Genomic DNA, 56,436 nt, shown 5'->3' with positions numbered 1-56,436 from the left:
GTTGAACATGCGGTTCAGGAAGGCGAGGAAGCCATCGGTGGTGCGCCACGCTTCCGCCACCTCGGCAAAGGCGAGGTGGGAGCGGTTGGTATAGGTCTTCAGCCCGTTGAAGCGCCCGAGCGGCTGCGCCTCGCGCAGGGCCTCGGTGGCGGCGGCATCGACGGCGGTTGTCTCGGAGCAGCCGAAGGGGCCGCAGCTTTCGGAGACCACGAGCACCTGTTCGTGCTCGATGTGAAGCGACTGGATGAAGACCGAGACGATCGGCAGGGCGATGAAGAGGACCATCGCCGAGAGCGTCGGCAGGATGAACCAGAAGAAGGTACGGTTTTTCATCGGCGCGCGCTCCGGCTGCGTGGAAAAGGTGGGAGGGGCCGCTGGAGCCGGCCCCTCCCCTGGGGAGAGACTTACTGGAGGAAGCCCGCTTCCTTGGCGGCGGTGGTGTAGGCCGCCTCGACATCGGCCAGTGCCTGCTCGGCGCTTTCGGCGCCCTTCAGGAAGTCGACCAGCTCGTTGCCCAGCGCGTTGTGCATGATCCCGATCTGCGGGATCATCGGGTAGGGCTTGGCCCCGCCCTGCGCGGTGGCGGCGACACCAGCGGCGGCCGGGCCGGGGGTGAAGCCATCGAGCAGCCAGACGGCATCATCGTTGTTGGCGGCCACCATTTCGGGGGTCATGCCGGAGACGAGCGCCGCGAAGGTGGCCTCGGCCTCCTCGTCGGAGACGTTGCGGGAGATGGTGATGCCATCCCACCAGAGCGTGGCGCCGGGGATGCCGCCGGGCTCAACCGAGGGGGCCTTGGCGAGCACGGTGTTGCCGGTCACCTCGGGGGTGGAGCCCTCATCATCGAGAATGGCAGCGCCGCGCGAGCCCCACATGATGCCGAGCGCGGCCTGACCGGCCTCCCACAGGCCCTGGGTCTCGTTGGAGGCCTGAGTCAGATAGTCGGGGTGGGCGTATTCGACCAGTTTTTTGAGGGTTTCCAGCGCGGCGACACCGGCCTCGCTGTTGACTGTGGGCTCGGCGGTGCCGGGCTTGAAGAACTCGCCGCCATGGGCAAGGAACACGAGGTTGAAGCTTTCACCGATGTTCCAGCCAACCTGCATGTTCATCACCAGCGGATGCTCCATGATCCCGGCGGCGCGAATGGCCTCGGCGGCAGCCAGCAGTTCGTCGTAGGTTTCAGGAACTTTGGTCACGCCGGCCTGCTCGAGAATGTCCTGCCGAACGAAGAGGTGCTGCGCATTGGCCATGAAGGCCACGGCCATCACGTCACCACCGATGGTGATGAGCTGGTTCGGCTTCACGTTGTCACTGTACTTCTCGACGAGGTCGTTCAGCGGGCGCACGAGGTCGTCGTTCATCAGCTGGGTGAGGGTCGAGTTAGCGAGGATGACCGAGGTGTACTCGGCCGGGTTGGGCGTGAGGGCGGCGTTCATGATCTGGCGCGCCTCGGTGGTGTGGTTGCGGGCAAACTCGCTCGCCGCCGTGCCGCAATTGGCCTCGCCCTGATCGACCACGGCATGGATCGCCGGGAAATCGCTGGCGAGGATGCGGATCGACTGGCCTTCGGGCCCGCACATGGCACCGTGGCCTTCTGCAAAGGCCGCCGAACCCATCAGGCCAGCCACGGCCCCGGTAATGGCTATCTTCTTCAGGAACATGTCTCTCTCCCAGACTGTTGCTACGAGCCGCGTCTTTGGGTGGCGGCCCCTGATGATGAGGGCCTCAGGCCCCGAGACGCTGGCCGGTCTGGCCATCGAAGAGGTGGCAGGCGGTGGAAGGCACCGCGATGGAGACCGGATCGTCGATCTCGGCTCGGAAAGACTTGTCGGCGCGCACGGACACCAAGGTCTTGCCGATGCGGACGGTGACCATCGTGGCATCGCCCAGAAGCTCGAGGGTGTAGATCGGCGCGTTGATCTGCCCGCCGCTCTCGACCACCTGTGCGTCCTCCGCGCGGAAGCCGAGCGTGACCTTGCCATCGGGGCCGGTGAGACCCGGGATGTCAGCGTTGGGTGCGGTGAACCGCCCGCCCGAGAGGCTGCCCTCGATCAGATTCATCGCGGGCGATCCTATGAAGCTGGCGACGAAGGTGTTGGCCGGGTTGTCATAGATCTCGGTGGGGCTGCCCACCTGCTGGACGATGCCCTTTTCCATCACCACCACGCGGTCGGCCAGGGTCATGGCCTCGATCTGGTCGTGGGTCACGTAGATGGTGGTGACGGAAAGCTCGTGGCTGAGGTTCTTGATCTGCGCGCGGGTCGAGACCCGCAGCTTGGCGTCGAGGTTCGAGAGCGGCTCGTCCATCAGGAAGACGTTGGGCTCGCGGACGATGGCCCGGGCCAGCGCCACGCGCTGCCGCTGCCCGCCCGAAAGCTCGGCGGGCTTGCGGTGCAGGAACTCGTCAAGCTCCACCATCGCCGAGGCGCGCCGCACTTTCTCGTCATGGGTTGCAGGGTCAATGCCGCGCACCTTGAGCGGAAAGCGGATGTTCTCGTAGACGTTGAGGTTGGGGTAGAGCGCATAGCTCTGGAACACCATCGCCACGTCACGGTCCTTTGGCTCAAGATCGTTGACCACGCGGTCGCCGATCTTGATCTCGCCGGCGGACGGGTCTTCGAGGCCCGCGATCATCCGCATGGTGGTGGTCTTGCCGCAGCCGGACGGGCCCAGAAGAACCAGAAACTCACGGTCCGGGATGGTCAGGTTGAAGTCTTTGACGCCAACGAAACTGCCCCATTTCTTGGACACGTTGTTCAGCTGGATCTCGGCCATTCCGGCTCCCCCATGTGGCCTCGCGATGCGAGATTGCATACGATTGCAAAAACCCTAGACAGGAGCCTGCCGTTTGGGCAAGCCTTTTTTGCAAGCGTATGCAAATTTCGGAGAAAGCCGTGAGTTTCAAGGAAGAAAAGCAAGTCGTGCGGGCGTTCTACAAGGCCCTCGATGCCGCCGCGCCCGAGCGAATCAGCAAGGTCGCCGCGCAGCACATGGCACCCGACTCGCTCTGGCGCGGGTTTCATCCGTTTGGCGAGCTGACCGGCCCTGCCGAAGTTGCAGAAAAATTCTGGCAGCCGCTGCGCCGGTCGCTCACGCGGATGCAGCGCCGGGAGGACATCTTTTTTGCCGGCAAGAACGAGATGGACGGCTTCGGCTCGACATGGGTTGTCTCGATGGGGCACCTCATGGGCCTCTTCGACCAGCCGTGGCTTGGCATTGCCCCCACCGGCAAGATGGCCTTCCTGCGCTACTGCGAGTTCAACCGGGTCGAGGCTGGCCACATCGTGGGAACCGCGATGTATTTCGACATTCCGCACCTGATGATGCAGGCTGGCTTGCAACCTTTTCCGCCGCAGACCGCGGCGCATCTGGTTCAGCCCGGCCCGATCACCCATGATGGATTGCTCTTCGAGGACCGCCCGGAGGAGGAAGGCCGTGCCACTCTTGCAGCGATCAATGCGATGATCGGCGACCTCGGCACATGGCAGCTTGGCCTGCCGCTGGAAGAGGAACTGGCCCGCACATGGCATGACGACATGATCTGGTGGGGCCCTGCAGGGATTGGCGCGACCTACACGATCGAGCGCTATGCCAAGCAGCACTCAGGGCCGTTTCGCGCCGGGTTCAAGGACCGCTCGAAGACCAAGCACCTCGCCAGGCTGGCAGAGGGCAACTACGGCGGCTTCTTCGGCTGGCCCAACTTTACGGCTGTTCCCACCGGCGGGTTCATGGGGATGCCAGGATGCGACCGGCCCGGCGAGATGCGCGTGATCGATATCTACCGCCGGGACGGCGACAAGCTGGCGGAGAACTGGATCTTCATCGACCTGCTGCACTTCTGGAAAACGCTGGGCGTCGACATTCTCGCCCGGATGGAAACCGTGCCGCGCAGCTGACTGTCAGGCAGGCTCCAGCCCGGCGGGGAGGCTCTCGGTCCATTCTCGCAGGGAATCGAGAAAACCCAGTGCAGTGCGGCCGAGGTCGGTGACCTCGTAGTGCACCGAGACAGGCGCGGTTTCCATGACCTGCCGGGTCACCAGCCCCTGCGCCTCGAGCTGGCGGAGGCGCTCGGAGATCATCTTTTTCGAGGCGCCGCCGATCATGCGGGACAGGTCGTTGAACCGCACTGGCCCGTCTTTGAGGTGCCAGAGGATCGACCCTGTCCACTTGCCGCCGATGATCCGCATGCCGCGCTCTATCGGGCAGGGCTCAACACAGGCATTTGCCACCACCCGCCGCCCCTTGGCGTCTTGCTGTACTGTCGCGTCCATCTGCCACCTGCCTCGGCTGATTTATAGGTTACAAAAAGTATACTGGTTGATTTTGGTTCTCTGACTTCACAATTTGCCCTGAACCCGCCGTGAGTCAAGCGGCACAGGCTTTGCAAACAAGGACAGCTGACATGACCAATATCCTCATTCTCAACGGCGCACAGCCCTATGCCTTCTCCCCCGGCGGGCTCAACGCCGCCCTTGCCGAGCGCGCCCGCACCCGGCTTGAAGGTATGGGCCATGAGGTGCGGCTCACCACCGTTGCCGAGGGTTACGATGTGGAAACGGAGGTGGCGCGCCACCAATGGGCCGACGTGGTGCTGATGCAATTTCCGGTGAACTGGATGGGCGCGCCCTGGTCGTTCAAGAAATACATGGACGAGGTCTATACCGCCGGGATGGACGGGCGCCTTTGCGCCGGGGACGGCCGCACCAAGGAGGCTCCCACGGCCAACTACGGCACCGGCGGCACGCTGACGGGCAAGCGCTACATGCTGTCGGCCACCTTCAACGCCCCGCGTGAGGCCTTTGACACCCCTGACGAGCCGTTCTTTCAGGGCATGTCGGTCGACGACCTGCTGCGCCCGCTGCACCTCAATGCGCGGTTCTTCGGCATGAACCCCCTGCCCACCTTTGCCGCCTTCGACGTGATGAAGAATCCCGAGATCGAAGCCGACTTTGCCCGTTTCGATGCTCTGCTCGACACCCAGTTCCGCGAGGCCGCCCATGCCGCAGCCTGATATCCTGCTCTACACCGCCAACACGATGAATGGCTGGAAGCCGCTGATCTTCCTCCATGAAGCCGAAATCGACTACGAGCTGCGGCCCATCGACTTTGGAAAGAAGGAGCAGAAGGAGCCGTGGTATCTCGAGCTCAACCCCAATGGCCGCATCCCCACCATCGTCGACCGTGGCAACGATGACTTCGCCGTTTTCGAGAGCGGGGCGATCCTGTGGTATCTTGCCGAGAAATACGGGCGCTTCCTGCCGGACGATCCGAAGCTGCGCTCGGAGACCCTGCAATGGGTCATGTTCCAGATGGGCGGCATTGGCCCGATGATGGGGCAGGCGATGTTCTTTCAGCGGATCGCCAAGCCCAACGGCGAGGAGGTGCCCTATGCGATCAATCGCTACGTCAGCGAGAGCCGTCGCCTGCTGGAGGTGCTCGACACCCGCCTGAAGGGCCGTGACTGGCTGGTGGGTAATGAGATGACCATCGCCGACATTGCCACCTACCCCTGGGCGCGCACATACTTCTGGGCGACCGTCAGCGTGGAGGGCCTGCCGCATCTGAACCGCTGGTTCGAGCGGATCGATGCCATGCCCCGCGTACAGGAAGCCCTGCAACTGCCCGAGCCCCGGCCTGCGGCCTTTGGCAAGGGCGATATAGACGCCGCCGCGAGCGCCAATGCGGCGCGGTTCAAGGAGTGACACCATGAGCAACATCCCCATCCGCGTGGATATCGTCTCTGACGTCGTCTGCCCGTGGTGCGTGATCGGCTACCATCAGCTGGCGCGTGCCTCCGAGCAGAGCGGCATCGCCATCGAGGTGCATTGGCACCCGTTCGAGCTGAACCCGGGCATGGCGGAGGAAGGCGAGAACCTGCGTGAACATCTCGCGGCCAAATACGGCACCACGCCGGAAGGGTCGCGCGAGGCCCGGCAACGGCTGACCGAGCTTGGCGCATCGCTCGGCTTCGAGTTCAACTATGCCGACGACAGCCGGATGGTGAACACCTTCCGCGCCCACCAGTTGATCGACTGGGCCGCAGGTCTGGGCCGCCAGCACGAGACCAAGCAGGCCCTCTTTCGGGCCTTCTTCACCCGGCGCGAAGACGTGAACGCGCTCGCGGTGCTGGGCGACGTGGCCGAGGAGGTCGGGCTGGACCGTGCCGGTGCGCTGGCGATGTTGGAGAGCGGCGAGTTGGCCGGGACCGTGCGGCAGAAGCAACGGTTCTGGACAGAGCGCGGGATCTCCGGCGTGCCCGCAATGATCTTCGCGCGGCAGCATCTCGTGACCGGGGCGCAGGGCGAGGAGAACTACGCGCGGATCTTGCAGCATTGCCTCGAGACGGAGGCGGCAGAGCGCGCGGGCTGATGCGGTAGCGAGGGGTGCTGGCTCGCGTGCTCGACTTGCAGTGATCCGGTGTGGCGCCGCCCCGTATGCGGCGGCGCCCCCTGCCCCGGCGGTCAGCCCCAGGGGGTGACGAGATACTTCTCGCCCGTGCGCATGGCGCGGTAGTCGAGAACGGCATCCTTGGTCAGCATCTCCTCCAGCGTGACACGCGCCTTGTAGCTGCTGGCGAAGGTGGTGGTGAGGTTGTCGCGCACGCGTTGGCGCATCCGCCCCATGACCTCCGCCCCGACCGACTGAAGGAAGGGGAACAGCAGCCAGCCAGAGAGGGTCCACCCGAAGCCGTAGCTAGGCGTCAGGATGGTCGGGCTGGTGTCCAACCGACCGTAGATGAACATGCGTTTGGGCTGGTTGGAGCCATAGCGCGAGTATTCGGTCATCTTTTCCTTTGCGACCTGCTCCATCACGCGGAAGGCGGTATCGACCAGTTTGCCACCGCCGACCGGGTCGAAGCCGTAGAAGGCGCCGGTTTCGCTGATGGCCGAGGTCAGTTGGGCGAAGAAATCATCGTCCGAGGAGTTCACCACGTGGCTCGTGCCGAGCCCCTTCAGCAGGTCCACCTGATCGGGCTTGCGCACGATGTTCACCAGATCGATACCGTCCTCCTGGCAGATGCGGGTCAGCATCTGGCCGAGGTTCGAGGCGCCAACGGTGTGGAGGATGGCGGACTGCCCGTCTGCCTTGGCATTCTCGACGAAGCCGAGCGCGGTCATCGGGTTTACGAAGGCGCTGGCGCCCTCCTCGGCGGTATGGTCGCCCAGGGGCAGGCACATGGCCGAATCGGCAAGGCAATACTGGCTGTAGGCGTTGCCCGGCACGCAGGACACACGCTGACCGATCAGCGCTTGCGCGGTATCACTCTCGCCAGCGGCAACAACCGTGCCGGCGCCCTCGTTCCCGGCAGGGAGCTTCAGCCCGTGGCGCGCCTTTGAGGCCGCGTTGACGGCCTCGGGCATCCGGGCCACGAACCTGCCGGGCGTGAACTCCGCGGTCTCCATATCGGCGCCACCGACAAGAATGGCGAGGTCTGACGGGTTGATCGGCGCGGCTTCCATCCGCACCAGCACCTGGTTTCCGGTCGGGTCGTCGAACGACACGTCTTCAATGGCGACAGTCAGCCTGCCGTCGGCCTCGAGCGTGGTGAACAGCTGTTTTCCAGTGGTGGCCATGCTGGCCCTCCTTTCTGCGATGTCAGGTCAGGCGGCGATGTAGGCCAGAGGCGTGGAATGTCACCCATCGGGGGCGCAGAAGGGTGGCGGATGGGGAAATGCGTTGGGTGTGGCTGGCGAATGGCTGCCGAGGCGCGCAAATAGTCAGAGGGGCTCGCGCGCCTCGGATCACTATAGGGGAATGTCGATCAAGACATGACCTATATCCGAAACCGCCTTGGTCATGCGCCTGCGAGGTCCTCGGGGAGGATGGCGTCGGGCATGTTCTGGTAGCAGACCGGGCGCAGGAAGCGGCGGATCGAGAGGGTGCCGACGGAGGTTGCGCCGAAGTTCGTCGACGCCGGGTAGGGGCCGCCGTGGACCATGGTGTCGGCCACTTCGACGCCGGTGGGGAAGCCGTTCACCAGGATGCGGCCGGCCTTGCGCTCGAGGATCGGCATGAGGGATTTGGCGCGCTCGGTGTCACCCTCATCCATGTGGATGGTGGCGGTGAGCTGGCCTTCGAAGCCTTTCGCAAGCGTCTCCATCTCTTCTTTACCATTCACCCGTACAACCAGCCCGAGGGGTCCGAAGACCTCCTCGCCGAGCGCATGGTCCTGCAGGTAGGCCTCGGCGTCGGTTTCATAGAGGTTGGGGCTGGCATTGCGGCCCTCGTCGGCGTTGGTCAGCAGCGGCTGCACGGCGTTGCGGCCATCGAACCGGGCCTTGCCGTCTTGATAGGCCTTGGCGATGCCGTCGGTGAGCATGGTCTGCGGGGCGGCCTTGGAGAGCGCCTCCTTGGCGGCGGAGACGAAGGCATCGCCATCGGCGCCCTTCTCGACCACGGCGATGCCGGGGTTGGTGCAGAACTGGCCTGCGCCCATGGTCAGCGATCCGGCCCAGCCTTCGCCCATTGCGGCACCGCGTGCCTTGGCGGCCTCGGGGAGCACGAACATGGGGTTCACGGAGCCGAGCTCACCGAAGAAGGGGATCGGCTCGGGGCGGGCGGCGCAGAGGTTGAAGAGCGCGCGGCCCCCGCCGAGGGAGCCGGTGAAGCCCACGGCCTTGATCAGCGGATGCTCGACGAGGGTGGTGCCCACGTCACGCTTGCCGCCCTGGATCAGGGAGAACACGCCGGGATGGATGCCGCACTTCTGGATCGCGGCGTCGATGGCCTGGGCCACGATCTCGCCGGTGCCGGGGTGTGCCGAGTGGCCTTTGACCACGACCGGGCAGCCCGCGGCCAGCGCGGCGGCGGTGTCGCCGCCGGCGGTGGAGAAGGCGAGCGGGAAGTTGGAGGCGCCGAAGACGGCGACAGGGCCGATCGGGCGCTGGACCATCTTCAGGTCGGGCCGGGGCAGCGGCGCACGGTCGGGCAGCGCCTCGTCATGGCGCACGTCGAGATAGCCGCCGTCGCGGATATGCGACGCGAAGAGGCGGAGCTGGCCGGTGGTGCGGCCACGCTCGCCTTGCAGGCGGGCCTCGGGCAGACCGGTCTCGGAGGTGCCGATCTCGGTGATCTCGTCACCGCGCGCCTCGATCTCGTCGGCGATGGTTTCGAGAAACTTGGCGCGGGTTTCGCGGGAGGAATAGCCGTAGGTCCAGAAGGCTTCTTCAGCGGCTTCGCAGGCCTTGTTCACCAGATCGGGCGTGCCGACACAGAACTCGCGTGCGGCGCCATGGGCCGGCTCTGAGGAAAAAACCTCACTCGCCGTAACCCAGTTGCCTGCGATCAGATGTTTGCCAGTCAGCATGTGAGTAGTCCTCCTTGTTTCAGGCCTTGCGAGCCACTTCGGCGGATCGGGAAACCGCTCTGGCGTGACGAGCGTGGGCGTGCCTCGTGATTCCTGATTTTGGATTATTTGGCATGCCAAAACTCCACACACAAGACAGATCCATGATATTTCAGTGATTTATTGCGCTATATTGCCTATTGAAGTTCGGAAGGTTCGGAAATTATGGTATGCCAAAATCAAATCAGGGCAGTTTGCCCGCGCAAGGGAGACCCCATGGAATGCTGAAGATCGTGAACGCCAAAGTGTCGGCCTATGGGGGCGAAGCGGGGGATGCCTACATCGGCGAGGTCGTGGTGGTGGAGCTTGAAACCGAGAGCGGGCTGGTCGGCACGGGCTTTGCCAGCGCGCCACGTGGCGTGGGGCACATCTTTCGCGATCTGATCGCAAATGTGCTTGCCCCTCAGATCATCGGCGCCAACGCCATGCTGCACCGTGACCTCTGGGAGCGCATGTTCCGGACGATCCCGCGCCGGGGCGGCGAAGGCATCGTGCGGGTCTGCATCTCAGCGCTCGACTTCGCGATCTGGGATCTGCGTGCCAAAGCCGCCAACTGCACGCTTTCAGAGCTTGTAGGCGGACAGCGCGACAAAGTGCCGACCTACATCAACTGTGCCCACCACATGCCGCCCGCCGAGCTGGCCGAGCGGGCAGCCTCCTACGTAGCCGACGGCCACCGCGCTTTAAAGATCCGAGGTGCGCGCAGCCATGTGACCATCCAAGAGGCCGATGCCCGGGTCGCCGCCGTGCGCGAGGCAATCGGGGAGGACGTTCTGCTGATGGTCGATGTGAACGGAACCTGGGACGTGGACACGGCGCTACAGCAGCTCCGCAAATGGGAACGGCACAATATCTACTGGCTGGAGGAGCCGGTGCAGCCAGAGGACTTTGCCGGCTACCGCGCAGTGCGGGTCCGGGCCGGTGACGTGCATATCGCCGGCGGAGAGCAGCATACCTCGCTCCACGAATACCAAGCCTTGATCGAGTACGGCGGCATCGATATCGCCCAACCCAACGCGGCCATCTGCGGCGGGATCACCGAGTGGATGCGGATCCACGATCATGCCGTGGCCCATGGACGCGTCGTCTCGCCGTGGAACCTTCAGCCGATACACATTCATCTCGCATGCGGGCTGCAAAGCGTGAAGTGGCTGGAATACTTCAAATTGGACAACGCCCTGCTGGGCATCCAGACGATGCTCTTTAGCGGTCCGAGAATTTCGGAACGGGTCGAGGCCGACGGGGTCTACCTCGAGCCACCCACGGTGCCGGGCCTAGGGCTGGAGATCAACCCCGAGGCGGCAGAGAAATACAAGCTCGCTTAAGCTCACGGGCTGCAAGAACAATCAAGAAAACATAGGGAGGGCCGGGATTTGGCCACTATCAACTATCTCACCCAGATTGAATTCGGCGCAGGTGAGCTGAACCGGATTGACGAGTTGCGCGCGGGCATTGGGGCAAAGCGGCCGCTGATCGTGACCGACAAGGGCATTGTAGCTGCCGGCTTGCTGGATCGGCTGAACGCCGCGCTTTCCGAGCCGTTGCCTGTGTTCGACGGCACGCCTGGCAACCCGACGGAGGAGGCCGCGCGCGAGGCTGCGACGCAGTTTCGCGCCGAGGGCTGCGACAGCATCATTGCGATGGGCGGCGGCTCCCCCATCGACCTTGCCAAGGCGGTCGGCCTGCTTGTGACCCACGAAGGGGCGCTGGCAACCTATGCTGCCATCGAAGGAGGTATTGCGCGGATCAACCCGATTGTGCCGATCATTGCGATCCCGACCACCTCCGGCACCGGCAGCGAGGTAGGCCGTGCCGCGCTGATGACGCTGGCGGACGGGCGTAAGGTGGGCCTCATCTCTCCACATCTCATTCCGCGACTGGCCCTCTGCGACCCGGAGCTGACCTACGGGTTGCCTGCCGGGCTGACCGCCGCCACCGGCATCGATGCGATCAGCCACTGCGTCGAGACTTATCTCAGCCCGCGCGACAACCCGGTGGCCGACGCCATCGCCCTCGACGGGTTGCAGCGCGCCGTCACCCACATCGAGCGCGCGGTGACCAACCCGGAAGATGCCGAGGCACGGAGCGGCATGATGATGGCGTCACTGCAGGGCGGTCTGTGCTTTCAGAAGGGGCTGGGGGCGATCCACGCGCTCTCGCATCCGCTTGGCGCCTACAAGGACATCAACCCGCACCACGGCACGCTGAATGGCATTCTTCTGGCGCCGGTCCTGCGGCGCAACGCGGCGGCGGCCGCTGACAAATATGCGGAGATCAGCGCGCGGCTCGGGATCGTCGGCGGAGATGTGGCGGGCCATTTCGCGGCGCTCTGCGCCCGCCTGAACCTGCCGAAGACCCTCGGCGAGATCGGCTTCGATGACAGCCAGTGGCAGGACGTGGCCGATGCGGCGCTGAAGGATCACTCGGCGGCCACGAACCCGGTGCCGCTGACCCATGCCGACTATCTGGCGCTACTCGAAGAGGCTGCCTGAAGACTGCTCCGGGCGGCGCTACTGCGCCGCCCGGGAAACCTCAGGCCTTTTTGCTATAGTAGGCGCTGATGGCCGCCGCATCCGACATGGCGTTGCCGTCTTCGGCGTAGCTCACGTAGGTTTCGACCGCGCGGTCGATCAGCGGCATTCCCCCACCCTGCTCCACCACGAAGTCTGCCAGCGCCTTCATGTCTTTGGATAGCTGGCGGGCATAGGCCTTGGGTGGATCGAAATCATCCGATGCCATCTGCTTGTAGGTGCGCTGGAGAATCTGGCTGTCGGCCAGGCCGCCCGCGAGAGCATCCGGGAGCAAGGCGGGGTCGATCCCGGCGCGGCGCGCCAGCGTGATGACCTCTGCCATGAGGACGTAGTTGGTGCCGACGATGGCCTGATTAAGAGTCTTGGCCACCTGCCCTGCCCCGAGCGGACCGAGATGCGTGGCGGCGCGCGTCAGGGCTCCCAGCACAGGGGCGGCGCGCTCCACGTCTGCCGGGGCGCCACCGATCATCGCGGTGAGGGTGCCGGCCTCCGCCGGGTCCGGGCCTCCGGAGACGGGCGCGTCGACCCAGGCCACGCCCTCCCCTTCCATGCGGGAGGCGATCTCCAGCGTCAGATCACGGGCGACAGTGGAGAAATCCACGATCAGCTCCGCGCCGCCGCTGGCCTTGTCGAATCCCTTTGGCCCGAAGCAACAGTTGCGGACAGCCTCTGCGTGAAGCACGCACATGGCGAGGATGTCGCTAGCCTCGCGCACAGCTGCGGGGCTCTCGCCCCAGATCGCGCCATTAGGCACGACCTCGGAGGCACGCTCTGGCTCGAGGTTCCAGACGGTGACCTGAAAGCCCTGCGACAGCAGGCGGCGGACCATCGGTGCACCCATGATGCCCAGCCCGACAAAGCCGATCCGGGGAAGGTTGGCATGTGCAGTCATACGTACTCCATGCGGTAGATGCGGCGGGCGTTGTCGCGGAACATTGCCGCCCGCTCGTCTTCGGAAAAGCCCGAGGTGATCTCGGCGAACCCGTCGAATATGGTCTCGAAGCTGGCGACGAGGGAGTCGACGGGAAAGTTGGAAGCGAACATGACGCGCTCGGACGAGAAGGCCTCGATGGCGGTCAGAACGATGTTGCGGTTGTCGTCCACTCGCCAGGGCTGACCAGGCAGCCCGAGGCCGGAGATCTTGAGCGCGACATTGGGGTGCTCAGCCATGCGTTGCAGAGCCTCCCGCCAGCGGGCGAGCGGCTCTGGCGCCCGGTCAGCGGGCAGGCCGGTGTGATTGAGTATGATCTGGGTTTCGGGAAAGTCACGGGCAAGGTCGGCGGCGGCATCGAGGTGCCACCACGGCGTCTGCAGGTCGAACGACAGGCCATTGGGCGCAAGCAGCGCGTAGCCCTCGCGCCAGGCCGGATCGTCCATCGAACCGGGCGCTCCGCGCGCGGCCTTCTCCGCCGTTGCGGCGGAGGCTGGTTTGTGGCGGATGCCGCGCACCAGCGGATGTGCGCCGTGGGCTGCCAGCACCTCTTCACGGCCCGCCCGGTCGAGCCAGGCCTGCGCCACCACGACCGTCGGCAAGCCCGAGTCACGGCTGATGGCGGTGATCCACTCCACCTCGCCCAACGGGTCTGCCGGGTCATACTCGGTTTCGACGTAGACCGAGCCGGCAACCTCATACTTTCCGGCGTCGGCCCGGTAATCCGCAGGCAGGTAAGGACGCCTCAGAGCGGAATAATCACCGTAGCGGAAGGGGATCGGCGCGTCATCACACAGCCAGGGATGGTAATTTTGCGTCGGGTCCCAGATGTGGTGGTGGGCGTCGATGATCTGCATTGCCCTCAGGCTCCGCGGGTGCGGTCAAGCTCGTGAAGCATTTCCACCCGGCGCACATGGTCGTCGGTCGCGTCGAACTCGGCTTCGACATAGGCCTTGACCAGATCACGCGCCAGCCAAGGGCCGACGATCTGGGCGCCGATGCACATCACGTTCACATCGTCATGTTCGACGCCTTGGTGGGCGCAGTGCACATCGTGCCCGATGGAGGCGCGGATGCCGGCACGTTTGTTGGCCGCGATCACCGCGCCCACGCCGGTGCCGCAGATGAGCAGTCCACGATCGGCCGAACCATCGAGCACCGCATCGCAGACCTTGCCGGAGATTACCGGAAAATCCACGGGTGCGGGATTGTAGGAGCCGACATCGGTGATTTCGTGACCGAGTTCTTGAAGGTACTCGACAACCGAGGCCTTGAGCGGAAAGCCCGCATGATCGGATCCGACGACAAGTTTCATGGCAGTCTCCTTTTCGGGTGTTAACGGATCATCTTGGGCAGGAACAGCGACAGTTCCGGCACAAGGGTGAGCAGAAGAAGTGTTGCGACGAGCGGGATGTAGAAGGGCATCATCGCCTTCAGGATCGCACGCATCGACACTTGGGCAATATCAGTGATGAGGAAGAGTGAGAGCCCCATCGGCGGCGTCACCAGCCCCAGCATCAGGTTGAAGATCGCCACGATACCAAGGTGCACCGGATCGACACCTGCCGCGTGCAACGGGCCGGCGATGATGGGGATGATGAGCAGCGTGGCCGTCGTGCTGTCGAGGAACATGCCGGCGATCAGCAGGATCAGGTTGACGATCATCAGCAGCATCACCGGATCCTGCGAGATCGAGGTGAGCGTGGCGGCAAAGCTCTGCGGGATCTGCTCGATGGCAAGAATCCAGCCGAAGAGCGCGGCGGCCGAGACGATGATGAGGATCGCGGCGGTGCTCTTGATGGTCTCGTAGGCGGCATAAAGGATGTGGCCGATCGTCAGCTCGCGGTAAACGATGCTGCTGATGAAGATCACGTAGAACACGGTGACGGAGGCTGCTTCGGTGGGTGTGAACCAGCCCAGAAGCATGCCGCCCACCAACAACACAGGCGTGAGCAGCGCCGGGATTGCGGGCCACAGAGCGGCTTGGATCTCGGAGGGGCGCGCCCAGCGTTCGGCGCGGGGCAGGTTCTTTCGATAGGCGATGATGACCGTGGCGATCATCAGCATCAGCACGCAAACGATCGCCGGGATGATGCCGGCCAGCAGGAGCTGCACGATAGAGACGCCGGTGACCGAGCCGTAGATGATGAGCGGGATCGACGGCGGAAAGATCGGGCCGACAACAGCAGATGAGGCGGTGACAGCGCCCGCGAAGGAACGCGAAAAGCCGCGCTCGGCCATCGCCTTGATCTCGATCTTGCCGAGGCCGCCCACATCGGCCAGCGCCGCGCCGCTCATGCCGGAAAAGATAAGGCTGGAGAAGATGTTGACCTGCGCCAGCCCGCCCGGCACCCGGCCCACCAACGTATCGGCGAAGCGGAAGATGCGGGCCGTGACGCCGGCCTGATTCATCAGGTTGCCGACGAAGATAAAGACAGGCACCGCGACAAGAGGAAAGCTGTCGAGCGCGTAGGTCATCCGCTGGCCGATCAGCTCGATCGGGAAGCCATTGAGCGCGATGTAGAGCGCCGATGGCACGAGAATGGACAGGACGATGGGAAAGCCCATCAGGAACATGCCGGCGAACACGGCGAGGATCAGGTAGCCCACGTCGGACCTCGAAGATTTGCAGTCTGGAAACAGGGGCTCACAGCGAGAGCTCCTCGGTGGGTTGCTCGGCGGCGAATGTCACGTACATCGGCAGCCCCATGAGCGCTTTCCAGGCCAGCAGTGCAAACTCCAGCGCGGCGCAGAAGAAGCCGACCGCCGTGGCCGAAAAGAAGATGTAGTAGGGGATGCCCAGCGTGGGCGTCGCGTTGTTCAGGTTTTTCAGCGTCGCGGTCAGCACCGACCAAGAGGCGAAGGTGAAGGCGGCTAGGCCCAGTAGTGCGATCATCACCCGCAGAGCGCGCTGCACCCATTCGGGGAACACGTGCTGGACTTCCTCCATTCGGACGCTTGCACCGGAGGAGACCGTATAGGGAATGGTCAGCATCACGACACTGATGAGCATGAAGCGCGAGAGCTCGTCAGCCCCGATCAGCGGGATGCTGAAAAACTGCCGCATGATGACCTGTGCCATTGGCGTTGCGATCATGACGGCCAGGATCACGAGCCCCGCCAACCGCAGGATCTTGCGCACCGGGTTCAGGATGCGGTCGGCCAGAAGGGCGTTGGTCGGGAGCGCGGCGGCTTGCGCTCCGGCTTCGGGATCATGCGACACAGGGCATGCCTCTCCGTCGGACTTGGGTTTGGAACTTTGGGGGAGGGAGAGCGGGCTCCCCCTCCCCGCTGGGGATCACTCGATCGCGGCGATCTGTTCGATGTAGGGCGCCCAGGTCGGGAAATCCTCGTTCACTTGTGCAACCACGCCGGCACGGAACTCGTCAAGCTTGAGACCGTCTTCGGCTGTGATGAAGGTCATGCCCTTTTCGGTCAGCTCACCCACCAGATCCTGCTCGGCCTGCTGGGCCGTCGCGAGAGTTTCATAGGCCAGCTCGTCGAGCGCATCCAAAACCTTCTCCCGGTTCTCTTCGGAGATCGACTGCCATGCATCCTCGTTGATGAAGACGGGCAGCACGTTCTGCATGTGGCCGGTCAGCATGACATGGCTCTGCACTTCGTAGAGCTTGTTGGCGTTGATCATGGTGAGCGGGTTTTCCTGCCCCACGACCATGCCGGTCATAAGAGCCGTTGGCAGCTCACTCACCTCGACTGGCGTCGGGATGGCACCGAAGCCCTTGATCATCGTCGTCCAGAGCTGGAGCGGCACGCCGCGGAACGGCTGCCCCTCGAGATCGGCGGGCGAGTAGACCGGCATCTTGGCGGTCATCTGGCGGGCGCCGCGGAACAGGCGGCCGATGACACGCATGTTGCCGTTCTCGATCAGCTGTTCGTTGAATGCCTGAAGCACCGGCGAAGTGCGCGGATCGGTGGCCTTCAACGCGTGCTCGCCGTCGCGGTAGATGAACGGGGCGTTGAACACGGCGATATCTTCAACCAGCTGCGCCAGCGAGGCGAACTCGTGGTGCGCCATAGTAATCGAGCCGGAACGGACGCCGTCGATGGTTTCCTGGACGCCGCCGAGTTGCGAGTTGGGGAACACGGTGACGGTGACATCGCCGCCGGTGGCCTCTGGAATGCGGGTCGCCGTTTCGGCGGCGAACCAGTGCTGGATGTCACCTTCGGAACCGACGTGAGCGTAACGCAGACTTTGTGCGCCAGCGGTGGACGCGGCGAGTGCAGCCGTGACGGCGAGCGCCGCAGACGCCAGCCGGATGGAACTGAGCTTCATGGTATTCCTCCCAATTGATTGTCTGGCCGAGCCAGGGAGACGCCTCCCTTGGTCGCCTCTGATGCGCATTCTTGTATGCAAGATTTTTGATCGTCAATAGGCGAAGCGAAAGAAATCTGGCTTGACTGGAGAAGTAACGCCTTCAGTGCAGGGAACTCAGCCCGCCAAACAGACCTTCACTCCTGCGCCATCTGCTCCCGCGCATGGCGCTGAGAAAAGGATAGGCCGTTCATGAAGTGCTCGCGCGTCATCTGCGCCAGCTTGGCCCCATCGCGGGCGCCAAGCGCCGCCAGCATGCGGGAGTGTTCCGACACCGCGGCAAGCCAACGCTTGCGGTCAAGGTTGGCAACGGCACGCGCCCGCTCCACGCGCGGCACCAACACCTCCCAGCTCGCCAGCAGCACCGGATTGCGAGCGAACTCTACGACACGACGATGGATCAAGTGGTTGATCGCCAGGTACTCGCTGCGGTCGCCGTGCTCATAAGCCTCAAGCATTTTGCTATGCAGGTCAACGACTTCAGCGAACTCTCCCTGTGTCATCAAAGTGCAGGCAATCTCGCCCGCCGTGGCTTCGAGCGCGGCGACGACCACGTAGATATGCTCCAGATCCTCAGCGCTCAACTTGGCGACGACCGGGGATTTGTTAGGGGAAAGTTCGATGAGCCCCTCGGCCGCCAGCCCCTTCACCGCCTCGCGGAACGGTGTGCGCGACACACCGAAGAGCTGGCAATAGTGCGATTCGCGAAGCCGTTCGCCCGGCGCCAGCTCGCCCGACACGATCATGTCGCGCAGCTTCTGCGTGGTCGCCACATGCAGCGCGCCCTTGCGGCGGTTCGCCTCTGCATTCTCGGGTAGCTTGGCCATGACACCTTTTCCTCCGCACAGGTTGAACCGACCTACTGATTTCATGCCGCCACGGCAATCTTTCCGGCGACAGGAATACCGCAGCGGTTGACCTCAGACAAATCTTGCATACAAGAATGCCAAGTTGAAGCGACATGTGATGGCAGGGAGGCAGCACGCGCAAGATGACCACCTCAATACAAGACCAGACCGGAAGCACCCCCCTTCCGCTCGCGGGGCTTCGAATCATCGACCTGACGCAGGTCATGGCCGGGCCTTTCTGCTGCATGATGCTGGGAGACATGGGCGCCGACGTCATCAAGATCGAACCACCCAAGGGGGACCAGACCCGCGCCTCGATGGGCTTTCGAATGAAGGGCACCGACAGCCCGGGCTTTCTGGCGCTGAACCGCAATAAGCGCTCAGTCACGCTCGACCTGAAGACAGATGGCGGCAAGAAGATGCTGCTCGAACTGGTCAAGACCGCCGATGTGGTGGTGGAGAATTATCGCCCCGGAGTGACCCAGCGTTTGGGAATTGACTATGACACACTCTCCGCCCTGAACCCCAAGCTGGTCTATGCCAGCATCTCCGGCTTCGGGCAGACCGGGCCTTGGTCTCAACGACCGGGCTTTGACCTGATCGCACAGGCCATGTCGGGTGTCATGAGCGCGATGGGGCATCCCGACACCGGCCCTGTGAAGTCTGGCGTGTCGGTTGGCGACCTGGGGGCTGGATTGTTCTGCCTTTATGGCATTCTCAGCGCTGTCATTGGCCGCGGCGTAACTGGCAAGGGGCAATATGTGGATGCTTCGCTGTTCGAGGCGGCCTTGTCGCTCTCGATCTGGGAGACCACCGAGTTCTGGGCGACGGGGCAATCCCCCAAGCCGCTGGGCACCGCCAACCGGATGAGCGCCCCCTACCAGGCGTTCACCGCGAGCGACGGCATGTTCGTGGTGGGCGCCGCCAACCAGAAGCTCTGGGACCTGTTCTGCGAAGTGATCGAACGGCCTGACATCCACGAAGACCCACGCTTCGTGACCAACAAGGACCGCGTGGCCAACCGCCATGCATTGGTTGATACGCTGGCCCCTGTCTTCATCGAACGGACGGCCACGGACTGGGTCGACGCTTTTCTCGAAAGAGGCGTGCCTGCCGGGCCCATCAACGATTTCGGCCAGGTCTTCGAAGCGGATCACACGAAGGCACGGGACATGATCATGAAGATCGAGCATCCGACCGAGGGTGAGATGAACGCGCTCGGCTTTCCGGTAAAGCTGCGCGGCACGCCGCAGCAGGTCCGCTATGCACCGCCGCTTCTGGGCCAGCACACCGACGAACTTGCGGACGAACTCGGGTTCGATGCCGCCAAGCTGCGCGCGGAAGGAGCCTTCGGATGAGTGCGGGCGAGGTCCGGCTGGAGCTGGATGGCCCGGTTGCCCGCATCTGGTTTGATCGGCCCGAGGCGATGAATGCCATGACATGGAAGATGTATGGCGAGTTCGAGGAGATCAGCCAGAAGCTGGCAGACACCGCAGGGTTGCGTGCGGTCGTGCTGCGGGGCGTCGGCGGGCGGGCCTTTGTGGCCGGGTCCGACATTGCGCAGTTTGCCGAGTTCGAGAGCGGTGAAGACGGCATTGCCTACGAACGCAAGATGGATCGCATCCTCGACACCTTCGCCGCTATCCCTGCCCCGACCCTTGCGGTGATCGACGGGCTGGCGATTGGGGGTGGGCTCAACATTGCAGGAGGCTGCGACCTGAGGATCGCAACAGCGGGCACTCGGTTTGGGGTGCCGATCGCCCGGACGCTGGGCAACTGCCTGTCGATCCGAAACTATGCCCGCATGTCGGGCGCATTGGGCGATGCCATCGCAAAGCGCATGTTGCTGCTGGCGGAGTTGCTGACCGCCGAGGAGCTTGCCGGCACCGGCTTTTTGGCGCGGATCGTGACGGAAGGTGAGATCGACGAGGCGGCAGAAAAGCTCGTGGCGAAGCTCTGCTCCGGCGCGCCGCTCTCGATGGCGGCCAGCAAGGCGGCGCTTGGCCGCCTGACGCAGGGAAGCCTGCCCGATATCGACGACCTCATCTCCTCTTGCTACGGCAGCAAGGATTTTCGGGAGGGCATCCGGGCCTTCGGCGAGAAGCGCAAACCTGACTGGACAGGCAGCTAGCTCTCGGCGGTTTCTTCTGCGTCGGGGCCGACTTCGCCCCGACGCAACCGGTCGAAGGCCTTGAGCACGTGGTCCTCAAGGACCGTGGCAAGGCGCGCACCATCCCGCGCCTCCAGCGCCTCCATGATGACCTCATGGTCGCGGATCGCATCTCCCCAGCGGTTGGTCTTGAGGTTCAACTCGTATCGCACGCGGTAGAGCCGCGCGTTCACCATGCGGTAATGTTCTTCGAGTACCGAATTGCCGGCGCTGCGCACCAGCGTGAGGTGAATTTTCTGGTTCAGATGGAAGTAGGTGATCCGGTCACTGCGCCAATAAGCGGCGATCATCTCGTGGTGAAGGGCCTGCAACTCGCGCAGCGTCGCATCCGTGATGTTTTCGCAGGCCAGGCGGCTGGCAAAAGCCTCAAGACCGCCCAGCAATTGGAGCAACTCGCGCACTTCGTCGTCGTCCAGCACTGCGACGGTGGCGCCGCGCCGGGGATTGAGCACGAGGAGCCCTTCATTGGCGAGAATCTTCAGCGCCTCACGAAGCGGGGTGCGGGAAACCTGTAGCTCCTCGGCCAGCGCACGTTCGCGCACCGGGCTTCCGGGCGCGAAGCGGTTGGTGATGATCATCTCCCGGAGCTTGGCCGCCACCACGGCGGCCTTGTGCTCCTCGGTGGCTGCCGGCTGCGCCGCGGTCACGGTGCCGGTTTCCGCGGCTTCACTCGTCCCGTTCTCTTCCATCCTGTTGCGGCACCCCCTGAGGCCTGCGCCCCCGCGCAGGGAGCCGACCGGCCAATCTTACGTTCTGGCGGTGCGAACTCTGACCCGACTCGCCACCGCACCGGCGACGCCCATTACAACCAGGGCGCAGATCACCGAAATTAGCGTAACGCTAATCGGGCTTGAAAGAAAAATCCACGGATCGCCGTTTGAGATATCGAACGAACGGCGGATGCTGCTTTCGAGCCTCGGGGTGAGCACGAATGCGAGCACAAGGGGTGCGATGGGGTATTCGGCCACCTTGAGGTAATAGGCGGCGATGCCAACGGTCAGCATGAGCCAGACATCGAACATGCTGCCGTTAACGCTATAGGCCCCGAACACGCAGACAGTGGCGATGACCGGGATCAGCACCGAGATCGGAATGCGCAGGATCTGCATCAGGAATGGGATGATCAGCATCGCGGCGATCACTGCCATGACTGTGCCGATATACATCGACGAGATCAGCCCCCAGACAAAATCCGGCCGGGTGGTAAAGAGCAGTGGGCCCGGTTGAAGGCCCCACATCATCAGGCCACCGAGAAGCACTGCCGACGTCCCCGAGCCCGGAATGCCGAGCGACAGGAGCGGCGCGAAGGAGCCGGCGGCGGCACCGTTGTTGCCCGCCTCCGAAGCCGCCACGCCCTCGACTACGCCCGTGCCCATCTGGTCGCCGTTGCGGCCAATCTTGCGCTGGAAGACGTAGGAGAGAAAGGCGCCGGTTGTGGCCCCTGCCCCCGGCAGGATTCCGACAAAGGTGCCAATCAGGCCCGAGCGCAGGCTGAGCGGCACGAGGCGCGCCACCTGCTTACGACCCGGGATCGACTCTCGCAGCGGGATTTGCTTGGGCCCCTCACCCTGCTTCGGACGATCTGTCATCATCTCAAGCAGCTGGCTGAAGCCGAACATGCCTATGACAAGTGGAATGAAGGACACCCCGTTGAGCAGGTGCATTGAGCCGCCCGTGAAGCGCGCGTGCCCGAAGGTAGAGCCGATACCCACGACCGCCAGCAGGATGCCCAGCATTGTTGCGATCAGCCCCTTGGCCACGTTGTCGCCCAGCATCCAGCCGATCGAGCAAAGGGCCAGCAGGATGAGTGCTGCGGTTTCGGGCGGGCCGAACATCAGCCCGATCTCGGCGAGCAGCGGCCCCATGAAAGAGAGCGCGATGATCCCCACCGTGCCACCGATGAAAGAGGCGAGATTGGCCGCGAAGAGCGCCTGCCCGCCCTCGCCGCGCTTGGCCATCGGGTAGCCATCGAGCGCGGTCATCACCGCCGGGGCGTCACCTGGGATGTTCAGCAGAATGGCACTGTAGGCGCCGCCGAACATGCACCCGTAGTAGAGCGCCGCCAGCAGGATGACTGCAGTGGTCGGGTCCATCCCGAAGGTGAGCGGCAGCAGGAGGGCGATACCGGTCACCGAGCCCAGCCCCGGAATGGCGCCTACGATGATGCCCAAGGCCGCCCCGATAAGAGCCGCACTCAGGTTTCCGAGGGACAGGGAGGTGGCGAAGCCGTTTTGTAGTGCAATCAGCGTGTCCATGTCGGGACCCTCAGAGGAGTTTGTCAAGAAGGCTCGGCGGGAATTGCACCCGCAGCCACATGTCGAAGATCAGCGTGGTCAGCACAGCCGTTACCGCGGCGACCAGCAGCGAGCGCAGCCATGGCGCGCCCTCGACCAGCTTCAGCCATCCCAGCACGAACAGCGCCATGGCGGGGATCATCCCTATGAGCGGGATGCAAAGGATTGCGGCGAGCATGGCGATGATCGGCACGTGGTTTCTGAGCTGGACCCGGCCCTTGATCTGGCCGGGGCGCATCAGCTCGAAGGCGGCAAGCAGCGTTGTACCCGCGCCGAATACGGCCGGGAAGAAACCGGCACCGGGGCCACGGTCCATCCAGAAGCCGTATTTGAACACGCCGAACCCGAAGAAGAGGGCCCCGAAGCAGAGGCAGGCGAGAGCCACGGCGGACACGAAGAGAGGCCGCGGTGCGCGCGGTTCGTCGGAAGTCGACACGATCTGTCTCCTGGAAAATGGTCAGCGCCCGTTGCAACGACGGGCGGTTTTTTGGCGGGCGGCAATGGTTGGCTTGCCGCCCGCCTCAGGGGTCAGTTGACGAAGCCCACGGCCTCGAGGAGGCGCTGATACTTCTCTGCCTCGCGGGCATAGAATTCTGCGCTGTCGGCAGCGCCGATGAAGCGCCCGATCAAGCCCTTGTCGGCAATGTATTCTTGCTGCCAGGTCTCGGTTTCATAGGCCTCTTTCAAGGCGTTCTCCCAATAGGCGACGGCTTCTGCAGGCATGTTGGGCGGGCCGACGTAGCCGCGGAACAGGCTGATGGCCACATCGGCATAGCCCATCTCGCCGAAGGTTTCGGTGGCTTCAAATGGCGCGGCGAGGCGCTCTTCGGAGAAGGCGCCGAGGGGATGCGCACGACCGGCCTCGACCTGCTGTCCGATTTCGCTGGGGTTGAAGATCGCTGCATCCACGTGACCGCCGAGAAGCGCCGACAGAACATCACCGCCGCCGTCGAAGGGCACGTATTGCAGCTCGGCATCGACGCTGTCGTTCAGCATGGTGAAAACGAGATGATCCTCGCTGCCGCGCGACACGCCGCCGATGGTGACGCTGTTGGGCTCCTTGGCGGCGTCCTCGACGAGCGCCGCGAAATTGGCGTAGTCATCTGCACTGCGGGTCACGAGCAGCAGCGTGTCGAGGGTTAGGGTGCCGAGTGGCGTGAGGTGCTCGAGCTTGACCGCCGCGTTGTTGGAGATCGAGCTCATCATCTGGCCGGACACATAGGTCTGGATTGTGTTTGGGTCGCCATCTTTGCTGAAGGTGTAGGTGTTACCCACTGCGCCGGAGCCGCCGGACTTGTTCAGTACGACGACGTTGGCATCCACGATGTCATGCTTCCGCCAGGCTTCGACAAGCAGGCGGGCGTTCACATCGCTCCCGCCACCGGCGCTGTAAGGCACCACGAATTCAACGGTGCCCTCAGGCTCCCACGCGTGCGCCTGAGTGCCCATCATCAGTGCGACGGATGCCGCGAAGAGCGTTTTGAAGTGTTTCAAGCTTTCCTCCCTTGCTTGAGACCGAACAGGGGCTCTGCCGGTTTTGCATACCATATTTTCGCATTAACGATCAGGTCAATCTAAATAAACTTAGTTTTTTCAGCAATGTACCTTTTGAACGCACATTATGGCATGCCAAAAAGACGTGACAAACTGACCTAGAGGAGCGCGCGCCGCGCGAGGTTGCGCATCAGGTGACTCGGCCCGAACGTCCAAGGTGGGCACTCGGTGGAAAGGTTCACTGTGTTGCGCAAGACGCCGAGCCTCTCCGACCGAATCTCGACAACATCTCCGAGCTTGTGAGTGAAACCCTGCCCCGGCGCGTCACGGTCCTCAGTTGGGGCAAAGAGTGTCCCCAAAAACAGCACCAAACCGTCGGGGTACTGGTGGTGAGGCCCCACCGTTTGGCGCACCAGATCGAGAGGGTCGCGGCTGATGAGGGTCATGTCGGAGCGGCCCTCAAGGACGAAGCCATCGGTTCCGGTCACCCGCAGACCCACTTCGGCCTTACGCACGTCTTCTATCCCGAAAGCGCCATCAAACAGCCGCAGCATCGGGCCGATTGCGCAGGAACCATTGTTATCCTTTGCCTTCGAAAGCAGAAGAGCCGAACGACCTTCCACGTCGCGCAGGTTCACGTCGTTGCCCAAGGTCGCGCCAATCACGCGCCCGGTCGAGGCGACGGCGAGAACCACCTCGGGCTCAGGGTTGTTCCAGCGTGACACCGGGTGCAGGCCGATCTCGGCCAGATGCCCGACCGAAGAGAGCACCTGGGCCTTGGAGAACACTTCGGCATCCGGCCCGATACCTACTTCGAGGTATTGGCTCCAGAGTCCCTCGGCGATCAGGGCTTCCTTGATCCGGGCCGCCTCGGCGGAGCCGGGCGCGATGTTGCGCAAGGAGTTTCCGATGGTCTCACCTACCCGGCGCCGGATGGCCTCGGCGCGGCTCGGGTCGCCTGCGGCCTTCTCTTCGATGACGCGCTCTACCATCGAGCCCGCGAAGGTGACGCCACAGGCTTTCACGGCCTGAAGGTCTATGGGTGCAAGGGGTCGCCAGGCTGAGCTTTCGGCAAAGATCTGATCCAGCGCCCCGATGTCAGTGCCAGATGCACCCCTGACATACTCCGCCGGGTCTTCCATTTCACAGATGTCGCGCACGGTGGGCGCGGCGCGAGAAGTGATATCGAGAACCCTGCCCTCACGAACAGTTACTACGGATGGGCCGGAAACCTCTGGGTTCCAGACACGGCCAAGCCAGCAGCCATCGCCTTCGAGTTCAAACGTCATGCGTGCTCTCCTTCATCATCTCGCCGCACCGGAAAGAGGCAGCCCGGGTTGAGCCGGCCTTCCGGATCGAGCAGCGCTTTTACCGTCTCGGCCAACCGCAGCACCTCGGGCGCGCGATCCGCGTAGAGCGCGGAAAGGCGCTCGCGTCCGATTCCGTGTTCGGCGCTAAGCGACCCGTCAAAACTGCGGACGATCTCGTACATGCGCGTTCGCGCCTGGCCGACAGCCGTGGTGAAAGCGGCCTGCCCTGTTCCCTCGGGAGGCAACACGTTGAAATGCACATTGCCGTCGCCCATGTGGCCGTAAGCCAGGGAGGTCCAGCCCGGTAGTTCGCGCTCCACAACCAGTTCCAGCGCCTTGACCAGCTGGGCCACGCGCGACAGCGGCACCGAGAAATCCGTTCGCATGTGGCGACCCTGCGCCGCCTGCGCCTCTACCATCGCCTCGCGGAGCAACCACAATTCCTGACGCTGGCTATCGCTTGTGGCAACCACGCCGTCCAGCACCCGGCCGTCACCCATTGCATCTTCCAGCAGGCCCATGAGGAGCGCATCAAGGTCGATCGGCCCGGACGCCGCGATCTCCAGCAAAACGTAATAGGCGTGCCGTGCTTCAAGAGGGTCGCGTAGGCTTTCGACGTGTTCGGTGGCCAGGTCGATGGCGGCACCGGGCATGAACTCGAAGGCAGAGAGCAAGTCAGAGCAATGTGCTCGCGCATCGGAGGCGAAGGCCACGATCTCGGGGAGGCCCTCGAAGGCGAGGAGCGCGGTCTGGCGTCGGGTGTTGCGCGGGGAGAGGCGCAGGCTGGCGGCTGTCACCACGCCGAGCGTGCCCTCGGTGCCGATGAAGAGCTGATGCAGCGCGAGGCCCCGGTTGTCTTTGGCGAGTGAAGAGAGCGTGTCAACAACCGTCCCATCGGCCAGCACCACCTCAAGGCCGAGCACGAGATTGCGGGTCATGCCGTAGCGCAGCACGTTCAACCCGCCCGCGTTGGCCGCGATTGCCCCACCGATCTGCGCCGTGCCTTGCGCCCCGAAGGCGAGCGGGAACAGGCGGCCCACCTCTTCGGCAGCACTGCGCGCTTCCTCAACGGTCAGGCCCGCCTCGACCTGCATGACCATGTCTGTCGGCTCGATGCTACGGATCGCTCGCATCCGACCGAGGTTCAGCAAGATATCGCGCCCGCCAGTCGCGCTGGTGCCCGCAACGAGGCCGGTGTTGCCGCCTTGGGGGACCACGGCCAGCCCGTGCGCCCTGGCGAAACGGATCACGGCGGAGACCTCGGCCGTTGATGCTGGGCGCACCACGCAGAGCGGGTCGGCAAGGTTGTCTCCCGACCAATCGCGTGTGTAGCTCGCCGTATCCGCCGGTTCGACCAGCACGTGGCGGTCGCCCACCAGCTCCGCCAATCCGGCCACGATTCCACGCTTATCCATAGGGCTCCTCCGCAGTTCACCGGAGGCGCTGATATCAGCTTTGCCCTATTTGTCCAACAATCATATTATCGGAAAACAGTATCCTGCCCGTGGGCGGGTCTGCTATCCCTCCCCAAACGCCCCGCCGGGCGGACCAAGAGCGCAGGACGTGGAAGAGTTGAGCACCAAGTTTGTCGTAGAACGCCCCACCGGGCTGCCGGACCGCATTGCAGACAAGCTCATGGAGCAGATCGCATCGGGCGCGCTGGCGGAGGGGCAGGTGTTGCCCACAGAGACTGAGCTTGCCCGGAGTTTCGGTGTCAGCCGGAATGTGGTGCGCGAGGCCATCGCAAGGCTCCGATATGAAGGCATCCTTGATAGCCGGCAGGGACGTGGCGCGGTGGTGTGCCCGCAAAACGAGCGCCTGACCTTTCGGATCGACGGCAGCGGGCTGGGCGACAGCGAAAACCTCGGTGACCTCTTCGAACTGCGTGGGGTGCTGGAAATCGAGATCGCCGGGATCGCCGCGATGCGCCGGACCGACGCCGACCTTGCAGAACTGCACTCGGCGCTCTCTGACCTCGCCGAAACACCGTTTTTCGATGAGGCCAAGCTTGAGGCCGATGCACGCTTTCACCGGGCCCTAGCGAGTGCGACCGGCAACACCTACCTGATGGGACTTTCCACCTACATATCCTTCCGGCTGAAAGGAACGACGCGCGACACTGCGGCGGTTTACACCTCCGACGATTTGGCCAAGCGCACGCTCGACGAACATCGCAGCATTCTCGGCCATGTCGAAGCACAGGACCGATCCGGCGCGCGGGATGCCATGCGGCAACACATTCGCAGTGCCGCTGAACGCCTTGGCGTTACCCTGCGAGATGGTGGGCTTGGGCAGTAGCCGGACCAGAACCAGGTTTGGCACAGACAGCGGTAGCGAGGCCAAGAGTGCCTGGGGAAAAACGCATTTGCACCGCCGGAACCTTTCCCAGTGCATCAGGGCGCTGCCCACTAGATAAACGTCAGTTACAACAGGCCGCCGACCCAATCGAGGAATACGGCGAGGCGGCGTAGGCCAGCGGTTGGGGTGAGATAGAGGGCGGTGATGTCGAGAGGTTCGGCCTCCAGATCCTCGGGGAACAGTTCGACGAGACGCCCCTTTGCGAGGTCTTCGGCGACCATGAAGTCCGAAAAGCGGGCGATCCCGAGGCCGCCCAGCACCAGGCGCCGAGCCGCCTCGCCATTGCCTGCGACAACCGAGGTCGGGATGGGCAGTGGCCCGGTGACCCCCTTGAACCGCAAGCTGTTGATGTGGTCGGGCGCCGCAAAGCGCACTTGCTCTAGCTTAGTCAGATCCTGCGGGGACGACGGCCAGCCGGTGCGATCAAGATACTCCGGCGCTGCCACCAGTTTCCACGGGGTGCGGCCCAGCTTGCGATGCAGCATGTCACTGTCTGGAAGCGGGCCGAAGCGGATCGCAACATCGGCATGGGATCCGATCAGATCCACGAGGCTGTCGGTCATGTCGAGCGTCAGCTGCACCTCGGGATAGGCCGCGTGAAACTCAGAGAGCCGCGGGGCGATGGCATGCAGCACGAAGGGCACCGGCGCGTTGACCCGCAGTGGCCCGCGCGGGCGACGACTGCTGGCGGCAAGGTCGCTCAGCGCCTCGGTGCGGGCGAGGATTCCGCGCGCCGCATCCAGAAGATCGCGCCCCTCGGGGGTCAGTTCGATCGACCGGGTGGTGCGGCGCAGCAGGGTCAGACCAAGCAGGTCCTCCAGCCGCGTCACAGTGCGGCTGAGGGTCGACGGGGCCATGCCGAGGCGCCGCCCCGCTTCGGCAAAGCCGCCATCCTCCACCACGGCCACGAAGGCGGCGAGATCGCGGGTTTGGGGTAATTCGTGCGTGCGGCGCAAAAGTCCATTCCGAAACTGCTTATTCACGCAAAAGCTAAGACCTGCCATCTGCGCTGTCGACCCCAAACGCCCAACCGCAGGAGACCGGGCCATGCCACTTGCTTTGTGGGCGCTGACCATCAGCGCCTTTGCCGTCGGAACCACCGAATTCGTGATCGTCGGCCTCATCCCCACCATCGCCACCGACCTTGGTGTTTCGTTGCCAAGTGCAGGGCTGCTTGTCAGCCTCTATGCGCTTGGCGTGACCATCGGCGCGCCAGTGTTGACCGCGCTTGCCGGACGGATGCCACGCAAAACGCTGCTGCTGGCGCTTCTGACGCTATTCGTTGCCGGCAACGCCTTTGCGGCTTTTGCGCCGGGCTACGGCAGCCTGATCGCCGCACGCTTTGCTACGGGCCTCGCCCATGGCGTCTTTTTTGCCATCGCATCGACCATCGCGACCGATCTGGTTGACCGCGAGAAGGAGAACTCGGCCATTGCCACGGTTTTCCTTGGCCTCACGGTCGCGCTTGTGACCGGCGTGCCCCTGGGCACATGGATCGGACAGACCTTTGGCTGGCAGTCGACCTTCCTCGGCGTGGTGGCCCTTGGGCTCATCGGCCTTGTCGCCAGCGCGTTGCTGGTGCCCGGAAATCTCAGCCGCCCTGCACCAGCCAGCCTAAGCGCCCAGGCCCGGGTGCTGACCTCGCCACGGCTTCTGCTAGTCTACTTGATCACGGCGGTGGGCTACGGCGGCAACTTCATTGCCTTCACCTACCTGGCCCCGATGCTGACGGATGTGACCGGCCTGTCTGCCGGATCGGTCAGCCTTGTCATCCTGCTATACGGAGCCTCCGTGGCGGCGGGCAACATTCTGGGCGGCAAGCTGGCCGACCGGACCGGGCCCATCCCGGCTCTGACGCTGATCTTCGCGGGCCTTGCAGTGCTACTGGCGGTGCTCGGGCTGGCGATAAGTTCTCCTCTCTGGGCGATTGCGGTGGTCGCGCTTTGGGGTGGCTTCGCCTTTGCCAACGTGCCGCCATTGCAGGCTTACACGGTCGCTACGGCACGTCAGGTTGCGCCTGAAGCGGTTGCGGTGGCCTCGGGGCTGAACATCGGTGCCTTCAACCTTGGCATCGCGCTCGGCTCGTGGGGCGGCGGCCATGTGGTTGAGGAAATGGGCCTTGCCGCCACGCCTTTCGTGGGGGCCGCCGTTGTTGCCTTCGGCATCCTGCTGACCCGTCTGGCAGCTCGCCTCGACGCGCCGAAAACCGACCCTGTTCCGGCAGAGTAATCGCCAACACCGGGGGCCAAGGCTCCCGGACACAACCTCAAGGAAACGCATACCATGACCATCCGAAACATCGGCCCCGCCGGCATTCCGAACCTCGGCCTTGGCACCTTCCGCATGGAGCCGGGCGAGGCGCGCGACATCGTTGCCGCAGCATTGTCCGAGGGCTATCGCCACATCGACACCGCGCAGGCCTATGGCAATGAAGCCGAGGTCGGCGAAGGCATCCACGCCTCGGGCGTGCCGCGCGATCAGATCTTTCTCACCACCAAGATCCTGCCACGGGATTTTGCCGCCGCCGATTTTCGCAAGGCGACAGAAGCCTCGCTGACCGCGCTTGGGCTCGACCATATCGACCTGATGCTGCTTCATTGGCCGTCGAAAGAGGTGCCGCTTTCCGAGACCCTGCCGGTGCTGGACGCGCTGATCGCCGAAGGCAAGGTGCGGTTTGGCGGCGTGTCGAACTTCACCATTGCTCAGGTGGAGGACGCGCGCAGCATCCTGCACGCACCGATCGCCGCGAACCAGGTGGAGTTGCACCCCTTCATCGACCAGTCGAAGCTGCTGCCCTACCTCGAGGCGCAGGGCATCCCGGTCGAGGCCTATGCGCCGCTGGCGCAGGGGGGCGTGATGACCGAGCCTGTGTTGCAGGAGATCGCCGAAGCCCACGACACCACACCCGCCGCCATTGCGGTGGCCTGGGTGCTGCACAAGCCGAACGGGATCGCAATACCGAAGACCGCGAAGGCGGACCGACTTGCTGGCAACCTCGCGGCGGCGGAGATCACACTGACCGCGGAAGAGATCGGTCGGATCGATGGCCTGTCGCGGCGCGATGGTCGCATCGTTTCGCCCGAGGGCCTTGCCCCCGAATGGGACTGAACCCGGCGGGGGTGCCTTGGTGCGCCCCCGCCATTCGCCTCAGTCAGGTTGTAAAACAACGAGACAGCGGCTTTCGCCATCACCGCAAACCTCTCAACCTTCAGACCCACATAACATCGCCCTTAAAGAAGTCATCGTACGCGAGGGCTTGGGTGATCGAGTCGACTTGATCATCATGGCGCCCTGCGGGGAAAGCCACTCTGCAGAGGTCGGAAATAGCACCCTGCGGGACTGGAACTTAGCGGTCACAATGTGGGCCCGGTGCACTTTCGAGGTCTTGGGCCTGATTCCGACCGCATCGATGCCCACAGCCTTCAAATCGTCGATGAGATCTGTTCCGATGCCAGCATCTTCTACCAGTACGACCCATGCGTCATACCGCTCGTGACACTCGATCATTGACTTCAATAGGGATGGGTACGTCAGCTTTTGCCGGACGACATCCAGGAGGTAGTAAAGGCCTTCTTGGTGGAGCCACGTCGTTCCGACCGACCAATCGTTTTCGGGGCCGCTCTTGAAGGCTGTATCCCAACTCAGGAAGATGGTGCCGTCATCCGTGATCAACGGAGGCACGGTGTAGTAACTCAGGGTCTCACGTTTGAATATGTTACCGCCGGGCGGCACCGGGCGCTGTTGGTATTGCGCTTCGAAGGCCTCTGCCCCGATGGTCTGCTTCATGCCATCGAGCACAACTTGATCCTCACGCGCGGGATGTAGGAGATCTCCTGAACTCCTATGATGGGTCCGCCCTCGTCCCAGCTCGATGAGCTGGTCCTCGTAGGCAATCGCAGGCAGATCAAGGATCTCCCAGCTGTCGTCAAACTCGGTGACGTGCCCGACGAGATCGTCGACATGTAGCCGCTGCGTCACGATAACGATTGCGCCCGTCTTCTTATCGTTGAGGCGCGAAATCAGAGTGGAGCTGTACCATTCGTTAACCTTGGTGCGGCTTGTTTCCGACTTCGCCTCCTCGGGCTTGAGGGGGTCATCGATAATGATGATGTCGCCGCCCGGCCCGTGAGCACCCCGCCCGCTAATGTGGCAAACCGGCTCCCGCGAGCACTCAGACGGACCTCCTGCTCGGTATCCTTTCTCGGGTCGATGCGGGACCGAGGGAACAGCTACCTGTACCAAGTTGAAGAAATGACCGACCGGTAGTCGTTATGCAGGGTGGCGGCTAGGCCCTGGGCGTATGACACCGCGATGATCTTCTTGGACGGGTCATGCCCATGAATGAAGGCCGGGAAGGCCACGGAGGCTGCGTGGGACTTGGCGGACCGCGGAGGCAAGGTGATGATCAGGCGCCTGATCCTGCCGCAACGAACCTGTTCGAGCTTCCAGGCGATGGCCTCGATGTGCCAGTTCGGCATAAACCGGGTACCGGGATGAAGAGCATTGAAGCATTTCGCGATGAACCACTTGAAGTATGATCTCAGAACCTCCGACAGTACCAGCTTCTGGTTCTGGCTGAGCCAATCCGCCTGCTCGCTGGATAGTTTTCCGTAGATGGTCATGACTGCTCGCGCTCACCATCCCTGGCATTCTCTGAAGCGGGCTCTACAAACTCGTCGCTCGTCCCTTCGCGATCTTCGCCTTCGTCGCTCTCAGGTAGAGCCGCATTGGCTCCCGGCCCGGCAAGTTCTTCCATGATCTGCCTGAACAGTGCCTGATCGTCACCCGACAGGGTGGCCAGATCCATGTCGTCGCCTTCCGCAGCCTCAGGCGTGTTCAGCAGGTTGAAGACGAAGGATGCCGCCTTCAGATCCCCCTTGGCGGCCTTGTTGGCAATCGTGCGCAACATGACCTCAAGCAGTGAGAGACGTCTTTCGGTGCCCCCCTCCGTTATCGTGGTTTTCCGCGCTAACGCAGCGCGCAACTGGGCCTGCGCCGACTTGGGCTTTCGCTTTCGACCGCTCGGATTCCCACTTTGACCTGGTTTGGAGTGGCTGGATTTCGGTGGCTGGCCATAGCCGCCCTCGTAGCTGCACTCCGATCCTTTTTCGTTCTGGCCATCGCTATTGGTCAGGCGTTCATCTGTTCACCCGAGATGACGATTGAGACCCACGGCGAGCAGCTCCGCGCCCGCTTCGACCCCCTGTGCGACATGATCTTTGCGCCGGAGTTTCAGGCCGCGCCAACGCTTGCGACCACGGGATAACCAGCGCCGGGGCCCGGGTGGCCGCAGCATGCAGCCCTACACGCAAAGCGGCCGCTATGGGCCGTTGGTGTTAGCGAAAGTGAACCACGAAGCAGGTCTCAGAGGCGGTGTCTGCCAGTTCCAACCTGCCGCCGTGGGCTTTCAGGATGCTGTCGGCGATGGCGAGGCCCATGCCCGTGCCTCCCTCCGTGCGGCGGGTGGTGAAGAACGGCTCGAGGATGCGTGCCCGGTTGCCCTTGGGAATTCCGCTGCCGTTGTCTGTGATACGCAGGGTGACAATCGTGTCACTCTCCGCCGCTTCGATGCGCAGCTCCGAGGCGCCATGGGCTGCCGCATTGTCGCGAAGTTCGGTCAGTACCAGCGCCAGCCCTTCGGCGGACATGGGCAGCAGGATCGTTTCACCGGTCAGGCGCAGGCGCAGCGCGTCGCAGGTCAACCGCTCCTCAAGTGCTGCGAGGCTCGTCTCTCCGAGGTGGTTGGCCTCGCGCGCCCGCGCCATCTTTCGCAGCGCGTCGAGGTGCTCCTGGATCTCGCGCGCTGCGCCGCTGATCTGGTCGACGAGCCGACGATCTTCCGAGCCCGGGGCCGTGCCGTCTTCCAGCATCTCGGCGGCGGCGGCAATTGCGGCGGTGGGGCTCTTGAGCTGGTGGGTGACGTGGTCCGAGTAGCTGCGGATCGTGGCCTCCCGGAGGGTCAGCGTATCGGCCATGTCGATAACCGCGCCAGCGAGTTGCTGGAGCTCGCTGGTGCCGTAATGCTGCGGGGGCGTGGCGGGCGCGGCGGGGGCCGCACGCACCGAGCGGGCGTAGGTGGAGAGGCTGCGGATGGGGCGCAGGAGCAGGCGGACAAGCAGCGCGCCGAGCACGCCCGTGAGCAGGCAGATGGTGAGAGCGAGGAAGATTGCGGCATTCCGAAAGCCGATCTCGGGGCCGAGGTAGCGCAGGGCGACGAGGCCGGAGAGGGAAAGCGTGAGCGTCACCGCCAACGCCCCGCCAAGGACGAACTGCAGGGAGGGGCGCCACTTGCGCATCATTCGTCTGCTCTTCCCATGCGGATGCCCACGCCATGCACGGTTTCTACGGCCTCGGGGCAGCCCGCCTGTGCCAGCTTCTGGCGGATGTTGCGCAGGTGGCTGTCGAGCGTGCGGTCGGACACCTGGGAGCCGGCACCCCATGTGGCCTCGATCAACTGGCGCCGGGAGAGCACCACCTCGGGCGCACGCATGAGCGCGGCGAGGATGGGAAACTCGGTGGCCGTGAGCGCAACCTCGGCCCCTGCGGCGGAGCAGAGGTGGGCGGCCGGGTCGAGCATGATCGGGCCATGTTCCAGGCGCGCGTTCGGTCGTGCGCCGCCGCTGCGTTTCAGGATCGCGCGAATGCGCACCGTCAGTTCGCGCGGGCTGAAGGGCTTGGTGACATAGTCGTCGGCCCCAAGCTCGAAGCCGAGCACCCTGTCCACCTCCTCGTCATGGGCCGTGAGAAAGAGGATCGGCACGTCGGAGCGGGCGCGGATGCGACGACAGACCTCGAAGCCATCCATCTCGGGCAGTCCGACGTCCAGCACCACGAGGGCAGGGTTTTCGCGGGCGGCGTGGGTGAGCGCCATTTGACCGTCGGCGGCGGTCACCACGGTGTAACCGCCGCGCGTGAGAGCCAGACTCACGATCTCGCGCAGGCGCGGATCGTCATCCACGAGGAGTATCTTCATTGCCCAGGTCCTTCGGCGCTTGGGCCTCCATTGTGCGGAGCGCGCGCCAGCGGCGAAAGCCCCAATCCCGCCAGCCCTCGATCTCAGCTGGTCCGTTGAAGCAGCCCTGCAACTGGCTTGGCCCTGCGCGCCGGGAGTGCGGCGACGCCATCACCGTTGGATCGACCACATCGGGCAAGGTGCAGAGGTAGCGCCAGTCGATACGCACCCGGTCGCCCTTAAGGTTCTGTGCGGCAACGATGTGGCCGAAGTTCACGAAACAGGAGAGGTAGAGCACGGCAAGGCCAAGGGCCGCACTGCGCAACAGCAGCCAGCTGTTGGGCCGCTCCCGCCAAATTTGCCAGGCGGTCAGAGAGAGGCCGGCGGCGACGAGGGCGACCCAGATCATCGCGTAGAGCCGCAGGTAGGTGAGGCCGAAGGCTTCAACGTAGAGTTCGAGCCGAAGGACGGAGGAGAGGCAGAGCGCCACGTTCTGGCCGAGCCATAGCAGCACCAGCGGGGTGAGCCAGCGGTGCTCGCCGAGGAATGGGCGCGCGGCCAGCGCGAAGGCCCCGGCAAGCAGCGCCGTGGCCAGAAGCGGGTAGGCACCGCGGTGGGCGTATTCGGCGTAGGTCATGCCTTCGGGCAGCGCCGCGCCGCCCCAGAGCAGGGTCGCGTCAAAGACCGTTTGGACGCCGAGGAGGAGGTTGAAGACCACAAGGGCACGCAGCACGGAGCCGGCGTTGAGCCCGCTGCGCAGCTTCGGGAGTCGCGGCAGGTCGGCCTCGGGAATCGGCAGGCTGTCGGCCCGGGTCACCAGCGGCCAGAGAACCAGGGCGATGCCCAGCCAGAAGAGGCCGCGCAGGGTCAGGCGCGCCCAGTCGACCCGCAGGTCGAGCGCGCGTGCAACCGCTTCCTCGATGACCGGGTTGGCCCCGGTGATGAGCGCCCCGAGGATCAACGCCCCGCCCAGCGGGAAGGCCCAGATCCGGGCCCAGGCCTTGAGGCGGCCAAAGCCGAGCGCCTCCTGCGGCAGCGATGCGGCCCTCATGAGGGCACCGAAGGCATCTGAAGGTCCTTGCAAGGGAATCGCCGCAAACATCACCCCCGCCCGCCGAAGATGACGCAGGCCGGGCATCTGGCCGGGGATGTGCAGCCATGCCATGCCCAGAAGGAGGCTGGCCAGGAGGAAGAGGACAGAAAGGAGCTGGAGGTATTCCACCACCGGAAGCGCCCCCAGCACGACGAGCACAGCCGGGCGCCAGATGGCTCTGGCGGGCGCGAAAGCTGCCGAAACCGCGAAGACCGCAATTGAGAAGAGCGCGAGCGACAGACCGGGCGCATGGCCCCAGAGCAGGACGTCCGACAGGGCTACCAGCCACAGCAATAGCCACACGACCGGCGCCCCGCGCCGCAGCGCCGAGGGCTCCGGCGCACCCCGCGGTTCCTGCGGGCTGGCACCTTCGCCATCCAGCCACCATGCATCCATTTCCAGGCTTCGCGGCAGACCGCGGATTACCAGTTCACTGTCCATCATGCTCTCCAGGTTTGTCGATTGCCTGGAGCGTCGGTCATGAGGGGTGCAGCCGTGGCGCAGGTGTTGTGCAGGTTTTGTGCAGGTCGGGCTTGGCCAGTCGGCAGGCTCTGCCCTAGTCGTTCAGCACTGCCATGTTGTCGGCCTCCCAGCCAATCCACACCGGCTCGTTGCCGACGGCCTGGCCGGTCTCGGCATCCACGTAGGCCTTGAGCATCGCGTCGCCCTTGTCGCCCACCGCGATCTGCATCGCCATGCGCGAGCCGAGGAAGGTCTTGCCCACCACGCGCCCTTGCACGGCGTTGCCGGTCTCGGGGCGCGTGTCATGGAAGCCCAGCTTTTCCAGCCGGACCGATGCGGTGACCGGTGTGCCTGCGTCCGGCAGGGTGGCCGGGGCCTTGCCGGTGATGGTCGTGCCTTCCCAATCCATCACCACCTTATCGCCCTCGACGCCGCGCACCCGGCCCGAAAGAAAGTTCGTTTCTCCGATGAACTCCGCCACGAAGCGGCTGGCGGGCCGGAAGTAGAGCTCTTCCGGCGTGCCGTCCTGCTCCACCCGACCGGCATTCATCACCACGATCCGGTCGGACATGGTGAGCGCTTCTTCCTGGTCGTGAGTGACGAAGAAGAAGGTCTTGTGGGTGCGCCGCTGGATCGACTTCAGCTCCTGCTGCACCTGCCCGCGCAGCTTTGCGTCGAGCGCGCCCAGCGGTTCATCGAGCAGCAGAAGTGCCGGGTCAGGCGCCAGCGCCCGGGCCAGCGCGACCCGCTGCCGCTGACCGCCCGACAGCTGCACCGGGTAGCGGCCGGCATAGGCATCGAGCTCCAGGAAAGACATGATCTCGTCGGAGCGACGCTTGATGTCGGCCTTGCCCATGCCCTTCAGCTCCAGCCCGAAGGAGATGTTTTGCGCCACGGTCATATGCGGGAAGAGGGCGTAATCCTGGAACACCATGTTCACGTTGCGCCGCTCGGGCGGCTGGTTTGTCACGTCTTCGCCGTCGAGGATCACCCGGCCCTTGGTCGGGCGCTCGAAGCCGCCGAGGATGCGCAGTGTCGTGGACTTGCCGCAGCCCGAGGGGCCGAGGAAGGTCACGAACTCGCCCTGGGCGATATCCAACGTCAGGTTATCCAGCGCGACAGTCGCGCCGAAATGCTTAGACAGCCCCTCGATGCGGGCAAGCGGTGTCTGATCGGTCATGGCTCAGCTATCCTTGTTCATGCGGCGGGTGAAGCGCTCGGCCCAGATGCCGATGGCGGCGGTCAGGACCAGCGCGACGGTGGCGATGGCGTTGATTTCCGGGCTCATGCCGGAGCGGAGCTTGGCGAAGATCAGCACCGGCAGGGTCGGATCGTAGCCGCCGAGGAAGAACGAGCGGACGAAGTCGTCGAACGACAGCAGCAGGCAGAAGATCGAGGCCCCGAGGATGGCGGGCACGAGGTAGGGAAGGGTGATCCGGATGAAGGAGATGAGCGGGTCGGCGCCAAGGTCGCGGGCCGCCTCGATCTGGCTCTTCGGCAGGGTCGACAGCCGCGCCATGACCACCAGCACCACGAAAGGCACGTTATGCACCGCGTGGGCCCAGATGATCGCGCCCATGCCGGGCTCGATCCCGAGGTAGCGGGCATAAATGCGGAAGGCGATGGCCGAGATGATCCCCGGCACCAGCGCCGGCAACACCGTCAGCCCGAACATGGCCATCCGCCCGAAAAACTTGCGCCCCTCCAGCAGCACCGCGATCCAGGTGCCGACGAAGACCGAGATCAGCGTCGACAGCACCGCGATAGCGACAGAGTAGCCGAACGTCGATATGACCTCCGCGTCGGCAAAGACCCCAGTGTACCATTCCAGCGTCCAGGAGCGGATCGGGAAGCCGATGAAGTTGGAGTCCTTGAAGCCCATGATCACCATCAGGATCAGCGGCACGAAGACGTAGAGCACGAAGGCCCAGTAGATGCAGCTCAGGAAGATCCGGTTGCCGCGGAACAGCTCGGGGCGGTCGTTCATGCGTTCTCTCCCTTGCGCAGCATGCGCATCAGCCTCTGGAAGGTGGCGGTGATGAGCAGCGCGGCCATGAACATGATCGTGGCAAAGGCCGCACCCGTCGGCCATTCATCGCCCGCCACGTGGAAGAAGCCGGCGATGGTTTCGGCAAAGACGGTGGTCGAAGGCCCGCCCAGGAGCACCGGGGTGGCGTAGAACCCGGTGGAGATCAGGAAGACCAGCGTGCACCCCGAGGAGATCCCCTCGATCGTCAACGGTAGCGACACCCGGCGGAACCGGGTCCATGCGCCTGCGCCGAGGTCGGCGGCAGCCTCGTTCATGCTTTTCGGCAGCTTCTCCAGCGCCGAGTAGAGCGGCAGCAACATGTAGAGCGCGGTGAGGTAGACGATGCCCACGCCCATCGAGAAGCTGGTGTACATGAACGGGATCGGCCGGTCGATCAGGCCGATGGTCTTCAGCAGAAGGTTCACCGCACCGGTGTTGCCCAGCAGGATCATGATCGCATAGGTCCGCACGATCTCGCCCACCCAGAAGGGGATGAGCAGCAGAAGCAGAAAGAGCATCTGGTTCTTGCGGCTGACGTGGCGGGCCAGGAAGTAGGCCACCGGGTAGGTGATGATGAGCGTGCAGAAGGTGAAGACACCGGCAAAGATCAGAGTCCGGAAGAACGGCATCCAGAAGATGCTGTCGCCGAAGAAGCGGGCGTAGTTATCGAGCGTGAAACTTTGCTCCACACCGGGGGCAACCGGGTAGGCATCGGTCAGCGAGACCCGCAGCATCTGCAACATCGGACCGAGGTGCTGGGTCAGCACCCAGAGGATCGGGAAGGCGGCCAGGAGCAGGAACTGGCGGCGCGGCGAAGCCGTCGCCAGCCGCATCAGCGCATGATACGGCCCCCAGCCGGCCAGGCGGCCCCAGAAGGTCCGGTCGGCGCTTGTCTGCGCCGCGGCTGGTCCGTCCTGCCGTGCAGGTGCTTCATAGGTCATCGGGTGATCTTTCGCGCGTGTCAGCGCCCCTGCCCCGCGCGGGGCGGGACAGGGGCAGGGTTGTGGGAATGGCTCAGGCGGCCTTGATCGCCTCAACGGCCGGATCGACGAGGCCGTACTTCATGTCATTGGCCTCCGCCCGGAAGAACTGCAGGTTGGCGAGCTGCTCCTCGGGGAAGGAGGTCGACTTGCGCTCCAGCTCCGTCAGGTGCTGGTCGGCCCCCTTGTAGGTCGAGATGAAGCCCGAGGCCTTGGTCATCGCGGCGCCGATCTCCGGCGAGGCGAGCAGCGCGTCGAGGAAGGTGTAGGCGTTGTCCGCATTCGGCGCATTGTTTGCGATGTTGAAGGTGTAGACGAAGCCGTAGGAACCCTCCTGCGGGATCGTCATGCCCAGCGGGAAGCCGTCGTTGATCAGCGCCGCGGCAGGGCCGTTCCAGGAGTGGCCCAGCACGATGTCCTGGTTGACCATCATCTGCTGGAACTCGGCGCCGCCGTCGTAGTACTTGCGCACCAGCGGCTTGTGCTCGATCAGGAAGGTCTTGGCCTCTTCGACGATCTCGGCAGCCTTCTCCGGGTCGTCCATGTATTCGACCATGTTGCCGTCATAGCCCTTCATCAGCATGACGATGCTCATCATGTCCTGGATGATGTAGGCGGTCTGGCCGCTGTATTTTTCGCTGAACAGCGTGTCCCAGGTCATCGCCTCTTCCGCGCTCACGATGTCGGAGTTGTACGAAAGCACTTCCATCCCCGAGAGGATCGGCGCGCCCCACTTGCTGCCGTTGATCGTGGCCCAGTCGCTTTCCGAGAAGGTGGGGTTGATGTTTCCCCAGTTGGAAAGACGGTCGGTGTCGAGCGGCGCCAGCAGCTCGCTGTCGATGAACTGCAAAAAGCGGTGGCCCGCCACGGTCATGATGTCCACGGTCGGGTTTGGCTGCTCGGCAGCCAGCAGGTTGAACTGCTTGCCCTGGTCGTCAACGAGGCGGACGTTGACCTTGATGCCGGTCTCGGCCTCGAATTGCTCGCGGAAGGCGTCGGGCACAAAGTCGTTGTAGGTCCAGATGTTCACCTCGCCGCTGCCCTGCGCCATGGCGCGGCGCAGGTAGGCGGGTGAGGCCAGCGCCGCGCCGGTGGCGGCGGCGGTGCCGAGGAAACGGCGGCGGTTGTAGATCAGTTTCGACATGTCTTCTCTCCTTGTTGGTCCAGTGGCCTGCTTCTTCTTGGTTATGGTCTCATTGTCTTGGCGTCAGGCGCGGGCGGGCGCGCGCAGCAGCCCGGTTTTCGCGGCCCGCTTGAGGTCGTCGAGGCTGAAACGGTCCAGCTCCAGCGCCTTCAGGATCTCGTTTTCGGCCTCGAAATCCCGGCCATACATGGCCGAGAAGATCCGGATGCCGGCCTCGTGAAGCTCAGCGGGATGGCCTGTCAGCCGGCCCAGCGCGGCGGTCAGCACCAGCCCATAGGGCACATCTTCGGTCACATAGCGGCTGTCGGCGGTGGCCGGGCCGGTGCCACCGTTGCCCTGGGCGTGCATCTCCTGGTTCATTTCCGAGATCGAAGCCACCGGCACGTGAAACGACAGGTGGAAATGCTCGAAGATCGTCTTGACCTCCAGCCCCAGCGCCTTGGCGATGGCCAGCCTTTCGAGGTCCAGTTCCTCCAGCAGTCGGCCCACCTTGGGGGTCACGTTCTGCCCCTGGCTCCAGGTTTCGCCGCGCTCCATCCGGGTGATGTTGCCCAGCGCGATGCCCATGTGGTTCTGCGGGTTGAGGTTGGACAGCGAGATTGCCAGCAGCCCGTCACGCGGCTGGAAGCGGTCGCCGAAGAGCTCCTGGCACAGCGCCAACGCCTCCTCCGAGGAGTCTTCCGGCACGGTGCAGAGATCGACCTTGCTGCGCACCGTGTTCACCTTCACCTCGGTGCCCGACTGCCGCCGCCCGGTGCAGATCGTCGTGCCCCAAGCGGTAATTGGCACGCTCACACCGCGCTCGGCCAGAAGCTGCATCAAGTAGACCGCGCCCAGCGAGGCGTGGGACGAGACAATCACCTGATGGCGCGGCTCGATGTGCGGGGCCAGCGCGTCCAGCACCGTCTTGTGGCCGTAGCCCGGCAGGGCGATCATCAGCACGTCATTCTCGCGCGCCAAGGTCGCCGCGCTGTCGGCAATTCGGGGCGTCAGGGTCGTTTCCAGCGCGCCGGTCGCCACAAGGGCCGCGCCTCCGGCAAGCTCCGCCGTGCCCGCGCCCGAGGGCGACCACAGCATCGGGTCATGACCCGCCTCGTGCAGCAGCGCCGCCGTTCCGAACGCGATCGAGCCCGCGCCTGCCAGTCCTACCCTCTTGCTCACATCAACCCTTTCGTCGGTTGCAATATTTCAATCCACTCTACGACATTTCAACGGAAACTCGTTCGCCATACAGGACCCCGAGGATCACGCCCCGGAGTCGTCAATCCGCACCGGGTCTCCCAGCACGTGCATCAGCCGGTTGGCCCAGCCGAAGAGCGAGGCCGAAAGGATCAGATCCAGCACCTCGGCCTCGTCGAGCCCGGCCTCCTTGAGCGCTGCCACATGCTCCGGCCCGGCCTGCGATGGGCACTCCGACAGCGCAACCGCGAAATCGAAGATCGCCCGGTCACGCTTGCCCAGCTCGGCCTTCGCGCCATCGCGAAACAGCTTGTCGGTCACCTCGGTCGACTTCTCAAGCTGCGCATGGCGCATGGCATGAACAGCGGCGCAATAGATGCAGTGGTTGACCATCGAGGCCCCCAGCGCGCCCAATTCCCGCTCCGCCCGGCTCATCCCGCCCTTGTCGTACATGATGGCATTGAACAGCGGCGAGCGCACCTTCAGGCTTTCGACATCATGCGCCAGCGTCAGCACATAGTCCGAAACCTTGGTGTTGGAGGGCGTTACCTTGAGCGCGTCGAGCTGCGCCTCGGTGGCCTCCTGAAGGTCCACCGGTTTCACGCGCGGCTGCCAGTGCGGCACGTTGCGGGTGAACTTGCGGATCACATTGTTCATGCGAAGGCCCCCTTCATCAGGCGCAGCCCGGCGATCACCCGGATCTGGTAGGCGAGAAAGGCGTTCAGCTCGCAGAGGCGGACGATGTCGGCATCCGCCACGCCACCCGCACGAAGGCCCGATATGTCCTCGGCGGCGATGTTGCGGGTGTCGGCTGCGACCTTGTCCATGAAGGCCACAACCTCGGCCAGCCCCTGCCCCGTGCCATCCGTATCCGGGTCGGCGAGCGGGGCGAACTCTTCGGCACCTTCGGCGTAGCGCGTGGCCAGATCGGCCTCGCCGTTCAGCACCGCGATCCGGGCCGCGAGCGCCGCGCGCAGGGCGTGTGACCACGGGCCGGCATCCTTCGGGCGCAGAACCGCCTCCTCGGCCTCCTGGGTCATCTCGAAGATGTTAGCGCGCGCCTTCACAGCCGGGTTGTCCGCGCCGATACCGGCGCTGTTCAATGAGGTGGTCTCCAGAGCCATCAGGCCACTTTCCCCTCTCTTTCCTGCTTTTCCTCGGCCCCCAGCTCGCTGGGCTCCCATTCGCTGCCGTCGAGCTCGGGCTTGGCGTATTCCACCATCGCCTGCCAATGCGTCTCCACATCCTCGGCATAAAGCGTCGCCGCCATCTCGCGCGCCATCCAGGCGGCCCCCTCCGAAATGCCCGGAATGTCGCCGCTCACCTTGCCCAGGCTCGCCGAAGCGCCGTAGTTGAAACAGTAGACATTGGCGAGCCAGGGCGCTTGCCCCGGCACCTTCTCGCGAAAGGTGAAATCCGCGTTGAGGTAGGGAAAGCGGCCCAGATCGCGCGAGGGCTCTTCGGCGGGCGGTGCATAGACGTCCTGCCACAGCAGGATGTCGCCCGCGGCCTCGCCAAACTCGGTGCGCGACAGCGGGTCGATGGTGAAGCCGGTGCCGAGGATCACGAAATCCGCTTCGTAGGAAGAGCCGTCGGCAAAGCCCACCTGCACCGCGCCGTCACGCTCCACGGTCGAGTCCACGGCCTTGCCGAAATGGAAGTGCGCATTGGGATGGCGGCTCACCCGCAGGGTCGAGCCATGCGGAGGCGGCGTCTGGGTGGCGAAGGAATACTGCATGAACCGCCAGCGCCATTCGTCCGGCAGGCTGGCGTATCCGGCGGTGAAGCCGAAGCTGCCGATCCCCATCATCTTGTTGATCGTCGGCATCTCCTTGCGGCGGATCAGGTGGCGCACCTCGGCGGCCCCGTGCTCAAGCGCCTCTGCCGCGTTGTCCACAGCCGAGGCGCCCACGCCGACGACCGCCACGCGCTTGCCCTTCAGCGCGGCAAAGTCGATCTCGTCGGCACTATGCGCCCAATACCTGCGGTCCAGCGTCTCGACGAAACCGGGGATGTTCGGCTGCCCGGTGCCGTCGCGCCCGGTGGCGAAGACAAGCTTGCGGGTGAGGATCGAGGCCTCTTGCGCGCCGGACAGATGCAGCCGCAGCAGATCTCCCTCAGGCTCCACCCGGTCGACAGAGACGCCGTTCTCCACCGGGATCTCCAACACCCTGCGGTACCATTGCAGGTAGTCCATCCACATCGGGCGCGGGATACGATACAGCGCCTCCCACTGCGCGGTGCCGAACTGCGCGCGATACCAGGCCTGGAAGCTCAGCGCCCCGTGGCCAAAGGCCGGGCCGGTCAGCTCCTTGGGCGAGCGCAGGGTTTCCATGCGGGCATAGGTGAGCCAGGGGCCCTCCAGCCCCTCGGGCGCGCGGTCGAGCATGCGGATATTGTGGATACCGCCGGTCTTCAGCGCCATCCAGGCCACCATGCCACACATGCCACCGCCGATGATCACCACGTCGCTCACACCCTCGCGCGGCGGCACCCAGTCCTTGCCCGGCCAGCACAGAAACGCCAGATCCTCGCGCAGACGTGCCTCCAGCGCGGGCAGACCCTGGCCGTCGATCGGGGAGGCGGAATCATGTGTCATGTCGTCTTTCCTGTACGTCTGGCCGGGGCGTGTCAGGCAGGCCGGCTGCCCGACCACGCCGGGTGGAGGTCGTCGATATGGAAGGGATGGGCGTGCCGGTTGTGCGGCCCGCGCGCGGGTGTCTCGCGAAGATGTGGATGATCGTCGGAAAGCTCGGGATGCTCGTGCTCACGCTGCAGCGGATCCTCGGCGGGCCAGGCCCGCAAGGCGAGCGCGGCAATGCCGACGGTCAGAACGGAGAGCGCAACCAACGCGGGCTCAAGCCCAACCCAGGCCGCCAGTTGCCCCGCCAGCGGATAGGCCACCAGCCAGCCTGCGTGCGACAGCGAGAACTGCGCAGCGAACACCGCCGGCCGATCCGCCGTGGCCGCCGAGCGGCTGATCACCAGCCCGCCGGGCGTCAGCACCAGCGAGGCGGCAAGCCCGAATCCGATCCAGAGCACCATGTGGCCGATATAGCCGAGCGGCAGCAGGATCGCGAGGCCGAGGCCCGCGTGCATCAACGCACCGCCCGCCATAACCAAGCGCTCGTCCCGCGCCTCCACGAGCCGCGGCACCACCACGGCGCCCGCAGCGGCGCCCAGCCCGTAGAAGGCCATAAGGATGGGATAGTGCCGCTCGGCATCGCCCAGCACCGCGCCCGCCAGCACCACCGAGTTTACCAGTACCCAGGCCATGCTCAGCGAGAGCGCGAAATTCAGCAGGAACAGCCCGCGCAGCCGCGGCGTATTGTGGTAGATGCGCAGCCCGTTGAGCACACGGGTCATGAAGGGCCGCCTGCGCCGGTCCGCGGCCTCTGCCGGAAAGCGGGTGACGAGCAGAGCCGCGATCGAGCCCAGGAAGGCCAGCGCCGCCACCCAGAACAGGAACTCCGCCACGATCAGCTGCAGCACCATGGCGGCGATCACCGGCGAGAACACCGATTCCAGCGTGTAGGCGATGCGCGACCAGACCAGCGCGCGACTGTAGGCGCGCTCCTCGGGCAGCACGTCCGGGATGACGGACTGGAACAGCGGGGTGAAACCGGCGGAGACCGCGAAGAACAGAAGCGCCAGCGCCGCGATCTGCCAGGTCTGCGTGGCGAAGGCCATCGGCAGCAACAGCACCATCCGGCCCAGGTCCAGCGCGATCATCACCCGCTTGCGCGAGCGGCCCGCAAAGAGCGCCTCGGCCAGCGGGGCCACGCCCACATAGGCCACCATCTTCACCGCCAGCAGGAAGCCCAGGATCTGCCCCGCCGCAGCCGCGCCGCCAATCCGGTAGGCCGCCAGCGACATTGCAACTGTCATCAAGCCGATGGCCAGCAGCGAGCAGAGCTGCGCCGCGAACAGCCTGCGGAATGTCGGATTGGCAATCGGGCTGAGCCGGGCTGCTGTCATGAAGCGAGCGTATCCTCGGGAATGCCGTGGGCGTTGAACCGGGCTGTACTGGTATCCACGCGGTAGTGATCTGCATAGTCTGGTGCGATCCGCGCCAGATTGTCGACCGCTCCTATGATAGCATCTGCCTTCTCATCGCTCATCAGCGCCGAAAGGTTAAGCCTGATCCAGCCGGGTTTCGCGGTTTCCTCGCCCTGTTCGAGCGCCGCGATGGTCGCATCGGAGTCAGCGCGCCCGAGGCCCAGAAGCCGGTGGCCATAGGGCCCGGCGCAGGCACAGCCGCCGCGCGCCTGCACGCCGGTCATGTCGCTCAGGAGCCGGGTGAAGAACTGGTGGTGCACCAGCCCCCCCTGCCCGTCGCGCACCCGGAAGGAGAAGATCGGCAGCGCCTCGGCCCCGGGAACGCCCAGCAGTTCTATCCGGTCGTTCCGCTGCCAAACGTCGAGCGCCCGCCGCCGCAGCTCGGCCAACCGCCTGTCCTGCCAGCCCTGCCCCAGCGCCTCCTTGACCAGCATCGCCAGGGCGGCGCGGATGTCACCGGTCACGTTCGGCGTGCCGCCCTCCTCCCGCGCCGCAAGGCTGCCGGAGTAGACATGCCCCCAGGGCGAGACGAAACTGACTGTGCCGCCCCCGGGAAGGGTCGGGGTGGCACGACGGGCGATCCCGTCGCGGATCACCGCGACACCACTGGACCCGGGACCGCCGGGAAACTTGTGCACCGAGAAGACGATGGCATCCTTCTGCGCATCTGTGCCGGGCTTCATGTCCATCTCGCAATAGGGGCCGGCGCAGCCGTAATCCCAGATCGCGAGCGCGCCGTGGGCGCGCAGCATACGGGTGACAGCATCCACGTCAGTCAGGATGCCGGTCACGTTGGACGCCGCCGAGAAGGTGCCGACGATCCGCGCCGCACCGCTGGCGGCCTCAAGCGCATCAGCCAACGCGCCCATGTCGACGCCGCCTTCCGCCGCCTCGGCGATCTCGATCACCTCCGCCCCGGTCTCGCGCCAGGGCAGGATGTTGGAGTGGTGCTCGTAGGGCCCGGTCAGCACCACCACCCGCTCGCCCGCCGCCACCATCGCGGCCAGATCCAGCAGGCCGACGATCCGATTGATCCCGGCGGTGGAGCCCGCGCCGGTGAAGACCACGCTCATGCCCTCGTCCGCCCCGGTCAGTCGGGCGATCTCGGCCCGCGCGGCCTCGCGCAGCTTGGTCATGTATTCGCCGCAGAAAGAGGCCTGGGTGTGGGTATTGGCATAGTAGGGCAGCACCCGGTCGCGGATGAAATCCTCGACCTGCGCCAGCGCCCGCCCGGAGGCGACGTAGTCGGCATAGATCAGCGGTCGCGGCCCGAACGGCCCGTCGATCTGCGCATCTTCGCCGATCAGCCCCTTTCGGATGCGGTCGTGCAGGTCGTCGCTCCGCAGCGCGGCCTTGAAGTCTTCGAGCGCGGTCATCTTGTCCCCTGATGTCGTCAGATCGATAATGACGCAATTTGCGCAAATTTCTTCACAGTTCTTTGCCTTTGAAATCCATGATTTGGGTCATATGATCGCGATATGGCGCATAAAATAGATCATTTCGACTCTCGCATCCTCGAACAGCTTCAGCGCGATGCCGGCCAGTCCCAGCGCGCGCTGGCCGAGAAGGTGGGCCTGTCGCAGAACGCCTGCTGGCGGCGGCTAAAGGCACTGGAGGCCTCCGGCGTGATCCGCAACCGCACGGTGGTGATCGACCGGGAGCGGCTGGGCGGCGGTTTCGTCGTTTTCTCGCTGATCAAGACGCGCCACCACTCCGCCGACTGGCTGCGCCAGTTCCGCCATCACGTCTCGGCCATCCCCGAGGTGATCGACTTCTTCCGCATCGGCGGTGAATATGACTATCTGCTGAAGATCGTCGCCCGCGACATGGCCGGCTACGACGATGTCTACAAGCGGCTCATCGAGAACATCGAGCTGGAGACGGTGACCTCCTATTTCGCGATGGAGGCGATCGAGGAGCAGCGCCCGGTGCCCCTGAGCTAACCGCGCGGCCTCAGCGCCAGTCGAGCACCACCTTGCCGGACTGGCCCGATTTCATCGCCGCGAAGCCCTCGCGGAACTCGTCCACCCCCATCCGGTGGGTGATGACCCGGCTCACGTCGAGCCCATTTTGCAGCATCGCGATCATCTTGTACCAGGTCTCGAACATCTCGCGCCCATAGACGCCCTTGATGGTGATCGCCTTGAAGACGATGTGCGACCAATCCACCGGCGACTTGCCCGGCGGGATGCCAAGCAGGGCGATCTTGCCGCCCATGATCAGGCTTTCCACCATCTGGTCCAGCGCCTGCTGACTGCCCGACATTTCGAGCCCCACGTCGAAGCCCTGCGTCATGCCCAGCTCGCCGATCACGTCGCGCAACGCCTCGTGGCGCACATCGACGGTGCGGACATTGCGGCAGACGTGTTCGGCCAGCTTGAGCCGGTCGGGGTTGATGTCGGTGATCACCACGTGGCGCGCGCCGGCGTGGCGCGCCACTGCGGCGGCCATGATCCCGATAGGCCCAGCCCCGGTGATCAGCACGTCCTCGCCCAGAAGGTCGAAGCTTAGCGCCGTGTGCACCGCGTTGCCCAGCGGATCGAGGATCGCGCCGATCTCGTCGGGGATATCGTCGGGCAGCGGCACCACGTTGAAGGCGGGCAGCTTCACGTATTCGGCGAAGGCCCCCTGCACGTTTACCCCGATGCCTCGCGTGCCCGGATCGAGGTGGAACTTGCCCGAGCGGCTCTGCCGGCTCTCGGTGCCCACCACATGGCCCTCGCCCGAGCAGCGCTGGCCGATCTTCAGCCCGGTCACGTTGCGCCCGAGCTCCACGATCTCACCGGCAAACTCGTGGCCGGTGATCATCGGCACCGGCACGGTGGCCTGCGCCCAGTCGTCCCAGTTCCAGATATGGATATCCGTGCCGCAGATGCCGGTGGCGTTGACCCGGATCAGCACCTCGTCCGGCCCGATCTCGGGCACCGGTGCCTGCACCATCCACAGCCCCTCCTCGGGCCGGGATTTCTCCAGCGCCTTCATGGTGTTGGGCCGGCTCATGAGATCACACCCAGATCGCGCCCGACCTTGCCGAAGGCTGCCAGCGCCCGGTCGAGCTGGTCGCGCGTCAACGCCGCGTTCATCTGCGTGCGAATGCGCGCCTTGCCGTGCGGCACCACCGGATAGAAGAAACCGGACACATAGACACCTTCCTCGAAGAGCCCGGCGGCCATTTTCTGTGCCAGCGGCGCCTCGCCCAGCATGACCGGGATGATCGGGTGCTCGCCGTCGAGCAGGTCAAAGCCGAGGTCGCTCAGCCCGTCGCGCCAGTATCGCGCGTTCTCGAAAAGCCGCGCACGCAGGTCACCGCCCGCCTCCACCAGCCGGATCGCCTCGATCCCGGCGGCGACGATCGAGGGCGGCAGCGCGTTGGAGAAGAGGTAGGGCCGCGCGCGCTGGCGCAGCAGGTCGATCACCGGCTGCGGTCCGGCGATATAGCCGCCCAGCGCGCCGCCCAGCGCCTTGCCCAGCGTGCCGGTGAGGATGTCGACATCGACGCCGAAGTGCTCCGGCGTGCCTGCGCCGCGCGCGCCCATGAAGCCGGTGGCGTGGCAGTCATCGACCATCACCACGGCGTCGTACTCCTTCGCCAGCCGGGTGATCTCGGGCAGGTTGGCAAGGTAGCCATCCATCGAGAAGACCCCGTCGGTAGCGATCATCACATGCCGCGCCCCGCCCTCGCGGGCCTCCTTCAGCTTCGCCTCCAGGTCGGCCATGTCGCTGTTGGCATAGCGGAAGCGGCGCGCCTTGCAGAGCCGGATGCCGTCGATGATCGAGGCGTGGTTGAGCGCGTCCGAAACAACCGCGTCCTCCGGTCCCAGGAGCGGCTCGAAGAGTCCACCGTTGGCGTCGAAACAGGCGGCGAAGAGGATCGAGTCATCCTTGCCGAGGAACTCCGCCAGCTTCTGCTCCAGGGCCCTGTGAAGATCCTGCGTGCCGCAGATGAACCGCACCGAGGCCATGCCGAACCCCTTGTCCTCCATCACGTCGCGGGCGGCGCGGATCAGGTCGGGGTGATCCGCCAGCCCGAGATAGTTGTTGGCGCAGAGGTTGATCACCTCATGCCCGCCCACCGCGATCTCGGCCCCCTGTGGCGAGGTGATCAGCCGCTCGCGCTTCATCAGCCCGTCGGCCTCGATATCGGCGAGCGTTGCGTTCAGATCGGCGATGAACCGGTCGGACATGGAAGACCTCCTTTTTGCGCGTCAGGCGGACTCTTCGGCGGCAGCCTGAAAGGCGGGTTCGCCCATGGTCCGGGGTATCATCTTTCAGCCCGCAGGCCTGCGATCTCGTCTTCCGAGAGTTGATCGAGGCGCGGCATCAGCTCAAGCAATTCGCGGGTGTAGTCGGATTGTGGCTGCTCGAAGAGCGCGGCGGTGTCCTGCACCTCCACCAACTGCCCCTGCCGCATCACGCCCACACGGTCGCACATCTGCCGCACCACCGGCAGATCATGCGAGATGAAAAGCATGGTCAGGCCGAGATACTCCTGGAGATCCTTGAGGATGTTCAGGATCTGCGCCTGGATCGACACGTCGAGCGCCGAGGTGGGCTCGTCGCAGATCAGGAAGCGCGGCTGGGTGGCAAGCGCGCGGGCAATGGAGATGCGTTGGCGCTGACCGCCAGAAAACTCGTGCGGGTATTTGCGGTGCGCATCGGCGGCAAGGCCGACGCGGTCGAGCAGTTCGCGGACGCGCGGGGCAATCTCGGTGCGGGGCAGCAGCTTGTGGTGGATGAGCGGCTCGGCCACGATGTCGCCCACCGACATGCGCGGGTTGAGCGAGGAGAACGGATCCTGAAAGATCATCTGGATCTGCCGCCGGTAGCGCGCGAGGCCTGCCGCATCCATCGCCGTCATCTCCTCTCCGTCGAAGGTGACGGTGCCTTCATCCACCGGGTAGAGCGTGGCGATCATCCGGGCGACGGTGGATTTACCCGAGCCGGACTCGCCCACCAGCCCGAAGACCTCGCCATCCCTGATGTCAAAGCTCACCTTGTCGACGGCGGTGAAATACTCCCGGCGCGAAGGCAGCAGCGATCCCTTGGAGAGGAAGCGCTTGGTCAGCCCCTCGACCCTTAGCAGGGTGCCCGATTGCGAGGTGGCGGAGCGATCCCAGTTGCGGGCGAGATCTTCGATCTTGAAGCTGGTCTCCCGCCCGCCGTAGCTGACCTGTGGAAAGCGGTGCAGCTTGACCTGCGGGCGCGGCACGGCGGCGATGAGGCTTCTGGTATATTCATGGCTCGGCGCGCCGAGGATCTGCGCGGTGGCGCCCTGCTCCACCACCTTGCCCGAATACATCACCGTCACCTGGTCGGTCGTATCGGCGATCACCCCCATGTCGTGGGTGATGAGGATCACCCCCACCTGCCGCTCCTGCGCCAGCTCCTTGATGAGGTCGAGCACCTGCGCCTGAATGCTGACATCAAGCGCGGTGGTGGGCTCGTCGGCGACGATCACGGAGGGCTCGGAGCAGAGCGCGAGGGCGATCACCACGCGCTGCCGCATGCCACCCGAAAACTGGTGCGGATACTGGTGGAACCGCTCTTCCGGGTTCGGGATGCGCACCCGGTCCAGCAGGGCGATGGCGCGCGTCTTCGCCTCGCTCTGGCTGAGCCGGAGGTGGAGCTGGATGGTTTCCACCAGTTGCTCGCCCACTGTGAAGAGCGGGTTCAGCGAGGTCAGCGGATCCTGGAAGATCATGCCGATCTCCTTGCCGCGAATCTTGCGCTTCTCTTCGGCGTCGAGCTGGTCGATCCGCCGCCCGTTCAGCCAGATCTCGCCCTCGGCGATTCGCGCGGGCGGGTCCAGCAGGCCGATCACGGCGTTGCCCGTCATGGATTTGCCCGCGCCGGACTCCCCCACCACGCCGCGGATCTCGCCGGGGCGAATGTCATAGGAGACGCCCTCGACCGGCTTGAACAGGCCGCGCCGGGTGGGGATTTCAACCGTGAGGTTGCGGATGGAGAGAACGGGGTCTGTCATCGGAGCCTCGGGTTGAGTGCATCGCGCAGCCAGTCGCCCAGCAGGTTCACCGCCAGCGCAAGGGCCAGCAACGTGCAGGCCGGGAAGAACAGGATCCACCACTCGCCGGAGAAGAGAAAACCCTGCCCGATCCGGATCAGCGTGCCGAGCGAAGGCTGGGTGGCTGGTGCGCCGACGCCGAGGAAGCTGAGGGTGGCCTCGGCGATGATGGCCAATGCGAGCGAGATGGTGGCGATCACCAGCACTGGAGAGAGCACGTTGGGCAGGATGTGGCGCAGCATGATCCGCAGCGGCGAGCGCCCGATGAGGCGGGCGGCGGCAACGTAGTCCTTGGACTTTTCCACCAGCGTCGCACCACGCACCACGCGGGCGAACTGCACCCAGTCCGACAGGCCGATGGCGAGGATCAACACCCAGATTGCCATCTGGTCGCGGTATTCGACCGGAGTGACCCCCTTGGCGACGCCGAAGATGAGCATGGCCACGAGGATCGAGGGGAAGGTGAGCTGCACATCGGCGATGCGCATGATGATGGTTTCCGTCCAGCCGCCGAGGTAGCCGCTGAGCAGCCCGAGGAAGATGCCCAGCACCATCGCAAAGAGCACCGCCGAGACCCCCACGAAGAGCGAGATGCGCAACCCGTAGAGGATGGTGGAGAACACATCACGCCCCTGGTCGTCGGTCCCCAGCAGGAAGCTCTCGCCGGTGAAGGCGTTTGGCTCCATCGGGCGGGTGAAGCCGTTCATCAGGTTCAGGCTGGCCGGGTCGAAGGGATTGGTTGGCGCGATCAGCGGGGCGAAAACCGCCGAAAGCACCAGCAGCGCCGTCACCACGGCCGAGGCGATGGCCACCGGGCTGGTGCGGAAGGCATAGAAGATGTCGCTGTCGAAGAACCGGGTCATGCGGCCACCCTCAGGCGGGGATCGATAAAGGCATAGAGAATGTCCACCAGCAGGTTGATGCCCACGAACATCACCGAGATCAGCATGAGGTAGGCCGCCATCACCGGAATATCGACGAACTGGATGGCGTTGATGAAGAGCAGGCCGACGCCGGGCCACTGGAATACCGTCTCGGTGATGATGGCGAAGGCGATGATGGAGCCAAGCTGAAGGCCGATCACGGTGATGACCGGGACCATGGTGTTCTTCAGCGCGTGGCGGAAGTTGACGACCCTGTCGCTCAGCCCGCGTGCCTTGGCAAAGCGGATGTAATCCTGCCGCAGCACCTCCAGCATCTCCGAGCGGACGAGACGCATGATCAGCGTCATCTGGTAGAGCCCCAGCGTGATCGACGGCAGGATCAGGGCCTTCAGGCCGGAGGCGGTGAGAAAGCCGGTCGTCCAGCCGCCCAGATCCACCGTGTCGCCCCGCCCGAAGCTGGGCAGCCAGCCCAGTTCCACGCTGAAGAGATAGATCAGCAGGATGCCGATGAGGAAGGTGGGCAGCGAAACCCCGATGAGCGACGCCGACATGATGAGGTTGGCGGCAATCCCGTTGCGCCGGATCGCCGTGAAGACGCCCAGCGCGATGCCCAGAAGGATGGCGAAGATGCCCGACACCGCCGCAAGCTCCAGCGTGGCCGGGGCGCGCTCCAGCAGGATCTCGGCCACCGGGCGGCCCTGCCGGTAGGACACACCGAAGTTGCCCTGCACCGCCTGTTCGAGGAAACGGTAGTATTGCACCACGAAGGGCTTATCGAGGCCAAGCTGCTGCCGCAACCGCTCGACATCCTCAATCGTGCGCTCCTGCCCTAGCATGTTGTCGATCGGATCACCGACGAAGGTGAACATCGAGAAGGCCACGAGCCCCGTGATCAGGAGCACGAGGATCGACTGTCCGACGCGTTTGACGATGAAGGAGAGCACTGATCTGTCCCTTTGAAACGCGCCCCGGGGCTGGTGCCACCTCTGGCGGGTGGCTGGGGCCCTTGGCCGGGCCCCGGAGCGGTTGAGCTTGCGGCGCTAGTTTACCGTGACCCAGCGCAGGATGAAGAAATCGTCGGGGCGCTGTGTCAGCTCCACACCGGAGCGGGCGCCCCAAACCAGGGGCTGCACGTAGAGCGGCACATAGGCGACCTCGTCCTGAAGGATCTTGGCGGTCTCGTCGAGCATGGCCTGACGGGCTGTATCGTCAATCTCCGACTGGATCATCGGCAGGAGTTCGTCGACGCGCGCGTTGGAGTAGCCGCCAAAGTTCCAGCTGCCCAGCTTGGCCTCGTCGTCTTGCGTGGCGGCCAGAAAGCGGATCGGGTGCTCGGCATCGAAGGTGCCCGGCGACCAGCCCAGCAGGTACATGTCGAAGTTGTCGGCACGCAGCTCGGGCCAGTAGTTGGAGACGGGCATGGCATCGAGTGACACCTCCATGCCTGCCTGCGCCAGCATCGAGGTGATGGCCTGGCACACCGCCTCGTCGTTCAGGTAGCGGTCATTCGGGCATTTGAACGCGATGGTCTGGCCGGTGAGCCCCGCCTCTTCGGCGAGGCTGCGCGCGGCCTCGGCGTCATAGGCGTAGGGCGCGGCGTGGGCCTCGGAGTAGCCGCGCATCGCCGGGCTGACCATCTGGCTGGCCACCTCGGCGTTGCCGCGCATGATGGTTTGCAGGATCGCGGGCACATTGATGGCCTTGGCCACCGCCTCCCGCGCACGCGGATCGACGAACATGTCTGCCCCGCCCTGCCCGCTCTCGGCGGCGCCCTCCTGCTGGTCGAACCCCAGCATGATCACCCGCGCCTCGATGCCCTGGATCACGCGGACCTCGGGGTTGCCCTCAAGGCGCGCCACGTCCTGGATCGGCACCGGGTTGATGAAATCCACGTCACCGGAAAGCAGCGCGGCAAGCGCGGTGGCCGGGTTCTGGATCGGGGTCATCGTCACCCGGGTGAGGTTGTGCTCCACCTCGCCCCACCAGCCCTCATGTGGCTCCAGCACGGTTTCAAGATCCGGCTGGCGCGACACCACCTGAAAGGGGCCGGTGCCGTTGGCGTTGAGCGTGGCGTAGTTGCCCTGCTCCTTGTCGGGGCGCGCGGCACCGTTGGCCTCGGCCCAGCCGCTGTCCATCATCATCCAGTTGGCGATGGAGTCGGGGAAGATCGGGTTGGGCGCAGTTGTCATGATGTCGACGGTGTAGTCATCGACCTTGACCACCTCGCTCACCGGCGCGAACCAGCTCGAGGTGTCGGCCTGCTCGGAAGAGGCGCGCTCGTAGGAGAAGATCACGTCATCGGCGGTAAACTCGGCGCCATCCTGAAACGTCACGCCCTCGCGCAGCTTGAAGCGCCAGCCCTCGCCCTCGCCGATGGGTTCCCAGCTCACCGCAAGGGCGGGCTCGATCGACATATCCTTGCCGCGCCGCACGAGGCCTTCATAGACGTTGTTGAGAAACCCGAGCACCGGCGTGGAGTTGACGGCATGCGGGTCCATCGTCTGCGGGTCGGTGGTGACGGCGAAGTTGAACTCCTCGGCCGTTGCGGGCAGCGCAAGCACGAGCGCGAGAGCGGTGGAAAGGCGGCGCATCTGGTCTCCTCCAATGCAGATTGCTGGGATATGGGCCGCCCGCGTAGGCGGACGGCCCCACGGCACAAGGCCTAGTTCATGGTGAAGTATTTCACCTTCGGCTGATCCTCGGGATCAACCTCGATGCCCACGCCTTCGGCCATGCCCCAGTTCAGCACCTGGTGGTGGATCGGGATGTAGAGCGCTTCGTCCTGCACCACCTTCCAGATCTCGGCGATATCCGCGTTGCGCGAATCGAGATCGGTGTTGGAGGCCAGCGACTTGATCTTGGCGTCGAGCTCGTCGTTGTCATAGCCGGTGGCATTCCAGGTGCCGATGTCACCTTCGCGGCCATGCACGAGGAAGTTGAAAATATACTCGGAGTCGTAGGTCGGAACGCCCCAGCCGAGCATGTAAAAGTCGCTCTTGCCGTCGGTGATCAGCGGGAAGTGCTGGGCCTTGGGCTTGGCATCCAGGTTCACCGTAACGCCGATCTGGCCCAGCATGCCAACGGCCGCCTGGCAGATCGCCTCGTCGTTGATGTAGCGGTCATTCGGGCAGTCGAGCCGGATCGAGAAGCCATCGGCATATCCGGCCTCTTCCATCAGCGCCTTGGCCCCTTCGATGTCGGTCACGCTTGCGCCGTCCATCTCTTCGGTCCAGCCGTTCACGAAGGGCGGGGCGATCATGCCGGCGGGTTCGGACTGACCGCGCATCACCACCTGCTGGATGGCATCGCGGTTGATCGCCATCGACATGGCCTTGCGCACGCGCACGTCGGCCAGCGGGTTGGCGCCATCAACATCATCGGCCTCGATATCATCCGGCCCCTGGTTCATGCCAAAGAAGATCACGCGGTTCTGCGGCGCCTTCTTGACGGTCAGCCCATCGGCGCCCGCGACGCGCTCGAGGTCTTGCACCGGCATGTCCTGAAGGAAGTTCACCTCGCCCGAGAGCAGCGCGGCCACGCGGGTCGCGGCGTTCTGGATCGGGGTATAGACAATCTCCGACACTTCCATGGGAAACTGGTCACGCCCCCAATACTCCTCATTGCGCACCATCACCGTGCGCACGTCGGGCTCACGCGATTGCAGGATGTAGGGGCCGGTGCCGTTGGCGTTCGTGGTGGCATAGGTGATCTCGCCACCTTCGAAATCCTGCACCGCCACGGTGTCATTGGCCTCGGCCCATCCCTTGTCGAGGATGTACTGGTTGGTCAGGTTCGCGGGCAGGATCGGGTTGGGCCCGTCCGTCACGATCTCGATGGTGTAGTCATCGACGGCGCGCACCTCAACGACGGAGCTGAGCAGCTCCTTCATGTCGGAATTTTCCGATTTGGCCCGCTCGAAGGAAAACACCACATCCTCGGCGGTGAAGTCCTCGCCGCCATGAAACTTAACACCTTCACGCAGCTTGAAGACCCAGACGTTGGGATCATCTTCGCTGG

At 64.6% G+C, this 56,436-nt stretch carries 55 protein-coding genes (2 of these 55 cut by a window edge); 12 read left to right on the top strand and 43 right to left on the bottom strand.

All coding sequences use genetic code 11. From position 1 onward, the window contains the following. The 3 genes from DYI42_RS03030 to DYI42_RS03020 form a co-directional block, all read right to left on the bottom strand. A protein-coding gene (locus DYI42_RS03030) for a carbohydrate ABC transporter permease (RefSeq protein WP_213544442.1) crosses the window boundary here: on the bottom strand, positions 1-333 show its 5' end (the start). It extends 702 nt beyond the left edge of the window; the window shows 333 of its 1,035 coding nt (coding positions 1-333); the start codon lies at positions 331-333; the stop codon falls past the left edge of the window. 71 nt (positions 334-404) lie between these two features. Then, a complete protein-coding gene (locus DYI42_RS03025) occupies positions 405-1,661 on the bottom strand; it encodes an ABC transporter substrate-binding protein (protein WP_213544441.1) in 1,257 nt (418 codons plus the stop codon). A 64-nt stretch (positions 1,662-1,725) separates the two neighbouring features. Beyond that, complete coding sequence (locus tag DYI42_RS03020; protein ID WP_213544440.1) at positions 1,726-2,775, bottom strand: ABC transporter ATP-binding protein; 1,050 nt, start codon at positions 2,773-2,775, stop codon at positions 1,726-1,728. Between the two features lie 98 nt (positions 2,776-2,873). On the opposite strand from DYI42_RS03020, the gene DYI42_RS03015 reads away from it, so the two are divergent. Beyond that, complete coding sequence (locus DYI42_RS03015) at positions 2,874-3,896, top strand: nuclear transport factor 2 family protein (protein WP_213544439.1); 1,023 nt, start codon at positions 2,874-2,876, stop codon at positions 3,894-3,896. Between the two features lie 3 nt (positions 3,897-3,899). Here the strand turns inward: DYI42_RS03015 and DYI42_RS03010 are convergent, their stop codons facing one another. Then, on the bottom strand, positions 3,900-4,271 hold the full coding sequence (locus DYI42_RS03010; RefSeq protein WP_213544438.1) for a winged helix-turn-helix transcriptional regulator: 372 nt from the start codon (positions 4,269-4,271) through the stop codon (positions 3,900-3,902). Between the two features lie 131 nt (positions 4,272-4,402). Here DYI42_RS03010 and DYI42_RS03005 point away from each other — a divergent pair, with 131 nt between their 5' ends. Genes DYI42_RS03005 through DYI42_RS02995 form a run of 3 tightly spaced genes read left to right on the top strand, consistent with a single transcriptional unit; the run spans position 4,403 to position 6,369 of the window. Beyond that, positions 4,403-5,011 (top strand): NAD(P)H-dependent oxidoreductase, encoded by a 609-nt coding sequence (locus tag DYI42_RS03005; protein WP_213544437.1) that lies wholly within the window; start codon positions 4,403-4,405, stop codon positions 5,009-5,011. Further along, positions 4,998-5,702 carry a glutathione S-transferase family protein gene (locus DYI42_RS03000; RefSeq protein ID WP_213544436.1) on the top strand — a complete coding sequence of 235 codons (705 nt, stop codon included), beginning with the start codon at positions 4,998-5,000 and terminating at the stop codon, positions 5,700-5,702. Before DYI42_RS03005 ends, DYI42_RS03000 begins: the two co-directional genes overlap by 14 nt. Positions 5,703-5,706: 4 nt before the next feature. Further along, positions 5,707-6,369, top strand: coding sequence for a DsbA family oxidoreductase (locus DYI42_RS02995; RefSeq protein ID WP_244867451.1), 663 nt, complete (start codon positions 5,707-5,709; stop codon positions 6,367-6,369). 92 nt (positions 6,370-6,461) lie between these two features. Here the strand turns inward: DYI42_RS02995 and DYI42_RS02990 are convergent, their stop codons facing one another. Continuing rightward, a complete protein-coding gene (locus DYI42_RS02990) occupies positions 6,462-7,574 on the bottom strand; it encodes a zinc-binding dehydrogenase (RefSeq protein ID WP_213544434.1) in 1,113 nt (370 codons plus the stop codon). A gap of 221 nt (positions 7,575-7,795) precedes the next feature. Beyond that, positions 7,796-9,307 carry an aldehyde dehydrogenase (NADP(+)) gene (locus DYI42_RS02985; RefSeq protein WP_213544433.1) on the bottom strand — a complete coding sequence of 504 codons (1,512 nt, stop codon included), beginning with the start codon at positions 9,305-9,307 and terminating at the stop codon, positions 7,796-7,798. Positions 9,308-9,567: 260 nt separating this feature from the next. Between DYI42_RS02985 and DYI42_RS02980 the strand changes: the two genes are divergently transcribed. After that, a complete protein-coding gene (locus tag DYI42_RS02980) occupies positions 9,568-10,671 on the top strand; it encodes a mandelate racemase/muconate lactonizing enzyme family protein (RefSeq protein WP_213544432.1) in 1,104 nt (367 codons plus the stop codon). A 48-nt stretch (positions 10,672-10,719) separates the two neighbouring features. After that, positions 10,720-11,838, top strand: coding sequence for an iron-containing alcohol dehydrogenase (locus tag DYI42_RS02975; RefSeq protein ID WP_213544431.1), 1,119 nt, complete (start codon positions 10,720-10,722; stop codon positions 11,836-11,838). A gap of 40 nt (positions 11,839-11,878) precedes the next feature. Here the strand turns inward: DYI42_RS02975 and DYI42_RS02970 are convergent, their stop codons facing one another. From DYI42_RS02970 to DYI42_RS02940, 7 genes are all read right to left on the bottom strand, one after another. Beyond that, positions 11,879-12,769, bottom strand: a complete 891-nt coding sequence (locus tag DYI42_RS02970; RefSeq protein WP_213544430.1) for an NAD(P)-dependent oxidoreductase — start codon at positions 12,767-12,769, stop codon at positions 11,879-11,881. Further along, the gene (locus DYI42_RS02965; RefSeq protein ID WP_213544429.1) at positions 12,766-13,665 is read right to left on the bottom strand and encodes an amidohydrolase family protein; all 900 of its coding nucleotides are present in this window, start codon (positions 13,663-13,665) and stop codon (positions 12,766-12,768) included. The genes DYI42_RS02970 and DYI42_RS02965 overlap by 4 nt, the downstream gene beginning before the upstream one ends. Positions 13,666-13,670: 5 nt before the next feature. Continuing rightward, positions 13,671-14,123 carry a ribose 5-phosphate isomerase B gene (gene rpiB, locus DYI42_RS02960; protein WP_213544428.1) on the bottom strand — a complete coding sequence of 151 codons (453 nt, stop codon included), beginning with the start codon at positions 14,121-14,123 and terminating at the stop codon, positions 13,671-13,673. 20 nt (positions 14,124-14,143) lie between these two features. Continuing rightward, on the bottom strand, positions 14,144-15,418 hold the full coding sequence (locus DYI42_RS02955; RefSeq protein ID WP_213544427.1) for a TRAP transporter large permease: 1,275 nt from the start codon (positions 15,416-15,418) through the stop codon (positions 14,144-14,146). A gap of 37 nt (positions 15,419-15,455) precedes the next feature. Then, the gene (locus DYI42_RS02950) at positions 15,456-16,031 is read right to left on the bottom strand and encodes a TRAP transporter small permease (protein WP_213544426.1); all 576 of its coding nucleotides are present in this window, start codon (positions 16,029-16,031) and stop codon (positions 15,456-15,458) included. A 75-nt stretch (positions 16,032-16,106) separates the two neighbouring features. Beyond that, positions 16,107-17,102 (bottom strand): TRAP transporter substrate-binding protein, encoded by a 996-nt coding sequence (locus DYI42_RS02945; protein ID WP_213544425.1) that lies wholly within the window; start codon positions 17,100-17,102, stop codon positions 16,107-16,109. 176 nt (positions 17,103-17,278) lie between these two features. After that, on the bottom strand, positions 17,279-17,968 hold the full coding sequence (locus DYI42_RS02940) for a GntR family transcriptional regulator (protein ID WP_213544424.1): 690 nt from the start codon (positions 17,966-17,968) through the stop codon (positions 17,279-17,281). 164 nt (positions 17,969-18,132) lie between these two features. On the opposite strand from DYI42_RS02940, the gene DYI42_RS02935 reads away from it, so the two are divergent. Together DYI42_RS02935 and DYI42_RS02930 are read left to right on the top strand one after the other, a co-directional pair. Further along, on the top strand, positions 18,133-19,347 hold the full coding sequence (locus tag DYI42_RS02935; RefSeq protein WP_213544423.1) for a CaiB/BaiF CoA transferase family protein: 1,215 nt from the start codon (positions 18,133-18,135) through the stop codon (positions 19,345-19,347). Next, a complete protein-coding gene (locus tag DYI42_RS02930) occupies positions 19,344-20,120 on the top strand; it encodes an enoyl-CoA hydratase (protein WP_213544422.1) in 777 nt (258 codons plus the stop codon). Before DYI42_RS02935 ends, DYI42_RS02930 begins: the two co-directional genes overlap by 4 nt. Here DYI42_RS02930 and DYI42_RS02925 read toward each other — a convergent pair. From DYI42_RS02925 to DYI42_RS02900, 6 genes are all read right to left on the bottom strand, one after another. After that, on the bottom strand, positions 20,117-20,848 hold the full coding sequence (locus tag DYI42_RS02925; RefSeq protein WP_213544421.1) for a GntR family transcriptional regulator: 732 nt from the start codon (positions 20,846-20,848) through the stop codon (positions 20,117-20,119). The two genes, DYI42_RS02930 and DYI42_RS02925, sit on opposite strands and share 4 nt — an antisense overlap. A gap of 57 nt (positions 20,849-20,905) precedes the next feature. Next, positions 20,906-22,414 carry a tripartite tricarboxylate transporter permease gene (locus DYI42_RS02920; RefSeq protein ID WP_213544420.1) on the bottom strand — a complete coding sequence of 503 codons (1,509 nt, stop codon included), beginning with the start codon at positions 22,412-22,414 and terminating at the stop codon, positions 20,906-20,908. A gap of 10 nt (positions 22,415-22,424) precedes the next feature. Continuing rightward, positions 22,425-22,889, bottom strand: coding sequence for a tripartite tricarboxylate transporter TctB family protein (locus DYI42_RS02915; RefSeq protein WP_213544419.1), 465 nt, complete (start codon positions 22,887-22,889; stop codon positions 22,425-22,427). Between the two features lie 92 nt (positions 22,890-22,981). Beyond that, positions 22,982-23,947 carry a Bug family tripartite tricarboxylate transporter substrate binding protein gene (locus tag DYI42_RS02910; protein ID WP_213544418.1) on the bottom strand — a complete coding sequence of 322 codons (966 nt, stop codon included), beginning with the start codon at positions 23,945-23,947 and terminating at the stop codon, positions 22,982-22,984. Between the two features lie 158 nt (positions 23,948-24,105). Continuing rightward, complete coding sequence (locus DYI42_RS02905; RefSeq protein WP_213544417.1) at positions 24,106-25,236, bottom strand: fumarylacetoacetate hydrolase family protein; 1,131 nt, start codon at positions 25,234-25,236, stop codon at positions 24,106-24,108. After that, complete coding sequence (locus tag DYI42_RS02900; protein ID WP_213544416.1) at positions 25,233-26,672, bottom strand: FAD-binding oxidoreductase; 1,440 nt, start codon at positions 26,670-26,672, stop codon at positions 25,233-25,235. Before DYI42_RS02900 ends, DYI42_RS02905 begins: the two co-directional genes overlap by 4 nt. A gap of 148 nt (positions 26,673-26,820) precedes the next feature. Between DYI42_RS02900 and DYI42_RS02895 the strand changes: the two genes are divergently transcribed. Beyond that, positions 26,821-27,555, top strand: a complete 735-nt coding sequence (locus DYI42_RS02895; RefSeq protein ID WP_213544415.1) for a FadR/GntR family transcriptional regulator — start codon at positions 26,821-26,823, stop codon at positions 27,553-27,555. Between the two features lie 125 nt (positions 27,556-27,680). On the opposite strand, the gene DYI42_RS02890 is transcribed toward DYI42_RS02895, so the two are convergent. Then, entirely contained in the window at positions 27,681-28,571 is an 891-nt protein-coding gene (locus DYI42_RS02890; RefSeq protein WP_244867449.1) for a LysR family transcriptional regulator, read from the bottom strand. Between the two features lie 91 nt (positions 28,572-28,662). On the opposite strand from DYI42_RS02890, the gene DYI42_RS02885 reads away from it, so the two are divergent. Then, positions 28,663-29,844, top strand: a complete 1,182-nt coding sequence (locus tag DYI42_RS02885; protein WP_213544413.1) for an MFS transporter — start codon at positions 28,663-28,665, stop codon at positions 29,842-29,844. Between the two features lie 54 nt (positions 29,845-29,898). Further along, on the top strand, positions 29,899-30,723 hold the full coding sequence (locus tag DYI42_RS02880) for an aldo/keto reductase (RefSeq protein ID WP_213544412.1): 825 nt from the start codon (positions 29,899-29,901) through the stop codon (positions 30,721-30,723). Positions 30,724-30,816: 93 nt separating this feature from the next. On the opposite strand, the gene DYI42_RS02875 is transcribed toward DYI42_RS02880, so the two are convergent. The 16 genes from DYI42_RS02875 to DYI42_RS02800 all read right to left on the bottom strand — a co-directional run bounded on the left by DYI42_RS02875 (position 30,817) and on the right by DYI42_RS02800 (position 46,889). After that, complete coding sequence (locus DYI42_RS02875) at positions 30,817-31,857, bottom strand: phage terminase large subunit family protein (protein WP_213544411.1); 1,041 nt, start codon at positions 31,855-31,857, stop codon at positions 30,817-30,819. Then, positions 31,845-32,237 (bottom strand): hypothetical protein, encoded by a 393-nt coding sequence (locus DYI42_RS02870; RefSeq protein ID WP_213544410.1) that lies wholly within the window; start codon positions 32,235-32,237, stop codon positions 31,845-31,847. Before DYI42_RS02870 ends, DYI42_RS02875 begins: the two co-directional genes overlap by 13 nt. Next, complete coding sequence (locus DYI42_RS24140) at positions 32,234-32,749, bottom strand: DUF5681 domain-containing protein (RefSeq protein ID WP_244867461.1); 516 nt, start codon at positions 32,747-32,749, stop codon at positions 32,234-32,236. Before DYI42_RS24140 ends, DYI42_RS02870 begins: the two co-directional genes overlap by 4 nt. Positions 32,750-32,951: 202 nt before the next feature. Beyond that, on the bottom strand, positions 32,952-33,914 hold the full coding sequence (locus tag DYI42_RS02860) for a sensor histidine kinase (RefSeq protein WP_213544408.1): 963 nt from the start codon (positions 33,912-33,914) through the stop codon (positions 32,952-32,954). Beyond that, positions 33,911-34,588 carry a response regulator transcription factor gene (locus DYI42_RS02855; protein ID WP_213544407.1) on the bottom strand — a complete coding sequence of 226 codons (678 nt, stop codon included), beginning with the start codon at positions 34,586-34,588 and terminating at the stop codon, positions 33,911-33,913. The genes DYI42_RS02860 and DYI42_RS02855 overlap by 4 nt, the downstream gene beginning before the upstream one ends. Continuing rightward, a complete protein-coding gene (locus tag DYI42_RS02850) occupies positions 34,566-36,101 on the bottom strand; it encodes a DUF4153 domain-containing protein (RefSeq protein ID WP_213544406.1) in 1,536 nt (511 codons plus the stop codon). Before DYI42_RS02850 ends, DYI42_RS02855 begins: the two co-directional genes overlap by 23 nt. A gap of 115 nt (positions 36,102-36,216) precedes the next feature. Then, a complete protein-coding gene (locus tag DYI42_RS02845; protein WP_213544405.1) occupies positions 36,217-37,302 on the bottom strand; it encodes an ABC transporter ATP-binding protein in 1,086 nt (361 codons plus the stop codon). Between the two features lie 3 nt (positions 37,303-37,305). Next, entirely contained in the window at positions 37,306-38,091 is a 786-nt protein-coding gene (locus DYI42_RS02840) for an ABC transporter permease (RefSeq protein WP_213544449.1), read from the bottom strand. 14 nt (positions 38,092-38,105) lie between these two features. Next, complete coding sequence (locus tag DYI42_RS02835; protein ID WP_213544404.1) at positions 38,106-39,092, bottom strand: ABC transporter permease; 987 nt, start codon at positions 39,090-39,092, stop codon at positions 38,106-38,108. A 73-nt stretch (positions 39,093-39,165) separates the two neighbouring features. Further along, positions 39,166-40,275 (bottom strand): ABC transporter substrate-binding protein, encoded by a 1,110-nt coding sequence (locus DYI42_RS02830; RefSeq protein ID WP_213544403.1) that lies wholly within the window; start codon positions 40,273-40,275, stop codon positions 39,166-39,168. A gap of 63 nt (positions 40,276-40,338) precedes the next feature. Further along, a complete protein-coding gene (locus tag DYI42_RS02825) occupies positions 40,339-41,436 on the bottom strand; it encodes an NAD/NADP octopine/nopaline dehydrogenase family protein (RefSeq protein ID WP_213544402.1) in 1,098 nt (365 codons plus the stop codon). Positions 41,437-41,520: 84 nt separating this feature from the next. Beyond that, positions 41,521-42,111, bottom strand: a complete 591-nt coding sequence (locus DYI42_RS02820; RefSeq protein WP_213544401.1) for a peroxidase-related enzyme — start codon at positions 42,109-42,111, stop codon at positions 41,521-41,523. Next, entirely contained in the window at positions 42,108-42,521 is a 414-nt protein-coding gene (locus DYI42_RS02815) for a hypothetical protein (RefSeq protein WP_342344596.1), read from the bottom strand. Before DYI42_RS02815 ends, DYI42_RS02820 begins: the two co-directional genes overlap by 4 nt. Before the next feature lie 56 nt (positions 42,522-42,577). Further along, positions 42,578-44,053: an NAD(P)-binding domain-containing protein gene (locus DYI42_RS02810; protein WP_213544400.1), complete on the bottom strand. Its 1,476-nt coding sequence runs from the start codon at positions 44,051-44,053 to the stop codon at positions 42,578-42,580. A gap of 32 nt (positions 44,054-44,085) precedes the next feature. Further along, entirely contained in the window at positions 44,086-45,432 is a 1,347-nt protein-coding gene (locus DYI42_RS02805; RefSeq protein ID WP_213544399.1) for an MFS transporter, read from the bottom strand. Next, positions 45,429-46,889, bottom strand: coding sequence for an aminotransferase class V-fold PLP-dependent enzyme (locus tag DYI42_RS02800; RefSeq protein ID WP_213544398.1), 1,461 nt, complete (start codon positions 46,887-46,889; stop codon positions 45,429-45,431). The genes DYI42_RS02805 and DYI42_RS02800 overlap by 4 nt, the downstream gene beginning before the upstream one ends. Positions 46,890-46,991: 102 nt before the next feature. On the opposite strand from DYI42_RS02800, the gene DYI42_RS02795 reads away from it, so the two are divergent. Then, on the top strand, positions 46,992-47,456 hold the full coding sequence (locus DYI42_RS02795) for an Lrp/AsnC family transcriptional regulator (RefSeq protein ID WP_213544397.1): 465 nt from the start codon (positions 46,992-46,994) through the stop codon (positions 47,454-47,456). 10 nt (positions 47,457-47,466) lie between these two features. Here the strand turns inward: DYI42_RS02795 and tdh are convergent, their stop codons facing one another. The 7 genes from tdh to DYI42_RS02760 all read right to left on the bottom strand — a co-directional run. Next, entirely contained in the window at positions 47,467-48,495 is a 1,029-nt protein-coding gene (gene tdh / locus DYI42_RS02790) for an L-threonine 3-dehydrogenase (RefSeq protein WP_213544447.1), read from the bottom strand. Positions 48,496-48,509: 14 nt separating this feature from the next. After that, positions 48,510-49,697, bottom strand: coding sequence for a glycine C-acetyltransferase (locus DYI42_RS02785; RefSeq protein ID WP_213544396.1), 1,188 nt, complete (start codon positions 49,695-49,697; stop codon positions 48,510-48,512). A 77-nt stretch (positions 49,698-49,774) separates the two neighbouring features. Further along, a complete protein-coding gene (locus DYI42_RS02780; protein WP_213544395.1) occupies positions 49,775-51,496 on the bottom strand; it encodes an ABC transporter ATP-binding protein in 1,722 nt (573 codons plus the stop codon). Then, a complete protein-coding gene (locus DYI42_RS02775) occupies positions 51,493-52,398 on the bottom strand; it encodes an ABC transporter permease (RefSeq protein WP_213544394.1) in 906 nt (301 codons plus the stop codon). The genes DYI42_RS02780 and DYI42_RS02775 overlap by 4 nt, the downstream gene beginning before the upstream one ends. Beyond that, on the bottom strand, positions 52,395-53,363 hold the full coding sequence (locus tag DYI42_RS02770; protein ID WP_213544393.1) for an ABC transporter permease: 969 nt from the start codon (positions 53,361-53,363) through the stop codon (positions 52,395-52,397). Before DYI42_RS02770 ends, DYI42_RS02775 begins: the two co-directional genes overlap by 4 nt. Before the next feature lie 96 nt (positions 53,364-53,459). After that, entirely contained in the window at positions 53,460-55,010 is a 1,551-nt protein-coding gene (locus DYI42_RS02765; RefSeq protein ID WP_213544392.1) for an ABC transporter substrate-binding protein, read from the bottom strand. A 71-nt stretch (positions 55,011-55,081) separates the two neighbouring features. Beyond that, positions 55,082-56,436, bottom strand: the 3' portion of a protein-coding gene (locus DYI42_RS02760) for an ABC transporter substrate-binding protein (RefSeq protein WP_213544391.1). The gene runs 226 nt beyond the window's last position; 1,355 of the gene's 1,581 nt are visible here — the last part of the coding sequence; its start codon lies beyond the right edge, outside the window; the stop codon is at positions 55,082-55,084.

This window comes from Vannielia litorea (genome assembly GCF_018424695.1).
In the GTDB taxonomy this organism is placed as follows: Bacteria; Pseudomonadota; Alphaproteobacteria; order Rhodobacterales; family Rhodobacteraceae; genus Vannielia; species Vannielia litorea_A.
The sequence above is the reverse complement of the archived record's forward strand: the minus strand, read 5'-3'. Positions and strand labels throughout refer to the sequence as shown.

Bases quoted from the DNA above. Each gene is read 5' to 3' on its own strand.
- DYI42_RS03025 (WP_213544441.1), bottom strand. From the start codon at position 1,661: ATGTTCCTGAAGAAGATAGCCATTACCGGGGCCGTGGCTGGCCTGATG.
- DYI42_RS03020 (WP_213544440.1), bottom strand. From the start codon at position 2,775: ATGGCCGAGATCCAGCTGAACAACGTGTCCAAGAAATGGGGCAGTTTC.
- DYI42_RS03015 (WP_213544439.1), top strand. From the start codon at position 2,874: ATGCAAATTTCGGAGAAAGCCGTGAGTTTCAAGGAAGAAAAGCAAGTC.
- DYI42_RS03010 (WP_213544438.1), bottom strand. From the start codon at position 4,271: ATGGACGCGACAGTACAGCAAGACGCCAAGGGGCGGCGGGTGGTGGCA.
- DYI42_RS03005 (WP_213544437.1), top strand. From the start codon at position 4,403: ATGACCAATATCCTCATTCTCAACGGCGCACAGCCCTATGCCTTCTCC.
- DYI42_RS03000 (WP_213544436.1), top strand. From the start codon at position 4,998: ATGCCGCAGCCTGATATCCTGCTCTACACCGCCAACACGATGAATGGC.
- DYI42_RS02995 (WP_244867451.1), top strand. From the start codon at position 5,707: ATGAGCAACATCCCCATCCGCGTGGATATCGTCTCTGACGTCGTCTGC.
- DYI42_RS02990 (WP_213544434.1), bottom strand. From the start codon at position 7,574: ATGGCCACCACTGGAAAACAGCTGTTCACCACGCTCGAGGCCGACGGC.
- DYI42_RS02985 (WP_213544433.1), bottom strand. From the start codon at position 9,307: ATGCTGACTGGCAAACATCTGATCGCAGGCAACTGGGTTACGGCGAGT.
- DYI42_RS02980 (WP_213544432.1), top strand. From the start codon at position 9,568: ATGCTGAAGATCGTGAACGCCAAAGTGTCGGCCTATGGGGGCGAAGCG.
- DYI42_RS02970 (WP_213544430.1), bottom strand. From the start codon at position 12,769: ATGACTGCACATGCCAACCTTCCCCGGATCGGCTTTGTCGGGCTGGGC.
- DYI42_RS02965 (WP_213544429.1), bottom strand. From the start codon at position 13,665: ATGCAGATCATCGACGCCCACCACCACATCTGGGACCCGACGCAAAAT.
- rpiB (WP_213544428.1), bottom strand. From the start codon at position 14,123: ATGAAACTTGTCGTCGGATCCGATCATGCGGGCTTTCCGCTCAAGGCC.
- DYI42_RS02945 (WP_213544425.1), bottom strand. From the start codon at position 17,102: ATGAAGCTCAGTTCCATCCGGCTGGCGTCTGCGGCGCTCGCCGTCACG.
- DYI42_RS02940 (WP_213544424.1), bottom strand. From the start codon at position 17,968: ATGGCCAAGCTACCCGAGAATGCAGAGGCGAACCGCCGCAAGGGCGCG.
- DYI42_RS02935 (WP_213544423.1), top strand. From the start codon at position 18,133: ATGACCACCTCAATACAAGACCAGACCGGAAGCACCCCCCTTCCGCTC.
- DYI42_RS02930 (WP_213544422.1), top strand. From the start codon at position 19,344: ATGAGTGCGGGCGAGGTCCGGCTGGAGCTGGATGGCCCGGTTGCCCGC.
- DYI42_RS02925 (WP_213544421.1), bottom strand. From the start codon at position 20,848: ATGGAAGAGAACGGGACGAGTGAAGCCGCGGAAACCGGCACCGTGACC.
- DYI42_RS02920 (WP_213544420.1), bottom strand. From the start codon at position 22,414: ATGGACACGCTGATTGCACTACAAAACGGCTTCGCCACCTCCCTGTCC.
- DYI42_RS02905 (WP_213544417.1), bottom strand. From the start codon at position 25,236: ATGACGTTTGAACTCGAAGGCGATGGCTGCTGGCTTGGCCGTGTCTGG.
- DYI42_RS02900 (WP_213544416.1), bottom strand. From the start codon at position 26,672: ATGGATAAGCGTGGAATCGTGGCCGGATTGGCGGAGCTGGTGGGCGAC.
- DYI42_RS02885 (WP_213544413.1), top strand. From the start codon at position 28,663: ATGCCACTTGCTTTGTGGGCGCTGACCATCAGCGCCTTTGCCGTCGGA.
- DYI42_RS02880 (WP_213544412.1), top strand. From the start codon at position 29,899: ATGACCATCCGAAACATCGGCCCCGCCGGCATTCCGAACCTCGGCCTT.
- DYI42_RS02870 (WP_213544410.1), bottom strand. From the start codon at position 32,237: ATGACCATCTACGGAAAACTATCCAGCGAGCAGGCGGATTGGCTCAGC.
- DYI42_RS02860 (WP_213544408.1), bottom strand. From the start codon at position 33,914: ATGATGCGCAAGTGGCGCCCCTCCCTGCAGTTCGTCCTTGGCGGGGCG.
- DYI42_RS02855 (WP_213544407.1), bottom strand. From the start codon at position 34,588: ATGAAGATACTCCTCGTGGATGACGATCCGCGCCTGCGCGAGATCGTG.
- DYI42_RS02850 (WP_213544406.1), bottom strand. From the start codon at position 36,101: ATGGACAGTGAACTGGTAATCCGCGGTCTGCCGCGAAGCCTGGAAATG.
- DYI42_RS02845 (WP_213544405.1), bottom strand. From the start codon at position 37,302: ATGACCGATCAGACACCGCTTGCCCGCATCGAGGGGCTGTCTAAGCAT.
- DYI42_RS02835 (WP_213544404.1), bottom strand. From the start codon at position 39,092: ATGACCTATGAAGCACCTGCACGGCAGGACGGACCAGCCGCGGCGCAG.
- DYI42_RS02830 (WP_213544403.1), bottom strand. From the start codon at position 40,275: ATGTCGAAACTGATCTACAACCGCCGCCGTTTCCTCGGCACCGCCGCC.
- DYI42_RS02820 (WP_213544401.1), bottom strand. From the start codon at position 42,111: ATGAACAATGTGATCCGCAAGTTCACCCGCAACGTGCCGCACTGGCAG.
- DYI42_RS02810 (WP_213544400.1), bottom strand. From the start codon at position 44,053: ATGACACATGATTCCGCCTCCCCGATCGACGGCCAGGGTCTGCCCGCG.
- DYI42_RS02805 (WP_213544399.1), bottom strand. From the start codon at position 45,432: ATGACAGCAGCCCGGCTCAGCCCGATTGCCAATCCGACATTCCGCAGG.
- DYI42_RS02800 (WP_213544398.1), bottom strand. From the start codon at position 46,889: ATGACCGCGCTCGAAGACTTCAAGGCCGCGCTGCGGAGCGACGACCTG.
- DYI42_RS02795 (WP_213544397.1), top strand. From the start codon at position 46,992: ATGGCGCATAAAATAGATCATTTCGACTCTCGCATCCTCGAACAGCTT.
- tdh (WP_213544447.1), bottom strand. From the start codon at position 48,495: ATGAAGGCGCTGGAGAAATCCCGGCCCGAGGAGGGGCTGTGGATGGTG.
- DYI42_RS02785 (WP_213544396.1), bottom strand. From the start codon at position 49,697: ATGTCCGACCGGTTCATCGCCGATCTGAACGCAACGCTCGCCGATATC.
- DYI42_RS02780 (WP_213544395.1), bottom strand. From the start codon at position 51,496: ATGACAGACCCCGTTCTCTCCATCCGCAACCTCACGGTTGAAATCCCC.
- DYI42_RS02775 (WP_213544394.1), bottom strand. From the start codon at position 52,398: ATGACCCGGTTCTTCGACAGCGACATCTTCTATGCCTTCCGCACCAGC.
- DYI42_RS02765 (WP_213544392.1), bottom strand. From the start codon at position 55,010: ATGCGCCGCCTTTCCACCGCTCTCGCGCTCGTGCTTGCGCTGCCCGCA.